This is a genomic window from Agrobacterium sp. CGMCC 11546, assembly GCF_013365515.1.
GTDB lineage: Bacteria > Pseudomonadota > Alphaproteobacteria > Rhizobiales > Rhizobiaceae > Agrobacterium > Agrobacterium fabrum.
Window position 1 is genome coordinate 1547818 of record NZ_CP047388.1, and the last position, 57671, is coordinate 1605488.

At 59.1% G+C, this 57671-nt stretch carries 49 protein-coding genes (2 of these 49 only partly in view); 29 read left to right on the forward strand and 20 right to left on the reverse strand.

What is annotated here, in order from left to right; genetic code table 11:
- Both queD and queE read left to right on the forward strand, forming a co-directional pair.
- Window positions 1–64, forward strand: partial view of a 6-carboxytetrahydropterin synthase QueD gene (gene queD / locus GSF67_RS21685; RefSeq protein WP_006315201.1) — the 3' end only. Its footprint begins 293 nt before the window's first position; 64 of the gene's 357 nt are visible here — the last part of the coding sequence; its start codon lies off the left edge, out of view; the stop codon is at window positions 62–64.
- Window positions 61–816, forward strand: coding sequence for a 7-carboxy-7-deazaguanine synthase QueE (queE, locus tag GSF67_RS21690; RefSeq protein WP_006315202.1), 756 nt, complete (start codon window positions 61–63; stop codon window positions 814–816). The genes queD and queE overlap by 4 nt, the downstream gene beginning before the upstream one ends.
- 33 nt (window positions 817–849) lie before the next feature.
- Here queE and GSF67_RS21695 read toward each other — a convergent pair whose 3' ends face one another.
- The 6 genes from GSF67_RS21695 to GSF67_RS21720 form a co-directional block, all read right to left on the reverse strand.
- Window positions 850–1899, reverse strand: a complete 1050-nt coding sequence (locus tag GSF67_RS21695; RefSeq protein WP_006315203.1) for a Gfo/Idh/MocA family protein — start codon at window positions 1897–1899, stop codon at window positions 850–852.
- Between the two features lie 6 nt (window positions 1900–1905).
- Window positions 1906–2691: a ThuA domain-containing protein gene (locus tag GSF67_RS21700; RefSeq protein ID WP_006315204.1), complete on the reverse strand. Its 786-nt coding sequence runs from the start codon at window positions 2689–2691 to the stop codon at window positions 1906–1908.
- A 57-nt stretch (window positions 2692–2748) separates the two neighbouring features.
- On the reverse strand, window positions 2749–3777 hold the full coding sequence (locus tag GSF67_RS21705; protein WP_006315205.1) for an ABC transporter ATP-binding protein: 1029 nt from the start codon (window positions 3775–3777) through the stop codon (window positions 2749–2751).
- 10 nt (window positions 3778–3787) lie between these two features.
- The gene (locus GSF67_RS21710) at window positions 3788–4621 is read right to left on the reverse strand and encodes a carbohydrate ABC transporter permease (protein ID WP_006315206.1); all 834 of its coding nucleotides are present in this window, start codon (window positions 4619–4621) and stop codon (window positions 3788–3790) included.
- Entirely contained in the window at window positions 4618–5592 is a 975-nt protein-coding gene (locus GSF67_RS21715) for a carbohydrate ABC transporter permease (RefSeq protein ID WP_006315207.1), read from the reverse strand. Before GSF67_RS21715 ends, GSF67_RS21710 begins: the two co-directional genes overlap by 4 nt.
- A gap of 63 nt (window positions 5593–5655) precedes the next feature.
- Window positions 5656–6921 (reverse strand): ABC transporter substrate-binding protein, encoded by a 1266-nt coding sequence (locus GSF67_RS21720; protein WP_006315208.1) that lies wholly within the window; start codon window positions 6919–6921, stop codon window positions 5656–5658.
- Between the two features lie 268 nt (window positions 6922–7189).
- On the opposite strand from GSF67_RS21720, the gene GSF67_RS21725 reads away from it, so the two are divergent.
- The 3 genes from GSF67_RS21725 (at window position 7190) to GSF67_RS21735 (ending at window position 8956) form a co-directional block, all read left to right on the forward strand.
- The gene (locus tag GSF67_RS21725; protein WP_006315210.1) at window positions 7190–8203 is read left to right on the forward strand and encodes a substrate-binding domain-containing protein; all 1014 of its coding nucleotides are present in this window, start codon (window positions 7190–7192) and stop codon (window positions 8201–8203) included.
- A 173-nt stretch (window positions 8204–8376) separates the two neighbouring features.
- Window positions 8377–8574, forward strand: a complete 198-nt coding sequence (locus GSF67_RS21730) for a hypothetical protein (protein WP_006315211.1) — start codon at window positions 8377–8379, stop codon at window positions 8572–8574.
- A 223-nt stretch (window positions 8575–8797) separates the two neighbouring features.
- Entirely contained in the window at window positions 8798–8956 is a 159-nt protein-coding gene (locus tag GSF67_RS21735; RefSeq protein ID WP_006315212.1) for a hypothetical protein, read from the forward strand.
- A gap of 41 nt (window positions 8957–8997) precedes the next feature.
- Here the strand turns inward: GSF67_RS21735 and GSF67_RS21740 are convergent, their stop codons facing one another.
- Window positions 8998–9579: a DNA-3-methyladenine glycosylase gene (locus GSF67_RS21740; RefSeq protein WP_006315213.1), complete on the reverse strand. Its 582-nt coding sequence runs from the start codon at window positions 9577–9579 to the stop codon at window positions 8998–9000.
- Window positions 9580–9675: 96 nt separating this feature from the next.
- Here GSF67_RS21740 and GSF67_RS21745 point away from each other — a divergent pair, with 96 nt between their 5' ends.
- The 4 genes from GSF67_RS21745 to GSF67_RS21760 all read left to right on the forward strand — a co-directional run bounded on the left by GSF67_RS21745 (window position 9676) and on the right by GSF67_RS21760 (window position 12872).
- Window positions 9676–10059 carry a hypothetical protein gene (locus GSF67_RS21745; protein ID WP_006315214.1) on the forward strand — a complete coding sequence of 128 codons (384 nt, stop codon included), beginning with the start codon at window positions 9676–9678 and terminating at the stop codon, window positions 10057–10059.
- Entirely contained in the window at window positions 10056–10841 is a 786-nt protein-coding gene (locus GSF67_RS21750; protein WP_006315215.1) for an SDR family NAD(P)-dependent oxidoreductase, read from the forward strand. Before GSF67_RS21745 ends, GSF67_RS21750 begins: the two co-directional genes overlap by 4 nt.
- Window positions 10842–11011: 170 nt before the next feature.
- Window positions 11012–12067, forward strand: coding sequence for a murein L,D-transpeptidase family protein (locus GSF67_RS21755; protein WP_006315216.1), 1056 nt, complete (start codon window positions 11012–11014; stop codon window positions 12065–12067).
- 19 nt (window positions 12068–12086) lie between these two features.
- Complete coding sequence (locus tag GSF67_RS21760; RefSeq protein ID WP_010972948.1) at window positions 12087–12872, forward strand: L,D-transpeptidase; 786 nt, start codon at window positions 12087–12089, stop codon at window positions 12870–12872.
- A gap of 138 nt (window positions 12873–13010) precedes the next feature.
- Here the strand turns inward: GSF67_RS21760 and GSF67_RS21765 are convergent, their stop codons facing one another.
- Together GSF67_RS21765 and GSF67_RS21770 are read right to left on the reverse strand one after the other, a co-directional pair.
- On the reverse strand, window positions 13011–14828 hold the full coding sequence (locus GSF67_RS21765) for a methyl-accepting chemotaxis protein (RefSeq protein WP_006315218.1): 1818 nt from the start codon (window positions 14826–14828) through the stop codon (window positions 13011–13013).
- Window positions 14829–14972: 144 nt separating this feature from the next.
- Entirely contained in the window at window positions 14973–16307 is a 1335-nt protein-coding gene (locus GSF67_RS21770; protein WP_006315222.1) for an aspartate aminotransferase family protein, read from the reverse strand.
- A gap of 146 nt (window positions 16308–16453) precedes the next feature.
- Between GSF67_RS21770 and GSF67_RS21775 the strand changes: the two genes are divergently transcribed.
- From GSF67_RS21775 to GSF67_RS21790, 4 genes are all read left to right on the forward strand, one after another.
- Window positions 16454–17002 (forward strand): cupin domain-containing protein, encoded by a 549-nt coding sequence (locus GSF67_RS21775; RefSeq protein ID WP_006315224.1) that lies wholly within the window; start codon window positions 16454–16456, stop codon window positions 17000–17002.
- A 619-nt stretch (window positions 17003–17621) separates the two neighbouring features.
- The gene (locus GSF67_RS21780) at window positions 17622–18302 is read left to right on the forward strand and encodes a sugar transferase (RefSeq protein WP_006315226.1); all 681 of its coding nucleotides are present in this window, start codon (window positions 17622–17624) and stop codon (window positions 18300–18302) included.
- 193 nt (window positions 18303–18495) lie between these two features.
- A complete protein-coding gene (locus GSF67_RS21785) occupies window positions 18496–19752 on the forward strand; it encodes a polysaccharide biosynthesis/export family protein (protein ID WP_006315228.1) in 1257 nt (418 codons plus the stop codon).
- Window positions 19753–19759: 7 nt separating this feature from the next.
- Window positions 19760–21028 (forward strand): O-antigen ligase, encoded by a 1269-nt coding sequence (locus tag GSF67_RS21790; RefSeq protein ID WP_006315229.1) that lies wholly within the window; start codon window positions 19760–19762, stop codon window positions 21026–21028.
- Here the strand turns inward: GSF67_RS21790 and GSF67_RS21795 are convergent.
- The 5 genes from GSF67_RS21795 to GSF67_RS21815 form a co-directional block, all read right to left on the reverse strand.
- Window positions 21025–21519 carry a hypothetical protein gene (locus GSF67_RS21795; RefSeq protein ID WP_006315230.1) on the reverse strand — a complete coding sequence of 165 codons (495 nt, stop codon included), beginning with the start codon at window positions 21517–21519 and terminating at the stop codon, window positions 21025–21027. The two genes, GSF67_RS21790 and GSF67_RS21795, sit on opposite strands and share 4 nt — an antisense overlap.
- Before the next feature lie 83 nt (window positions 21520–21602).
- On the reverse strand, window positions 21603–22961 hold the full coding sequence (locus GSF67_RS21800; RefSeq protein WP_006315231.1) for an HlyD family type I secretion periplasmic adaptor subunit: 1359 nt from the start codon (window positions 22959–22961) through the stop codon (window positions 21603–21605).
- A gap of 8 nt (window positions 22962–22969) precedes the next feature.
- Entirely contained in the window at window positions 22970–25177 is a 2208-nt protein-coding gene (locus GSF67_RS21805; protein ID WP_006315232.1) for a type I secretion system permease/ATPase, read from the reverse strand.
- 68 nt (window positions 25178–25245) lie between these two features.
- Window positions 25246–27267, reverse strand: coding sequence for a hypothetical protein (locus GSF67_RS21810; protein ID WP_006315233.1), 2022 nt, complete (start codon window positions 27265–27267; stop codon window positions 25246–25248).
- Window positions 27268–27415: 148 nt separating this feature from the next.
- Window positions 27416–28381, reverse strand: coding sequence for a fibrinogen-binding protein (locus GSF67_RS21815; RefSeq protein ID WP_006315234.1), 966 nt, complete (start codon window positions 28379–28381; stop codon window positions 27416–27418).
- A gap of 900 nt (window positions 28382–29281) precedes the next feature.
- On the opposite strand from GSF67_RS21815, the gene GSF67_RS21820 reads away from it, so the two are divergent.
- Entirely contained in the window at window positions 29282–30052 is a 771-nt protein-coding gene (locus GSF67_RS21820) for a helix-turn-helix transcriptional regulator (protein ID WP_006315238.1), read from the forward strand.
- A gap of 59 nt (window positions 30053–30111) precedes the next feature.
- On the opposite strand, the gene GSF67_RS21825 is transcribed toward GSF67_RS21820, so the two are convergent.
- Window positions 30112–30462 carry a hypothetical protein gene (locus GSF67_RS21825; protein WP_006315241.1) on the reverse strand — a complete coding sequence of 117 codons (351 nt, stop codon included), beginning with the start codon at window positions 30460–30462 and terminating at the stop codon, window positions 30112–30114.
- Window positions 30463–30856: 394 nt separating this feature from the next.
- Here GSF67_RS21825 and GSF67_RS21830 point away from each other — a divergent pair, with 394 nt between their 5' ends.
- The 5 genes from GSF67_RS21830 to GSF67_RS21850 are packed head-to-tail and all read left to right on the forward strand — an operon-like array spanning window position 30857 to window position 36292.
- Window positions 30857–31879, forward strand: coding sequence for a UDP-glucuronic acid decarboxylase family protein (locus tag GSF67_RS21830; RefSeq protein ID WP_006315243.1), 1023 nt, complete (start codon window positions 30857–30859; stop codon window positions 31877–31879).
- 1 nt (window position 31880) lies between these two features.
- Window positions 31881–32864, forward strand: coding sequence for a UDP-glucose 4-epimerase GalE (galE, locus tag GSF67_RS21835; protein ID WP_006315245.1), 984 nt, complete (start codon window positions 31881–31883; stop codon window positions 32862–32864).
- Window positions 32861–34798 carry a glycosyltransferase family 2 protein gene (locus tag GSF67_RS21840; protein WP_006315247.1) on the forward strand — a complete coding sequence of 646 codons (1938 nt, stop codon included), beginning with the start codon at window positions 32861–32863 and terminating at the stop codon, window positions 34796–34798. The genes galE and GSF67_RS21840 overlap by 4 nt, the downstream gene beginning before the upstream one ends.
- A 14-nt stretch (window positions 34799–34812) precedes the next feature.
- Window positions 34813–35316, forward strand: a complete 504-nt coding sequence (locus tag GSF67_RS21845; RefSeq protein WP_006315249.1) for a DUF995 domain-containing protein — start codon at window positions 34813–34815, stop codon at window positions 35314–35316.
- Between the two features lie 13 nt (window positions 35317–35329).
- Window positions 35330–36292, forward strand: a complete 963-nt coding sequence (locus GSF67_RS21850) for a glycoside hydrolase family 26 protein (RefSeq protein WP_006315251.1) — start codon at window positions 35330–35332, stop codon at window positions 36290–36292.
- Between the two features lie 52 nt (window positions 36293–36344).
- Here the strand turns inward: GSF67_RS21850 and GSF67_RS21855 are convergent, their stop codons facing one another.
- Window positions 36345–37529: an AGE family epimerase/isomerase gene (locus GSF67_RS21855; protein ID WP_006315253.1), complete on the reverse strand. Its 1185-nt coding sequence runs from the start codon at window positions 37527–37529 to the stop codon at window positions 36345–36347.
- Window positions 37530–37962: 433 nt separating this feature from the next.
- Here GSF67_RS21855 and bcsN point away from each other — a divergent pair, with 433 nt between their 5' ends.
- The 5 genes from bcsN to GSF67_RS21880 all read left to right on the forward strand — a co-directional run bounded on the left by bcsN (window position 37963) and on the right by GSF67_RS21880 (window position 47032).
- Complete coding sequence (bcsN, locus tag GSF67_RS21860; protein WP_035216273.1) at window positions 37963–38877, forward strand: cellulose biosynthesis protein BcsN; 915 nt, start codon at window positions 37963–37965, stop codon at window positions 38875–38877.
- Between the two features lie 94 nt (window positions 38878–38971).
- Window positions 38972–41161, forward strand: coding sequence for a UDP-forming cellulose synthase catalytic subunit (gene bcsA, locus GSF67_RS21865; RefSeq protein ID WP_006315257.1), 2190 nt, complete (start codon window positions 38972–38974; stop codon window positions 41159–41161).
- Entirely contained in the window at window positions 41158–43641 is a 2484-nt protein-coding gene (locus tag GSF67_RS21870; RefSeq protein WP_035216248.1) for a cellulose biosynthesis cyclic di-GMP-binding regulatory protein BcsB, read from the forward strand. The genes bcsA and GSF67_RS21870 overlap by 4 nt, the downstream gene beginning before the upstream one ends.
- Entirely contained in the window at window positions 43638–44693 is a 1056-nt protein-coding gene (locus tag GSF67_RS21875) for a glycosyl hydrolase family 8 (RefSeq protein WP_006315260.1), read from the forward strand. Before GSF67_RS21870 ends, GSF67_RS21875 begins: the two co-directional genes overlap by 4 nt.
- Window positions 44684–47032 (forward strand): hypothetical protein, encoded by a 2349-nt coding sequence (locus GSF67_RS21880; RefSeq protein ID WP_006315261.1) that lies wholly within the window; start codon window positions 44684–44686, stop codon window positions 47030–47032. Before GSF67_RS21875 ends, GSF67_RS21880 begins: the two co-directional genes overlap by 10 nt.
- A gap of 24 nt (window positions 47033–47056) precedes the next feature.
- Here the strand turns inward: GSF67_RS21880 and GSF67_RS21885 are convergent, their stop codons facing one another.
- Window positions 47057–48211 (reverse strand): amidohydrolase, encoded by a 1155-nt coding sequence (locus tag GSF67_RS21885; protein WP_006315262.1) that lies wholly within the window; start codon window positions 48209–48211, stop codon window positions 47057–47059.
- Between the two features lie 178 nt (window positions 48212–48389).
- Between GSF67_RS21885 and GSF67_RS21890 the strand changes: the two genes are divergently transcribed.
- Entirely contained in the window at window positions 48390–48881 is a 492-nt protein-coding gene (locus tag GSF67_RS21890; protein WP_006315263.1) for a hypothetical protein, read from the forward strand.
- Window positions 48882–49123: 242 nt separating this feature from the next.
- On the opposite strand, the gene GSF67_RS21895 is transcribed toward GSF67_RS21890, so the two are convergent.
- Window positions 49124–50770, reverse strand: a complete 1647-nt coding sequence (locus GSF67_RS21895) for a GNAT family N-acetyltransferase (protein ID WP_006315265.1) — start codon at window positions 50768–50770, stop codon at window positions 49124–49126.
- A gap of 235 nt (window positions 50771–51005) precedes the next feature.
- Between GSF67_RS21895 and GSF67_RS21900 the strand changes: the two genes are divergently transcribed.
- Together GSF67_RS21900 and GSF67_RS21905 are read left to right on the forward strand one after the other, a co-directional pair.
- A complete protein-coding gene (locus GSF67_RS21900) occupies window positions 51006–51740 on the forward strand; it encodes an SDR family NAD(P)-dependent oxidoreductase (protein WP_006315266.1) in 735 nt (244 codons plus the stop codon).
- A 37-nt stretch (window positions 51741–51777) separates the two neighbouring features.
- A complete protein-coding gene (locus tag GSF67_RS21905; protein ID WP_006315267.1) occupies window positions 51778–53130 on the forward strand; it encodes an aspartate aminotransferase family protein in 1353 nt (450 codons plus the stop codon).
- A 41-nt stretch (window positions 53131–53171) separates the two neighbouring features.
- On the opposite strand, the gene GSF67_RS21910 is transcribed toward GSF67_RS21905, so the two are convergent.
- On the reverse strand, window positions 53172–53609 hold the full coding sequence (locus GSF67_RS21910) for an EamA family transporter (protein WP_035216275.1): 438 nt from the start codon (window positions 53607–53609) through the stop codon (window positions 53172–53174).
- Window positions 53610–53786: 177 nt separating this feature from the next.
- Window positions 53787–55133, reverse strand: coding sequence for a dicarboxylate/amino acid:cation symporter (locus GSF67_RS21915; protein WP_006315269.1), 1347 nt, complete (start codon window positions 55131–55133; stop codon window positions 53787–53789).
- 237 nt (window positions 55134–55370) lie between these two features.
- Here GSF67_RS21915 and GSF67_RS21920 point away from each other — a divergent pair, with 237 nt between their 5' ends.
- Window positions 55371–57212 (forward strand): sensor histidine kinase, encoded by a 1842-nt coding sequence (locus tag GSF67_RS21920; RefSeq protein ID WP_006315270.1) that lies wholly within the window; start codon window positions 55371–55373, stop codon window positions 57210–57212.
- Between the two features lies 1 nt (window position 57213).
- On the forward strand, window positions 57214–57671 hold the 5' portion of the coding sequence (locus tag GSF67_RS21925; protein WP_006315271.1) for a sigma-54 dependent transcriptional regulator. 907 nt of this gene lie beyond the right edge of the window; the window shows 458 of its 1365 coding nt (coding positions 1–458); the start codon lies at window positions 57214–57216; its stop codon lies beyond the right edge, outside the window.

Below are 57671 nucleotides of genomic sequence, written 5' to 3' on the forward strand. Positions count from 1 at the left end.
GCCGGAAACCAGCGCCGTTCGAGTGAGTGAAACCACCAAGACCTGGGCGGAATACCGGCCATGACGGAGGCTGCACGGAATATTGCTGCGAGGGAAACCACGGTCCGCATCAGCGAAATCTTCGGCCCGACCATTCAGGGCGAGGGGCCGCTGATCGGCCTGCCAACCGTCTTTGTGCGTACCGGTGGCTGCGATTACCGCTGCTCCTGGTGCGATACGCTGCATGCGGTCGACAGTGAGTACCGCGACACGTGGAAACCGATGTCCGTCGAGGCGATATGGCAGGAGGTGCTAGGGCTTTCCGGCGGCATGCCGTTGACGGTGTCACTGTCAGGCGGCAATCCCGCCATCCAGCCGCTCGGCACTTTGATCGCGAAGGGGCAAGGCGAAGGGTATCGTTTCGCACTGGAAACGCAGGGCAGTATCGCGAAAGACTGGTTTGCCGATCTAGATCATCTGGTGCTGAGCCCGAAACCGCCATCGAGCGGTATGGAAACGGACTGGCAGGCATTCGAAGACTGTCTCGCCGCCGCCGGCGATGGTCCGCAGGTGGCTCTGAAGGTCGTTATCTTCGATGATGCGGACTATGCCTATGCCAAGGCGGCATCCGCGCGTTTTCCGCATCTGCCGGTCTATCTCCAGCCGGGCAATCACACTCCGCCGCCGCCGGATGATGACGATGCGCGGGTGGATATCGATGGGGTCATGGACCGAATGTTGTGGCTGGTGGAGAAGATCAGTGAAGACCGCTGGTTTTCAGCGCGCGTGTTGCCGCAGCTGCATGTGCTGTTGTGGGGGAATAAGCGTGGGGTGTGAAAGCGGCGGCCCGCGCCGCCGCTTTCCTGCAACTCAAGCCGAAACGGCCACCTCGCGCCTCTCCCTATCCGCGATGATCGAAAGATCGAGCACCTTCTGCAGATTGGCTGCGTGGCGGAAGTCCGGGTCGGCGGGGCCGCCTTCCATGACCGCCTTGGCGAATTTTTCGTAATTCGTCGGCACCGGACCGACATCGATCGTCTTCCAGATCGCCTTTTCCACATCGTCGCCAATGCAGGCCCGCAGGCTGGAATAGTCAGGCGTGTGGATGACTTCCAGAGCACCCTTGTCGCCATGGATGCGCAGGCGCAGTTCGTTGAGGTGGCCCGTTGCCCAGCGGCTGGCGTGGATGACGCCCATGGCGCCGTTTTCCAGCTCGGCGGTCATGGTGAAGCTGTCATTGGCGTCGAGGTCGTAGACGCCAATTTTATTCCCTTCGTATTTGTCGAAGGTCTTCAGCCGCGTGAAGATGCGCTCCACATCGCTGCCCGCGCCATAAGAGGCGAAGTCGAGAATGTGGATGCCGACATCACCCAGCACGCCGTTGGAGCCATGCTTGGTGGAAAGCCGCCACAGCCACTTGCTCTCCGTCATCCAGTCGCCCCAGGCCTTGGAAACCAGCCAGCTCTGGAGATAGGAGGCTTCCAGATGGCGAACTTTGCCGATTTTTCCAGCCAGCACCATCTCGCGCGCCGCCTGCAAGGGGGCGACATTGCGATAGGTGAGGTTGACCATGGCAACGAGACCCGCTTTTTCGGCGGCATCGGCCATTTCGGCGGCCTTGGCGTAGTTTTCCGCCAGCGGCTTTTCGCAGAAGACGTGTTTGCCGGCCGCCAGCAACTTCAGGCTGGTCGGGTGGTGGATGGCATCCGGCGTGACATTCGCCGCCGCGTCGAATTCGCCCCAGGCAATGGCGTCATCCAGTGAGGTGAAGGAGAGCGGGATGTTGTGGCGGAGCGCAAAGCCGCGCACCACCACATCGTCCACATCCACCGCCGCGACGAGTTCGACGCCGGGGATTTGCGCAAAATAAGTGGCATGGTTGTTGGCCATGCCGCCAGTTCCGAGAATGAGAAGTCTCATGGCTTTTTACCTGTAACCTGCTTCGCCGGCCTGATGCAGCTTGGGGCCGCGTTCCTCGATCGGCTCCAGCGCCTTGTCGACGGGAACATTGGGGGCGTCATGAATGCTTTTCAGCGCGCCGATCGGATTATAGGCCCATTTCACCGAGTTGCTGATGACCTTCTGGACATTGGCGTCGTGATAGGTCGGATAAGTCTCGTGGCCGGGGCGGAAATAGAAGATATTGCCCGCACCGCGACGCCAGGTGAGGCCTGAGCGGAAAACCTCGCCGCCCTGGAACCACGAGATGAACACGGTTTCCAGCGGCTCCGGCACGGAGAACTGCTCGCCATACATCTCCTCGTTTTCCAGCTCGAAATGCTCGGGCAGACCGGCGGCAATCGGGTGGCGCGGATTGATCGTCCACAGACGCTCACGTTCGCCCGCCTCACGCCATTTCAGCGCGCAGGGCGTGCCCATCAGGCGTTTGAACGGCTTGGAGAAGTGGCCGGAATGCAGGACGATGAGGCCCATGCCTTCCCAGACGCGTTTGGCAACGCGTTCGACGATCTCATCCTGAACCGCGCCATGATCCTTGTGGCCCCACCACACCAGCACGTCGGTCTTGTCGAGGCGATCCTGCGAAAGGCCGTGCTCCGGCTCCTGCAGCGTGGCGGTTGTGGCATTGATCTCGGGGTTCTGGTTCAGCCCATCGGCGATGGTGTTGTGCATGCCGTTCGGATAGATCGAACGCACCGTCTCATTGATGTGTTCGTGGATATTTTCGCCCCATACAACGGTGTTGATGGTCATTGTCATGCTCCTCGGTGAAAGCCGGGACCTTGGGTGATCCCGGCGGAAGTTGAAGTTTCAGGCCGCGCCGCGCACGGGATTGCGAGCCAGCGCCTGGCCTTGTGCGTCGAAACGGTGAATCTGCGCCGCATCGGCCACGAGCGTGATACGCTCACCAGCCTTGCGGTCGGTCACGCCTTCTTCACGAACGACGATGGGTTCGCCGGCGCCGATCTCGACATAGATGAAGCTGTCCGATCCCAGCATTTCCGAATGCACGATTTCGCCGTTCCAGCCGTTCTCGCCGGTGGTGACGGTGATGTGCTCGGGGCGGATACCGATGGTCGCTGCCCCTTCCGCCTCGGCATATTTGCCAGCAAGGAAGTTCATCTTCGGCGAGCCGATGAAGCCGGCGACGAAGGTGTTGACTGGGCTTTCGTAGAGCTCCAGCGGCGTGCCGATCTGCTCGACGCGACCGTCGCGCAGCACGCAGATGCGGTCGGCAAGCGTCATGGCTTCCACTTGGTCGTGGGTGACATAGATCATCGTCGTGTCATGCATCTCGCGGTGCAGCTTGGCGATTTCAAGACGGGTGGCAACGCGTAGCGCCGCATCGAGGTTGGAGAGCGGTTCGTCGAACAGGAAGACCTTTGGATCGCGCACGATGGCGCGGCCGATGGCGACGCGCTGGCGCTGGCCGCCGGAAAGCTGCTTCGGCAGGCGTTCCAGATAGGGCGTGAGCTGCAGCATCTCGGCTGCTGCTTCGACACGCTTCCTGCGTTGCTCCTTGTCGGCGCCCGATAGTTTCATGCCGAAAGCCATGTTCTCGAACACGGTCATATGCGGATAGAGCGCATAGGACTGGAAGACCATGGCGACACCGCGTTTGGCGGGCGGCAGGCGGTTGACCGTCTCGCCGTCGAAGGAAAGCGTGCCGCCGGTGATTTCCTCCAGCCCGCAGATGAGGCGCAACAGCGTGGACTTGCCGCATCCGGAGGGACCGACGAAGACCATGAATTCGCCGGAGCGGATGTCCATGTCGATGCCCTTGATGACATCGAAGGCGCCGAAGGATTTGCGAAGATCGCGCAATTGAATGGTAGTCATGAGTTTTCTCCTAGCCTTTGACGCCGCCGGCGGTGAGGCCGGAGATGATGCGTCGCTGGAAGATCAGAACGAGGACGACGAGCGGGGCGGTGACGATGACGGACGCGGCCATGATCGTTCCCCAGGGGATTTCGAACTGCGAGCCGCCCGACAAGAGCGCGATGGCGACCGGCACCGTGCGCTGCTCGTTCGATGAGGTGAAGGTGAGCGCGAAGAGGAACTCGTTCCACGCCGCGATGAAGGCGAGAAGCCCTGTGGTGACGAGCGCCGGCCACATCAGCGGCATGAAGACCTGGGTGATGATGACCCAGGGCGTTGCGCCATCGACGATCGCCGCTTCTTCGATCTCGATCGGCAGATCGCGCATGAAAGTTGTCAGCACCCAGACCGTGAAGGGCAGGGTGAAGATCATGTAGGAAAAGATCAGCGCGAGCGGCGTGTTGAAGATGCCGGCCCAGCGGATCAGTTCGAACAGGCCGGCGAGAACGGCGATCTGCGGAAACATCGAGACCGACAGGATGGTGAGCAGCAGCAGCGAGCGGCCACGGAAGCGAACACGGGCCAGCGCATAGGAGGCAGTGACCGCCAGAAACAGCGACAGCACGACAACCGAGGAGGCCACCAGCAGCGAATTGCCGAGATTGCGCAGGAAAGTGCCGTTGCCGATGACGAAGCTGTAATTGGTCAGCGAGAAGTCACGCGGCCAATAATTGACCTGGAACAGCGCCGAGCCGGATTTCAGGCTGGTCAGGATCGCGTAGTAGAACGGGAATACCGAAATTACCATGATGATGGCGACCAGCGCATAAAAGGCGGTGGTTTTCAGGATGCCTGGCAGAGTCATCGTGCGCCTCCATCGGTATTGACGCGCCCAAGCCACATGTAGATGACCGTGATCGAAGCGATGATGAGGAACAGCATGGTCGAGGCCGCCGCGCCGTAAGCAAACTTGTCGAAATCGAACAGGTTCTCGCGCGCCAGCACCGACATGGTGCGGGTCTGTGCATTGTTCGGCGTCAGGATGTAGATGAGATCGAAAACGCGCATCGCATCCAGCATCCGGAAGATGACAGCGACCATCAGTGCGGGACGGATCATCGGCAGGGTGACGCGAAAGAACACCTTGACGGGGTGGATGCCGTCCACCTTGGCCGCCTCATACATGTCCTTCGGCACCATCTGCAGGCCGGCGAGAATGAGCAGCGCCATGAACGGCGTCGTCTTCCAGATATCCACAATCAGGACGGCGACCATGGCGGTATCCGGATTGGCGGTCCAGGCGATCTTGTTGGAGATCAGTCCGAGATTGAGGAAAAGATCGTTCAAGATACCGAACTGGTCGTTCAGCATCCACGCCCACATCTGCGCCGAGACGATAGTGGGAATGGCCCATGGCACAAGGATGGCGGCGCGCACGAAGCCGCGCCCTTTAAATTCGGCATTCAGCACCAGCGCGACGATGAGGCCGAGCACGGTTTCGAAGCTGACCGAGAGAATGGTGAATTTCAGCGTGTTGAGAACCGCGCCCCACCAGGCGGGATCGGCGAGCAGGCCGCGATAGATGGTGCGACCGCTGCTCAGCGTGATCCAGGTAAGGTAGTTCTTTAGGCCGACGAACTGCGCACCGTCGAGATTGGTCAGCGATGCGTCGGTGAAGCTGAACCAGACGGTGCGCACCAGCGGCCAGCCAGCCACCAGAGCCAGCACCAGAAATGTGGGGGCAAGAAACAGCCAGGCGGATTTCAGTCGTTCCGACTGCAGGTCGGAGCCGGTGCTGGCGGCCGCGACCGGTCTTTGAAGGGCGATGTCGTTCATGGGATATCTCGCGGTTGGGGCGCGGGAAACGATCAGGCGAGACCGCTTCCCGCGCGGGCCGGGTTACCAGCCGTTGCCTTTGAGATCGGTCAGTTCAACCTCGAGAAGTTCGAGATTTTCCGCCGCCGTACCATTGCCGGAGAGCGTGTTGTGCACGGCGCCCCAGAACTTGGCCGAAACCTCGTTATATTTCACCTTGGCCGAGGCGGAAGGACGCGGAACGGCGGTCTCAAAGATCGGCTTCCATGTCGGCATGAAGGGCTGTGCGGCCGCGACATCCTTGTCGTCGTAAAGCGAAGCGATTGTCGGCATGTTGGACAGCTGGATCGCGCGCAGCTTCTGGGTATCCTTCGATGCCAGGAATTTTACCAGCTGGATAGCCGCTTCCTGATCGTCGGAATATTTCGAAACAGCAAGGTTCCAGCCGCCGAGTGTGGAAGCGGGGGCTGCGCCTTCTTCACCTGCCGGCAGCGGCGTGACGCCGAACTTGTCCTTGATCGCGCTGTCGGCACCATTTCCAAGCGCATAGGCATAGGGCCAGTTGCGCATGAAGACGGAATTGCCGGTCTGCCAGACACCGCGTGCTTCCTCTTCCTTGTAAGCGAGAACGCCCTGCGGTGCGATGGTGCCGACCCAGCCTTTGGCGGTTTCGATTGCAGCTGCCGCCTTCTCGTTATTGATGGAGATATCGCCGTTGGTTTCAACGATATGGCCACCGCCCGCGGATGCGATCCATTCCAGAGCGTTGCAGGTCAGACCTTCATAGGCGCTGCCCTGAAAAACGAAGCCCCAGAGGTCCTTCTGGCCGGCCGCGCGTTCCTTGTCCTGAACCTCCTTGGCGGTCTCGCTCAGTTCCTTCCAGGTTTTCGGCGGCTGCTTGCCATATTTTTCCAGAAGGTCCTTGCGGTAAAACAGCGCCGGCGCGTCGGTGAACATCGGCATGGCGACGAGCTTGCCGTCCACCGTCTGCGAGGCGACGATAGAAGGGAAATGATCCCCGATGACATCCTTCGTCGCTTCTGTCAGGTCCACGAACTGGTCGGAGAGCTGCGGCGCCCAGATCACGTCCGTCTGGTAGACGTCGACATCCTTGTTACCCGCGGCAAGCCATAGCCTGTACTGGCTGAACTGCTCACTGGACGATGACGGCATGGTGACGAGATTGACCTTGTGGCCGGTTTCTTTTTCGAAGGCGGCGATCCGCTCCTTGAAAAATGCGATGTTCTTGCCCGTCGAGTTGGCGGCGATGGAAAGTTCGGCCGCCTGGGCGGAAACTGCTGCAGACAATACGCTGCCGCACAGGAACAAAGTCTTCATGGAAATATTCATTGTCAAACTCCTCCGTTGACGCTTCCAATCATCCTCAAAATTGAAAGCGCTTTTGACTGAAGGAAGGCTCGCAAAAGCTGAACAATCTGTCAATACTCTTTCTAACTGAGCGAAAATTGGGCGTTTTTGTCTGCAATTTTTCGTTGTTTGCCTTTCGAAGTGATCAACTGTACGGTTTCAGGTGGAGGAAAATTGAAATCGTTTTCAATTTTTGTCGGCTTGAAAAATCCGCGGCGGCGACGCATGCAGGGGCAAATTGGCAAAAAACATGAAGCTCAAGGAATTCGCAGCAAAGGTCGGGCTCTCGCCCACCACCGTCAGCCGGGCGCTTGGCGGCTATCCCGAGGTGCGCGAAGAAACGCGCCAGCGGGTGATGGAGGCTGCGCTGAAATATGGCTATCGGCCAAATGCCAACGCGGTGCGGCTGGCAACGGGCAGGGCCGGCGCCATCGGCGTCGTCATGGGCCGTTCGGGCGGCGGGCATTTCTTTTCTGAATTCATGGGCGGCATGGCCACGCGGCTTGAAAACGAGGAGACCGATATCCTCGTCAGCGTCACCGTTGATAATAATCTTGACGAGGAATTGGCGATCTTCAGCCGGCTGGCGGCGAGCGGCCGGGTCGATGGCATCATTGTGCATTCGCCAAGACCGGAGGATGAGCGCATTGCGCTGCTCAACCGGCTGGGCGTGCCCTTCATCGTGCATGGTCGCTCAAAGACGGCTTTCGAACATGCCTGGCTCGATATCGACAATCACGATGTGACCTATCGTCCGACGATCCATTTTCTGGAGCGCGGCCATCGCCGTATCGCCCTTATCAACGGACCTGTCGGCCGCACCTTCGTGCAGGATCGTGAACAGGGTTTTCGCGAGGCGCTGGCGACCCATGGGATCACGCCTGATCCGCGTTTCATGATGAGCGAGCATTTCAGCGAAGATGCCGCTTTCCGTTTCGCTCGCTCGCTGCTGGAGCAGACCCCGCGCCCGACGGCCTTTGTCGCCGGTGCGATGATGACGGCCCAGGGCGTTTATCGCGCGGCAACCCAGCTGGGGATGGTGATCGGCAAGGATGTCTCCGTTATCGCCCATGACGACGTGTTTCCCTATCTCACTCCGGAAAGCATGATGCCGCCGCTTTCCACCACCCGCTCATCGATGCGTATGGCTGGCATGCGCGTCACGGACCTGCTTTTGCAGATCGTCGGTGGCCGACCTGTCCGCGAAGTTCAGGAATTGTGGCCGGTCGAGCTGATCTTGCGGGAATCGGTCGGTCTGGCCTAAGCCCGTTGCCCTAGCTCACTGATTCCACTCCATTTTGTGAACGTCATTTGATAACGTTCGCCTTTCATCGTCTATTCGTTAAGCCGGTCTCGTGTATAATCGGAGCAGTCACGGGTTTAATGGAACAGGTCCCGTGCCGGCGCGTTGAGGGGATGCATGAAGGAGGATGACGGATGTTTGAATTTTTAAAGCCGCAACAGCAGACTGTGATCGACGACGTCGAGGCGACCGGCACCTATGCCGATGCGCTTCTCAACGTTCCAAGCCCGGAACTCACCCGTTCGACCGCCCGCGAGCATGGTCATGAGGCCCATTCCCGCGATTATTGCGAAAACCGCCATATTTCCCGCAGTGCGCTCGGTTTCGTCTGAGCTGCCGCAAAAACCTTCCTGAAAAACGGAACGGACCTGCCGTCCCCGCGTTTTCCTATACGATCCGCAGGGCGGCGCAACCTATACCGAAGGGACCTTACCGGCATTCGACCGATGGGCGAATTGGGTGTTGCGCCGCCTGAATGGTGAAGGCGTAAGCGCGTTGTCCCGAGAGATTTAGCGTCGCCGAAATGGATAGGCGCGCTCATGTTAGGAGCCCGCAATGTCGACCGTTCCCGTTGAACCCTATCCCGAACCGCCGATGCCTGTGCCGCCGCAGCCGGATATTCCACCGGTGAAAGAGCCCGAGCCCGACCGTTTGCCGGATGAACTGCCGACGCCCAACCCCGATGAAAATGACGGGCCGCCGAGAGTCCTTTAGAAGTCCGGCGCAGCCGTTCTTTCCCTAGCGCTGGTCTGGCCCTAGCGCTGGTCTGGCTCGAACTTCTTGCTGACGAAAGTTGAGCCTTCCAGCCCGAACCGCCAGGGATAATCCACTGCACGGCTGATACCGATGCGCCTGCCGGTGCTGATTGCGGCGGCTTCCTTTGGCAGACGCAGCAGAAATGGTGGTGCGTTGAGCGGTGCTCCATCCATCTCTCCGGTAATCGCCATCGCCTGGCACAGCTTGCCCGGACCCGAGCAGAGAAGTTTGAGCTTTTCGGTTCCCCGGCGCAGTTTCATCATATCTATACCGGTCAGCGGCTCGATGGCGCGCAGAAGCACGGCGGAGCCGGGGGCGCAGACGAAGTTGGCGCACCAGTGGATGCCGTAGGACCGGTAGACATAGAGATGGCCGGCCGGGCCAAACATTGCCCTGTTGCGTGGGGTCTGCCCATTGAAGGCGTGGGATGCCGGATCGTCGGGATGGTAGGCTTCGGTTTCAACGATAATGCCACCGGCGTTGCCGACGCGAAATTCCGCACCGATGAGCGCGCGGGCCACATCCAGTGCGTCGCGCTGGAAGAAACTCTGCGGCACTTCCGGGCTAAAGGACTGATTCATCGGGAACCCCTTCCGCTCTGCCATCGTTGTGAATTCAGGTTTCAGTATTACCGCATCGGATGGCTAGCCGATGTTTCTCAAATCGGAGGGCATGTCATGCAACTTTCCACGACCTATGTAAAACGCAATAACGGCGTCATATCCGTCGAGTTCGTCGGCAGCGACGGCGACCAGGTCTCCGTCCGTCTCGCAGATGGACTGGAAGGGATCGATGATGCGGAGGCCATCAAGCGCGCCAGTGCGGTTATGGTGCAGCTGACGGCTTTCGGCACCCGGCATGGCGCTGATGCATCGTCGCAGTTTTCTGCGCTTGGAACGGCGCAGGATGATGGTCCGCATGGTCAGGCAAGCGCCCGCACCGCAAAGGATAGTGCTATTCTGGAGGAGGAATTGGACGAGGGGCTGGAAGATAGCTTTCCAGCCAGCGATCCGGTCTCAGCCACCGTTACCTCGATAGCGTCCAGAAAAGGCGGGCTGTGACATTGGCTTATCGCAAAGTTGCTCTCGTCACCGGTGCAGGTTCCGGTATCGGTCGCGCCGCCGCCCTCCATCTGGCCGCGGCAGGTTTTTCGGTTGGCCTGCTCGGGCGCACCGAATCCGAATTGCAGACCGTGGCTGCTGAGATAGAGGCCGCCTCCGGCTCTTCGAGACTTCTTCTCGCCGATGTCTCGGATGAGGCGGCCATGCGACATGCCGTCACAGCGCTTGTGGACGATTTCGGTCGGCTGGATGTCGTCGTGGCGAATGCCGGGGTCAACGGAGTCTGGGCGCCCATCGATGAGTTAAAGCCTTCCGACTGGGACGACACGATCCGTATCAACCTGCGCGGCACCTATCTCACCGTCCACGCCAGCGTGCCGCATCTGAAAGCGGCCGGCGGCGGGTCCATCGTTATCGTTTCGTCCATCAACGGCACCCGGACGTTTACCTCGCCCGGTGCCACCGCCTATTCCGTGACAAAGGCGGGACAGCTTGCCATGGCCCAGCAACTGGCGCTGGAGCTTGGCCGCCACCGGATCCGCGTCAATGCGGTGTGCCCGGGCGAGATCGAAACGGCAATCGATGAGAACACCGACATCCGCGGGCGGGAAAGGACCGAAGTGCCGGTCCGTTTTCCGGCGGGCGACATTCCGGTGACGGGCGGTGTCGCCGGGACGAGCGAGGATGTCGCCGAACTCATCGGTTTTCTCGCCTCGGATGCATCGCGTCACATTACCGGCACGCCGGTATGGATCGACGGCGGTCAGGGCCTTCTCCGATAATCCACCCTCAGCCAGCCGCCTCGGCATCACGGGCTTGTGTGCCTATGATTAACGAAAGGGTAACGTCTATTCACGAGACTTTGTCCATGGCGAGGTTGCCGTGTTGTGGCCACCTTCGGTAGTTAAGCGTCTGCCGTAAAGGCGGGCAAATCAGGCGGGTAAAACGATCCATGGGCATGCAGGCATTGCTGGATTTCGCGGTTGCGGGGTTGCGGCAAAAGATTAGCGCAGGGGTAAGAATGGCTGCGGTCGTCGCGATCGGCGGCAGCCTTGTTGCATGTACGTCTATGGGCCTCGATAGCGTCAAGAAGGACCCGCCGAAGCTGTCGTCCAAGATGATGGCGCAGATGTCGGCCAAGAGCATGCGTCCCGAAAGCCCGGTTCTCGTTCGCATTTTCAAGCAGGAGAGCGAGCTAGAGGTCTGGAAGGTCGACAAGACGGGAAATTACGCCCTGCTCAAGGCATATCCTATGTGCCGGTGGTCGGGAAAGCTCGGCCCCAAGATGAAGACGGGCGACCGGCAGGCGCCTGAAGGTTTTTATCATGTCTCTGCCGGCATGCTCAATCCGAACTCGCAATATTACGTTTCCTTCAATCTCGGTTATCCCAACCGGCTGGAATCAGCACTTGGTTACACCGGTGAGGCGCTGATGGTGCATGGCGCCTGCTCGTCTTCCGGCTGCTACGCCATGACCGACCAGCAGGTTGGCGAGATCTACGCCATCGTCGCGCGGGCGTTGCAGGGCGGGCAGGATCGCTTTCAGGTCCAGGCCTATCCCTTCCGCATGAGCGCCCGCAACATGGTGGCGCACCGAGACGATCCCAACATGCCGTTCTGGAAGACGCTGAAGGAAGGTTACGATTATTTCGAGGTGACGCGCCGCCAGCCCAAGGTTTCCGTCTGCGGTCGCCGTTATGTCTTCAACAGTGAATTTGACGGCGGCGAGCCCACTGACCCGCTGGCTGCCTGCCCACCCGCCGTCAATCAGCCCGACCCGACAGTGGCGTCGAAACTGGCTGAAGAGCAACAAAAACTTGCCGCGGCGATGAGCGAGGGAACTTCCGCCCCGCTCAGCGCGTATGTAGACGGCGGCATGCATCCGAGCTTCCGGGCCCTCCTGAAATCCAGCGGCGCCAAGGTCATGGCATCGCAGGTTTCCGGCACGAAGTACCCTATCAGCCGTCCTGAGGCGGCGCTGGCAGACCCCTTTGCCAGTGTGAGATGATGTAAATGAGGTTTTTCAATTGAACGAGACGACAACGACCCGGCGGGGTTTCCTGCTTGGAGCAGGTGGATTGGCGCTTGCCGGCCTTGCAGGCTGCAACACCACGGCGCGTGAGGCCACGAAGCCTGCTGCACCTGCCGATGACCCGATGTATGCGCTGATGTACGGCCCCAAGCCGGACGAGCAGTTCCCGTTGCCGGAAATTCCCTATAAGCGCATTCCGCGCCAGTTCCTGCGGCAGATGGTGCCGAACCCGACCGGCGAGCGTCCGGGTGTCATCGTGGTCGATACGGCCAATCATTTCCTCTATCTGACCTATGAAGACGGTCAGGCCATGCGTTATGGCGTCGGTCTCGGTCGTGCCGGTTTCGAATGGGCCGGTCGCGGCGTGATCCAGTACAAGCGGCAATGGCCGCGCTGGACCCCGCCCGACGAAATGATCGCCCGCCAGCCGGAACTGGAACCCTATAGCGGCCGCAATGGCGGCATGGAGCCGGGCCTCAAGAACCCGCTCGGCGCGCGTGCGCTCTATATCTTCAAGGACGGCAAGGACACGATCTATCGTCTGCACGGCTCGCCGGAATGGTGGACCATCGGCAAGTCGGTATCGTCAGGCTGCGTACGCCTGTTGAACCAGGATATCGTCGACCTCTATAGCCGTGTACCTGACGGTACGCCGATCGTGGTGACGGCGCTCGGCCCGGCACAGCAGGGCGTGCCGATCGGGCAGGCGGGCGTTCCGGTGGCGCAATATGGCAATGGCGTGATCGGCGACGGCCTGTCGCAACCGGTGCAAAGCTATTGATCACGCGGTGGCGCGTGAATGCGTGATAGGTCGTGACACATAAAAATACCCCGGACGATGTCCGGGGTATTTTTATGTGAAGGTCCGGAAATCTACCGGTCCGATCTTTCAAAAAAGGCCTGGCTTTTGATGTTTCGGCTACGCCACACGGCGCATCCGCCCGCGGCTTTCATCTTCTGTTTCAAGGCGAAACCGGGAAACCAGCGCGCGCAGCTTGGCCGTTTCGCTGGCGAGCATTGCCGAGGCGTCGGTCGATTGCTGTACCATTGCGGCGTTCTGCTGTGTGCTTTGATCCATGGAATTCACCGCTGCATTGATTTCGGCAAGACCCGTGGATTGTTCGGATGCCGAGGTGGCGATGGCATTCATGTGTCGGTCTATGCCGGCGATCCGCTCGCTGATGTCCTTGAGCGCCGCTCCCGTATCGAGCACGAGTTTGACCCCGCCTTCGACTTCCGAACTGGACTGGCGGATGTGCCCTCTAATTTCACTGGCTGCCTTGGCAGAGCGCTGGGCGAGATCCCTGACCTCCTGCGCCACCACGGCAAAACCCTTGCCCGCCTCACCCGCCCGCGCTGCCTCCACACCGGCATTCAGTGCCAGAAGATTGGTCTGGAAGGCGATTTCATCAATAACGCTGATGATGCCAGCAATCTGTTTTGAGGCATCTTCTATCCGGCGCATCGCCTCTTCAGCGTGACTGACGACCTCGACCGAACGCAATGCGCGCTGATTGGCGTCGGTGGCGGCCAGTCGCGCTTCGGTGGCGCGTGTATTTGCGTTGGCCACGTTGACCGTGATTTCCTCAAGCGCAGCTGCCGTCTGCTCAAGCGAGGCTGCCTGATTTTCGGTACGGCGGGACAGTTCGCCTGCACCCGACGCAATCTCCTGGCTGTTACTGTCGATTGTTCCAATACCTGCCGAGATGGAAACCAGGGTCTCCGCGAGCTGCCTCACTGAGCTGTTGAAGTCATGGCGTAGCGCTTCGAAATCTGGAGAAAAGGGTTGGTCTAGCTGGAAGGCGAGGTCTCCGGACGCCAGGCGCTTCAGCCCTGCCGCAAGTCCTGATGTTGCGGCCCGCAGTCTTTCCGCGGCGTCGGCTTCCGCTTCGCGCCTTGCGGCTTCCTGATCCGCCTGTGCCCGTTGACGGGCGTCTTCAGCCTGTGCTTCCAGCGCTTTATTTGCGATGGCCGCCTGCCGGAAAATCTCCACGGCACGGGACATCAACCCGATCTCGTCTTTGCGACCGGTGCCGGAGGGAACCTGCGTCGTGTCGCCGCCAGCAAGCGTTTCCATGTTCTTCGACAGGTGCAGCAAAGGCGTAATGACCGATTTACGGGTGAGGAGGAAGAGACCCACACAGAAAAGCGTTGAGAGCAGCAACAGTCCTCTCAAAAGAAGATCGATACTGCTTTTCGCCTTTTCACTTTCGGCCAGAGTTGCACTCGAAAGAGCATCGATCTGCTCGCTGGCTTTTTCCATCGTCGTTTCGAGAGCGCTGAATTGCCGCACGAAGTCCGGCACCAGCTTGACCGCAGCATCTGGATCGGTGTTTGCAAGAGAAACAACCTTTTTCGCGATGTCGATATAAGACAGCAGCGGTTTCTCTACGCCCTCGATAACCTCTTTGGCCGCCGTCCCCTCGGACAAAACTTCGTTGTCCTTCAGCGCCCCGAGGAAGATCGCTTCATGTTCCGCAAGGTCTGTCTTTACGGCCTCGTAGGAGATGCCGACTTTGTCGTTTGCTGACAATATTGCCGCCAACACATCCGACCGCAACGCATCATGCATCATGTCGGCGCGCATGTGGTTGTGAAGGATTTCGGCGGAACGCGATACCTCGGCGCTGTTGGTATTGAGCGTGTCCGCGGCCCATATGCCGATGCCCACTGCGCTTCCCGATAAAGAAAATATCGCGGCACTTACAAATATGATCTTTTTGTTAATCGATGCCATGTGGACGTTCCCGCTTGGATGGTTATACTGCGGAAAGATAGTTTATCATCTTTAATAAATAGTCTATTTCTCTTGTTTTTTGATTGATGTCAAAAAAAGGCTGCAAATTCTATTGCAGCCTTTTCTTTATTAGGTTTGCCTATTCTAAACGGCGCGGTTCAGCGCGTCGCCCAGAATGGATACGATATCGTCGAAATGGGATTTCTCGGCGATCAGCGGCGGCGACAGGGCGATGATGTCGCCGGTGACGCGGATGAGCAGGCCGCGCTCGAAGCAATCCACAAAGACATCATAGGCGCGTGCGCCGACAGCACCTTCGCGCGACTGCAGTTCAATGCCGGCAATGAAACCGATGGTACGGATGTCGATGACATTCGCCGCGCTCTTCAGCGAATGGATGGCATCATGCCATGCATCCTGCAATTCGGCCGCGCGGGTGAAGAGACCCTCATCGCGGTAGATATCGAGGGTCGCAATGCCGGCGGCACAGGCGACCGGGTGGCCGGAATAGGTGTAGCCGTGGAACAGTTCGATCTGGTTTTCCGGGCCGTGCATCAAGGCATCATGTACCTTGCGGCTGGTGAAGACGGCACCCATGGGGATGGCGCCATTGGTCAGGCCCTTGGCCGTGGTGACGATATCAGGCGTAACGCCGAAATAGTTGCTGGCGAAGGAAGAGCCCATGCGACCGAAGCCGGTGATGACCTCATCGAAGATCAGCAGGATGCCGTGCTTGTCACAAATGGCACGCAGCCGCTCCAGATAACCCTTCGGCGGCACCAGAACGCCGGTGGAGCCGGCCACGGGTTCCACGATGCAGGCGGCGATGGTTTCCGCGCCATGCAGCGCGACCAGCCGCTCCAGATCGTCGGCAAGCTCCGCGCCGTGCTCGGGCTGACCCTTCACGAAGCTGTTTCTGGCAAGATCATGGGTATGGCGCAGATGATCGGCGGGAATCTGCGGGAAAACCCGACGGTTGTTGACGAGGCCGCCGACGGAGATGCCGCCGAAACCGACGCCGTGATAACCGCGCTCGCGACCGATGAGGCGGCTGCGGGTGCCCTGACCGATGGCGCGCTGATAGGCGATGGCGATCTTCAGCGCCGTATCGACCGATTCCGAACCGGACCCGGTGTAGAACACACGGTCGAGCTTGCCGCCTTCCGGCCCGGGCGCGATTTCCGCTAGCCGTTCGGCAAATTCAAACGCGACTGGATGGCCCATCTGGAAGGATGGTGCGTAATCCAAGGTCGAAAGCTGATGCTTGACGGCGGAGGCAATCTGCTGGCGGCCGTGGCCGGCATTGACGCACCAAAGTCCTGCCGTGCCGTCGAGAACCTGGCGGCCGTCATTGCTGGTGTAATACATGCCCTCGGCACTCGTCAGCAGCCGGGGATTGGCCTTGAACTGGCGGTTGGCGGTAAAGGGCATCCAATAGCTATCGAGTGAGGTGGAATTGGATCGGCTCGGGTTGTCCATAACGGTTCTCCTGTTCGTTACCGCCGATTGAAAGCTATTTTGGCCACCGAACAAGCCCTTTTCTTCCCGTGGCCAAGCTATTGAAAATGTTATAGGCATGAAGACATGTTTTCGATATTTCGAACAAGGGCAACGGAGACTTACGCATGTCGGTGGATTTAGGCGGACGTTTGCGCCATTTGCGTCTGCGTCACAATATTTCCCAGCGCGAACTGGCGCGGCGTGCCGGAGTCACCAATTCAACGATTTCGCTGATTGAGAGCAACACGTCGAACCCATCCGTCGGCGCGCTGAAACGCATTCTCGACGGCATACCGATCGGTCTTGCCGAGTTTTTCGCTTTCGAGCCGGAAACCAGCCGGAAGGCCTTTTACAGGGCGGATGAACTGGTTGAAATCGGCAAGGGGCCGATTTCTTTCCGGCAGGTGGGCGAGAATGTCTTCGGCCGCAGCCTGCAAATCCTGAAAGAATGTTACCAGCCGGGCGCCGATACCGGCAAGGTGCCGCTGGTTCATGATGGCGAAGAAGGCGGCATCATCCTCTCAGGGCGTCTGGAAGTGACTGTCGATGAGGAGAGGCGGGTGCTTGGCCCGGGTGATGCCTATTATTTCGAAAGCCGCAGGCCGCACCGCTTCCGCTGTGTCGGTCCGGTTCCCTGCGAGGTGATCAGTGCATGCACGCCGCCGACCTTCTGATTCCCGCCATATCCGGTGGTTTATGGCACCGTTGATAGGGTAAAATCCTGCCGGGCCAAGAAAAAACGCCACGAGCTATGGCAATTTTGCGCGGCTGCTATGACGGGAATGCGGTTCCTTGCCACGCTTTTGCCGTCTTTGCGCCCTTGTTGCGATTTTTCCATCGCTTTTTATTGGCGCAGAGACAATGGCGGGTAAAAAAATCCCGGCTGATATGTCAAATTTTATATGCATTGCCACAATCTTGCTGCGATGCAAAAAACTTTAATAGTCTTTTCGCTAGATGCCTGTTCTTGGCGTTTCTGTCTCATCTCCGCAAGTCATAAGAAACACATAAGAAAAGACTGCCGGAGATCCAAAACCCAATACATGATGCGGCGCCACCCATGCTCTCAACACATGGCCATCGGCACATTTGTTGCTTTTTTATGCAACCGTTAATATTGCCCAGGCGTTGATCGGCCGCTCGCGCAAGAAATCGCATAGACGGTTATGGGCAATGTGCCTTACAAAAAATCCATTAGCATCAAATTCCGAACACAGACTTGTTATCTCTTTTAGACGGAAAGACACGCCTCCGGGCACCGACCAATCGCAAAACATAAATGGAGTTCTCTCTATGAAGTCCGCGACCCAATCGGCTGAACAGACACTCAGCAGTTCCGAAGACTTCGATGTCAGTTTCCCTATCGGGGGCATCGCAAAACGCAGCTTCGATATGACATCGGCTGCGCTTGCGCTGCTCATCTTCAGCCCGATTTTCCTGTTGATCGCCGTCCTGGTGAAACTCTCCGATCCCGGTCCGATCTTTTATGGTCACCGGCGTGTGGGACATAATGGCCGCTACTTCCATTGCCTGAAATTCAGGACGATGGCGATGAACGGTGACGAGATGCTGCGGCAATATCTTGCCGCCAATCCGGAAGCCGCCGAGGAATGGCGTGCGACCCGCAAGCTCAAGAACGATCCGCGCGTTACCGCTGTTGGTGCCGTGCTGCGCAAGCTCTCCCTCGACGAGTTGCCGCAGCTTCTCAACATCATCCGTGGTGAAATGAGCGTGGTTGGCCCGCGCCCCGTCGTTGACGAGGAGCTGAGCTATTACGAAAACGCTGCCGCTTATTATCTCAGCACCCGTCCAGGCCTGACCGGCCTGTGGCAGATCAGCGGCCGCAACGATGTCTCCTATAAAACCCGCGTGGCTTTTGACACGCAATACGTCCAGAACTGGTCGATGCGCCAGGATGTGTTCATCATCGTCAAGACCATTCCCGCCGTGTGCATGTCACGCGGAAGCTACTGAAAACCGATATTGAGTTCGGCTTTATCGATCTTCTTTTCGACACGCACCCGACCGGGATCCCAAGTCCGGTCTTCGGGTGCGTCATTGGTGCTAATCATACCGGCCGCTTTTTGCGGCGCTGCGCGACCGGCCTTGTTCGGTTACGCTACGGCCTGATCGCCCACGCGGCGATCCGCTAACAGGGAGTTTCCCGATGAACGGCCTTTTTGCCGCCCGCCGCCCGTTTGTGGCTCTCGTCCTTGCCGCTTCCGTTGCCCTTGCCGTGCCTCTCTCCGCAATGGCTGTGGAAGGCGCCCAATATAAGCTCGGCACCGCAGACAAGCTGCGCATCCGCGTTGCCGAATGGCAGCCGGCCGATGGCAGCATCCGCAACTGGGATGTCATCAATGGCGATTACTCGGTCGGTCCATCAGGCACCTTGTCCTTGCCTTTCATCGGCCAGCTCGAGGTTGCCGGCAAGACGCCCTCTGAAGTCAGCGATCAGATTGGTGCGCAGCTTCAGAGCAAGTTCGCCCTTCGCAACCTGCCGTCGGCCTCCGTCGAGATCGCCCAGTTCCGGCCGATCTTCCTGAGCGGCGATGTCCAGACACCGGGTGAATATCCCTATGCCGCCAATCTCACCGTGCTGAAAGCCGTCAGCCTTGCGGGTGGTCTGCGCCGCTCCGATGCCGGGCAACGTTTTGCCCGCGACTTCATCAATGCTCGTGGTGACGCCGCCGTCTACGACAACCAGCGGGCAAGGCTGCTCGCCCGCCAGGCGCGGCTGATCGCCGAGGTCAAGGGTGATGAAACGATCACCAAGACACCGGAAATGGAAAAGATCACCGAGATCGATACGCTTCTGGCCAGCGAAAGCGCGCTGATGAAATCGCGCACCGAGCGTTACACCCTGCAGCTCAAGGCACTGACGGACCTGCATGCGCTTCTGGAAAGCGAAGTGGAATCGCTCAAGAAAAAATCGGAAACCCAGAACCGCCAGCTCCAGCTCGCCAATGAGGACCGCGACCGTGTCAACCGGCTGAACGAGCAGGGGCTTGCACTGTCGCAGCGGCGTATTTCCGCGGAAGAGCGGGCGGCCGAGGTGGAATCCACCCTGCTCGATATCGACACGCAGTCGCTGCGCGCCAAGCAGGACATCAACAAGGCGACCCAGGACGAGATCAACCTGCGCAACGACTGGGTGGCCCAGCGCTCTAAGGAATTGCAGGATACCGAGGCGGAACTCGACAAGCTCAATCTGCAACTGACCACCAGCCGCGAATTGATGTCGGAAGCTCTGGCGCAATCGGCCGAGGCGATCCGGTTCGATCCCTCGGGCAAATCCGCGACCATCAGCTACGTCGTGGTGCGCGACGAGAATGGCAAGCCGAAGGAGCAGAAGGTTGATGAAAACACACTTCTCCAGCCCGGCGATGTCATCAAGGTCTCGTCTGAAATCCTGATGCAGTGAGGTTTCAATGCGGATCGCCAAATCGGCGCTGATCGATCCTGAACGCAACGAGGTATACGGAATGGCGGCCATCGCGCTGTCATTCTTCGTTTTCGCCTATTCATCGCGCTTCGGAATGGTTTCGGTTCTGGCCTATTATGGCTTGTGGCTACCTCTTGTCGTGGTGGATTACCGGCGCGTGCTCGGCAATTATCCGCGCTATCTCTGGATATTCGGTTTTGGCATTTTGACCGTGCTCTCCAGCTTCTGGTCGGAAGCCGCCTCGGTGACCATGCGCGCCTCGATCCAGTATATGACGCATATCGTCTGCGCGCTGATCGCCATGCGGGTGATCTCCATCCGCACACTGACGCGCGGCGCATTGATCGGCACCACTCTCGTTCTGCTCTATTCGCTGCTGTTCGGCATCTATCTCTTCGATGCGCTTGACGGTACCTATAGTTTCGTTGGTGCTTTTTCGTCCAAGAACCAGCTCGGCTTTTACGCCTCGCTCGGCGTCATCTTTGCCGCTTCCTCGGTGCTGGTCCTGAAACAGAGGGGGATCTGGCTGCCGATCGCTGGCGTTACCGGGCTGTTATCGGCCTATAGTCTCGTCGCATCGCAATCGGCCACATCCGCCATCACCACGGCAGCGGTGGTCGCCCTTATCATCGGTTTCATTCCAATCGGCATGCTGTCGCCGGCCAATCGCAAGATGACGTTCTTTGCGCTTGGCGGCCTTGGCGCACTACTAGTGGTCGCTTCCCTGCAGTTTGGCCTGCTCGATGCCATTCTCGGCATCTTCGGCAAGGATTCGACGCTGACCGGCCGCACCTATCTCTGGCAGCAGGGCATCGAGGCGGCAAAACAGACACCCGTCTTCGGTGTCGGTTATCAGGGGTTCTGGGTGGTGGGTTTTGCTGATGCCGAACGGCTCTGGAACGATTTCTTCATTACCGGCCGCAGCGGCTTCCATTTCCACAATACCTATATCGAAACGGTGGTGGAAAATGGCTTTGTCGGCATGCTCCTGCTTGCCATGGTGCTCTACGGAACGCTGCTCGGCCATCTGCGCTCGGTGCTGATGCGAAAGAGCGATCCACAGGGCGTCATCCTGTTTTCGATCTGCGCGCTATTTGTCGTACGGTCCTTCGTGGAGATCGACATCATCTTCCCTTACCAGATCGGCTCGTTCCTGCTTTATTTCGCGGCCGGGAAACTGTGCCTGCCGGTGAGGATGGCGCAGGATGGGGAGACTCACCCGGCTATCGGCATGCGGTTGCAGACGAGGGCCTAGAGATAATCGGCTGAAACATGCGGGCTGGCGTGGATGAAACTCCACATGTCCTTGCTCACCGCGACGATATCGGCGATCGATTTTTCAAGGTGCTCGATTTCCTTCTCGTCCATGCGTTCGACCTTGCCGTAACGCACCTGACTGTCATCCTCCACCAGCCGCATCAATTGCGTGCTGGCGATCTCGCCTTTTTCATCGAAGGAGTAGATGCAGTGATTATATTTGTTGCGCGTCCTCGCTTCTTTCTTCAGCCGCGCCATGATGGAGAGGATGGTCTTGCGGTCCTTCGCATCGGTGGAGGGAAGTTTAGCCAAGCGCTCGATCAGATCCATACGTGCCCGCGTGGTGTTGAGCGTCAGGAACACGACGATGGCCGCTTCCTTTTCCACTTTCATGAGATGGACGATCAGATAGATCATCAGGCTCTCCGTGTTGGTCCACACGTAATTAAGCCTGCCGACCAGCAGCAATACATCTGACATCACCGCCATGCCGCTTCTCCTACCCATCGGAACTATACTGGCATCATATGCCGACCGGCGCGGGATTGACAGTGTATGCCACTGTTATTTCTTCACCTTTCCTTGAAAGCGCGCGACATGCTGTCGGCGATGGGCTTGGTCAGATATTCGAAGAAAGTCCGCTCCGAGGTCTGGATCAGAACGTCGGCCGGCATGCCGGGCACGGGGTGGAAATTATGCACCTTGGCGATCTCCTCATCGGAAATCTGCACGCGCACGATATAGACGTCCTTGACCTGTAGACCGGCATTTTCCTCGATACTGTCGGCGGAAACGTAAAACACCTTGCCGTTCAGAACCGGTGTGGTGCGGCGGTTCAGCGCCGAAAGGCGGATTGCGGCGGTCTGACCCTCATGCAGCTGGTCGATGGAGGTTCTGAGCACCTGTGCTTCCAGGATCAGGGGAACATGGGCAGGCAGGATTTCCATGATCGGCTTGCCTGTCGTGATGACCCCGCCCGGCGTATGGTAATAGGCGCGTATCACGGTGCCGTTGACGGGGGAGCGGATGACGGTGCGTTCCAGCACTTCGGCCGCGCCACGCACCTGTTCGCGCACGCTATCGAGATCGGATTCCGCGATTTCCAGCGCGTCCAGTGCCGCCTGCTTATTGGCGTTGACGGCAATAACCGCCTCCTGCTTGAATTTGGCGATTTCCGCCTCGCTCTGGTTCATTTCCCCGGTCAGCCGGGCAATATCGCCCATGGCGTCGGCGATGGCGCGTTCGAGCGCCAGCATGTCGGTCTTGCGGATGACGCCATCCTTGGCGAGCCTTTCCTTGGAATCCCGTTCCTGGGTCAAAAGCGCCAGTTGCCGGTCGAAGGACTGTTTTTGACCGTCATAGCCCGCAAAGCGGAACTCCAGTGACTTGATGTTCTTGTTGATCAGGTTCAGTTGCTCGTCCAGTTTGACGAGCTTGCTGTGGAACACGACGTTCTGGCTCTGGATGATGGATTTGATATCGGGATCGCTTGCTTCCTTCATCACGATATCGGGCACCTTGAAGCTCTTTTCACCCTGTGCTTCGGCGCGCAGGCGCGTGACGATGGTTTCGAGGCGAAGGCGCCTCAACTGAAACATGCGTTCATTGGCAAGCGCCGTCGTCTTGTCGAGGGTCAGAAGAACGTCGCCGACCTTGACCGTATCGCCTTCGCTGACCATCATTTCCTTGATGATGCCGCCTTCCAGATGCTGGACCACCTTGTTGTTGCCGGTGGCGACGAAGCTGCCCTGGGCGATGATGGCAGAGGAGAGCGGCGCGGTGCCGGCCCAATATCCGAAGCCGCCGAACGAGGCGAGCAGCACCGCAAGACCGATCGAGCTGTGCAGCCGTATCGAGCGAGGCACTTCGCTGTACCATTCCAGCTGGCCCTGGGGTTTGACGTCGGTGACGGCGTTTTTCTTCGTGAACATGATGATCCTCAACCCTCGATCTGCGGCGACTGGGCCGCCGGGCGGCCATTGCCGGAAAGCGCCTTCAGCACGTCCATCCTTTCGCCGAACATGGCGACCGATCCGTCCTTCAGCACCATGATCTTGTCGACGCATTGCAGCAACGCCGGCCGCTGGGTGATGGTGACTGTCGTGATACCCTGTTTCTTGGCGTGCAGCAGTGCCCTTGCCAGCGCCTGTTCGCCAGCCGTGTCGAGGTTGGAGTTGGGCTCGTCCAGCACCACGAATTTGGGATCACCAAAGAAGGCACGTGCAAGCGCGATGCGCTGTTTCTGGCCACCGGACAACGGTGCGCCATCGGCGGCGACCACGGTTTCGTAACCCTGCGGGAAACCGGCGATCAGTTCGTGGACATCGGCCAGCACCGCAGCTTCGTAAATCTGACGGTCTTCGACATCGTCGCGCATGCGGCAGATATTGGCCTTGATGGTGCCGGGGAAAAGCTGCACGTCCTGCGGCAGATAACCGATGCTTTCACCGAATTGCCGCTGGTCCCAGTTGCGCAGATCCATGAGATCGAGACGGACATTACCTGAGGTGGGCAGAATAGAGCCCACCAGCATCTTGCCGAGTGTCGTCTTGCCGGAGCCGGAATTGCCGATGATGGCGAGCGATTCCCCCTTTTTCAGAGAAAAGGAAATGCCGTTCAAAATCACCTTTTTCTGCGGCGGGGGCACGAAAAGGATGCGCTCCACGTCGAGACGCCCTTCCGGATTGGGCAGGCGCAGGCGCGGGAAGTTGAGCGGCGAATTGATGAGAAGCTGCTTGATGCGGCCATAGGAGGCAGCGGATTTGTTGAACTGGTGCCAGCCTTCGATCGCGCCTTCGATGGGGGCGAGGGCTCGGCCTGAAATGATGGAGGCTGCGATGACCATGCCGCCCGTCAATTCGCCTGATAGCGATAGATGCGCACCCCAGCCTAGAAGCGCTATCTGGGTGACCATGCGCGCCGCCTTGGAAACGCCCGAGAACATGATGTTGCGGTCCTGCGCCGCTACATGGGATTTCAGGGAACCGGCGGTTTCGCGACCCCACATCTTCACGGCTTCAGGGATCATGGCGAGCGCATTGATGATCTGCGAATTGCGCGACATGGAATCGAGGTGGAAATTGGCGCGGCTGAGATAACCCGAGGCTTCGGAGAATTGCCGTGCAGTGAAGCGCTGGTTCAGCCAGGCAATGCCGAAAAGCACCACACAGCAAACCATGATGATGATGCCGAGATGCGGGTGAACAAGATAGACCACTACAATAAAAAGCGGCATCAGCGGTGCGTCGAGAAAGGCGATCAGTGTTCCCGATGTCAGGAACGAACGCAGCTGCTGAAGGTCCTGTAATGTCTGATAATCCTTGCCGCTGCCGTGGAGCGAGGCGCGGGCGGCGGCGGAGAGGATCGGCGCCCCGAGTTGCACCTCGAGTTCGACGGCGGTGCGCATCAGGATGAAGCGGCGGATGGCATCCATGAAGGCCTGCAGCAGAACGGCGCCGAGAACGGCGACCGTCAGCATGACAAGGGTATCCATGGAGCGGCTGGTCAGAACACGGTCGGAAATCTGGAACAGATAAAGCGGTATGGCGAGCAGCAGGATGTTGATGGCGACGGTGAACAACATCACCACCACCATGTTTCGTCTGACTGCAGCGATACCCTTGGCAAGGCTCGCGGCGAAATTGATCGGTTCGCTGCGCTTATGGAAGCCGCTATGACTTCCGCCGCCCCCGCCACCACCACCGCCACGATCCTCCGGATCCTTGCCATTGCCGCCGCCGCCGGTAACGGGCCTGCGCTCATTTTCGCGGATCGGCCCGTCATTATTGTCGATGGTCTTGACGAAAGGCAGATCGGGTGCAGCTTTCAATTCCGCATTGTCTGTCTTTGCTGCCGGTTCCGGGGTTGGCTCGGGTTGCCGGCCCGGTCGGGTCTCGGGCTCCATCGGTGGAACATCCCGCATTTGCGGGGGCTGAATGCTTGCCTGAGAGGGCTGTGGCGTAGTTGCGGCAATGGGCGCGACGGCCTTTGGCGTTTCATCCACGCCGGTCAATTGGCGCAGGTTCTCGACGGCTTCATTGATGGCTGAAATACAGGCGTCCGTCAGTTTGCTATCTTCTGCCTCCTGATCCAGCGGCAAGTCGAGTGAGCGTCCGTCGGCAATGATTTTTCTTGAAATATGATCCATTTATATCGGTCCCCTCGATGATCTTGCGGTATCTGCGGTTCACCTGGCAGCCTTGCCGCCGGCAAGACCTATGCAGTGACCGCTTGCATGACGTCGGATGAATGGGCGTTCGACCACGACATGTCGTGACCGGCATTGATGACGCCGTCGGATTCGTTTTCGATGGTTGCGGGGTCGTCGTGCAGAAAGGCGATGACCTCATTGGCGAGCTGGCTTGGATGGGCGGGCTGCGACATATCGTTTTCGATGATGCCGCCCTGTATCAGGATGGCATCGGAATAAACGCCGCCGGCGACATAGGTGGTGGGGCCAAAATTGTCGTAATCGATGATCTGCGCCAGATTGATCACCGCATTGCTGCCGGTATCGATATGAACGGTGGCGTTATCGTTGTTTTCCAGAACCTTGGACGCGGCCTGCGTCACGTCATCGGAATCGCCAAGCACGCTCACCTGTTTGATGAGGCTGACGTCATAAAGATTGCCGGTGATGAAAAGGACGTTCAATCCCTGATAGCCGGCAAAGTTGACATCATGGGCCAGCGCGTCCGGCATGTTCGGGTCACGCTCGTTGATCGCGTTCACCGTCTGATGCATATAGTCCGGCATGGTCTCGAAACGGTCGTTGCCGCCGACATTGTGGATGGTGGCGTCGTTCCAGAGCAGATTGTTGCCGGATTGAATGGTAGCGCCATCAGGCGCACCGGAATTGGCGCGTGCCCAGTCATTGTCGTAAAGCACGGCGATCTGGGTGATGACGTTCATGTCCAGCACATTGCCGCCGACGATGACAAGATCGTATTGCATGCCGATGCCGAGGAAGTTGGCGATGTTGAGGGCGGCATTCCCCCCCGTCAACAGGCTGACGCTCGCGCCCGACGTGGTGATCGTCATCGTGTCGTTGTCGCTGACGAACTGGTACTGCTCGATCCAGTGGACGAAGGAGACATCGCCTTCCAATACGCTGACACGCCAGGCTGTCGGGAATACCGGCGGTTCACCCGTCTCATGGCTGTCCGCTGCGGTATTTTCCGCACCCGGAAAGACGCTTCGCTGGAAGCTGGCGATGTTGTAGGCGGCTGTCTCGGCCTGATTGTCGGAGCGTGTAAAGACGGACGAAATCTCGTCCCGGTCGCTGTAGATATAGGATTGGGTGATGGCGTCGATCTGGTGGTAGTCACCCATGACCGCGGTCACAGAGGTCATGACGCCGGTATTGACCAGCGTGGCGATGTTGGCGACGACATTGGCGCCTGCGGCCACATCAAGGCTGTTGCCGGCGGGGCTGTCCTCATGCAGCGGCACATCGCTTTTTTCCGGCTCTTCCGGTGGCTTGGCGATACCGCGATCGGGCATGTAGTCGTCAAGAACAGGCTTTTCGCTGGCTGCCACGCCATTGATGTAAAGGCCGTTGATATCGTGACTGGCCAGAACGAAATCCTGGTCGGCATCGGTGCCAAGCGAGGTGACGTCGTTTTCACGAGCGTGCTCGATGTAATCATGGGCGGATTTGGCGAGCGCCTGCAGGGCGTCGTAACTGTCGGTGCGCTGGAAACCGGAAAAAGGGGTAAAGACGGACGCCTCATTGTAGAACTCGACGGTGCGTTGGGTCACGAAACTCGTGTCGCGGGCCACATTGGGGCCATCCGTCATGTTCAGATAATCGTCATCCTGGAGTATGTTGACCTGTGAGACATGGGCAATAACCGAACCGGGGCCGGTATGAATTACCAGTTCACGCTCGTCCTCGAAGGAGGAACGACCTGGAAAGCGGAAATTAGCGGCGGAAATATCGACAGGTACGGAATTTTCAAACTGCTGCATGTCGTATTCGACAGGGCGCACAAAATTCGGCCGGATATAGTCAAAATCATAATAGCCGGCGCGGTATTTGACGCCGGGATCGTAATCCTCGAGCGGAACGTCGTAGTTCTTGTCGAGAAGCTTTGCCGCTTCATCGTCCGGCAGACGGTCCGGATTGGAATGCGCCGGGCCTTCGCTATAGTTTGTTCTCAGGCGCGCTTCCTCGATCACCGTGTCGAACAGGCCGATGAAATGCGCGATCATGTCTGAAATTCTGTCGATAGGCATTTGAGGTCCCTCCCTGAACATCGCGGCAGGACCCTGGAGTGGCGGGCACGCATCTCAGAGGTGGTGCTTCATTTCGCCAAGCCCGGTCTTTTAACCGCGAACTGCACCGGCGGGTGCCGGTGCAGCTCTTTTCGTAGAGAGGTGATTATCAGGAGTGATCTTCACCGACATCCGACACATGCGAGTTACCGCCTGTGATCGTGACGTCAACGGCATTGGAGAGCATGTTGGCGCCCTGCACCAGTTCCAGATGGAAGCCGGAATTTGCAAGGATTGCCGATGCATCCGCAGTGCTGGTACCTGCTGCGTCGTCGCCGGCCTTGAGGTCCCATCCCTTGCCGTCCATGCCTTCGGCACCAAAGGCGTCGCCTGCATTGGCGCTCAGGTGGTTTTCAGCGCCACCGTTCTGCATCTGGACGTCATAGGCTGAATCCTGGTCCGCCAGGTGATTGGCCTGCACGAGGCTGAAGCCCGTGTCGTTGCCATCGCCGTTGAGCGAGGAGTTGAGGATGTTGTCAACGTCGAGGGTGAAGGAGAAGTCGTCACCCAGGTTGAAGGTGAGATCCCCGCCGGCGATGCCGAGGTTGCCGACATCCTTGACGCCTGCGATGTTGCCGAAGTCGTCATCCGACTTGTAGAAACTGTCGGCGGAATTAAAGCTGTCGGTCGTCGTTGATACTTTGGTGGAGGTGTCATTGTCGGAATAGGTGAAGGTCTTGTTGTCCGAATCCGAAACAGTCTTCACATTGGTATCATTGTCGCTATACGACTTGCTTTCGTAGCTCCAGTCGTAGTCGGTCTTGATGTCCGTATTGGTTTCGGTGCTTGTCTTGGTCGTGGTGTCGTTGTCGCTGTACGACTTGCTGTCATAGCTCCAGTCATAATCGTTGTCGCGATTGTCACCATTGCCAACCGCAACGTCCACCTTGGCGTCGATATCGACATCCGTGTTGGTGCTGTTGTCGCTGTTGTCGTTGTTGCGGTTTTCGCCGTTTGCGGTGCCGACATTACTGTCTTCAACCTTGGCGTCATTGGTCGAGGTGTTGGCAAAACCCTCGGAAAGCGCGCCGATCTTGGTGATGTCGTCGCCAGCAGGCTGTGGATTGTAACCCATTTCGATTTCCTCCGAAAAAGCTCGGAGCAGCTTTCGAAATCCCTCTCATCTAAAACGGGATTTTTATCGCGCTTGCCCCGGGTTGCACATGGATTGATGTTTTGCAGATGCACTCGGTACGCATCATCTGCGGCTCGGTATCGGCCCGTGACCGGGCTCTCGTTGTTCAGCCCTTGTGCACCACTCGGTAAACAGGCGCACAAATCCGTTCCTCGCTCCAACGGGGAGCGCGGTGGCTTCGTCTTTTTTTGCTTGCATGTTTCTTGAAAAGGGACCGGCGTTTTTAAACACACGTCAAAGCCGGCAATGTCTTTTCATCGGTCGCCGTTGAGCGACGGTCAGACTGTGCCGCAGAAAAATTACGCTTCCTAGATATCAATTCGGGCTAAACACATCGGCGCTTACGCCAAATATATATGTCGCTTGGGCGGCGACGGGGGCTGTTCACCCTGGTCGGACGCAAAAAAAGCCTGCTTCTGCTGGGGCAGGACGGCTGTTTTTCAAAAGATGGTTTATTCCGCCTGGAAAGCGCCCTTATCCCGAAAAGAAACAGCTTCGACGTTGCTCGTCGATGAGCTATGCAAAGGGAAAGCAACCAGAAGTTATATTTTGCCGGATTGCAAAACCGCAGCGAAAGCTTTTCCGACGGGCTTGTTTTTGCAGCGGCTCCAGAATGAATGATTCTATCCGGCCGTAACCTATTTTGTATGTCAATTGTAAAAAATAACCCGTTTGGGCCATTTATTTACACAGCTTTTCGTATTAGCTTACGTTAATTAACGGGTGATTAATGATAGTTGACATGGCCTGAAGCGGGAAGCGCCCCTAAGTATCCGGGGGATTCCCGATGAACTGCTTAGCCAAAAGAATGTAATGCGTAAGCGCTTTAGGGAGGCGTCAATGTTCATGGGAACGTCAGATTATGCAGCAAAACAAAAAAATGCCGTTGCTCCTATAAATGGAACTTTATTGATTATAGCGGACCCGGATCTGTTTTCCGAGTGCCTCATGGAGGCGCTGGGCAAAAAGTTCCCCACGTTTGCCGTGGTCAGCATAAAGTCATCTTCGGAGATCGACGATGATTACGGTAACAGTGTCCGTCTGGTCTTGCCTTACCGGATGTCGGGTGAGCGGCTTCACACCGTTCTCTCGGAAGTTCGGGAAAAGCATCCCGATGCGCCGATCGCACTTGTCGTCGAAACCATCGATAAATTCGAGGAGCCGCTGAAGCGCCTGGTGGGAATGCGTATCATCGATGGCGTGCTGCCGCTCAATCTGCGGCTCGATGTCTTTATGGCCGCCGTTGATCTGCTTATGAAGGGGGGAGAGCATTTTCCCGCAGCTCTTCTCGGCAAACTCACGCCTTATTCGCCGTCCGTCAGCGGGAAAAGCGTTCAAAACAACGCCGTGATCGCCAACCGTGCCGATGCCCTTGCTGCAAGCAGGAGCGAGGTGGCGGCGCTGACGACACGCGAAGTGCAGATCCTCGACCTTTTGTGCAAGGGCACGCAGAACAAGATCATCGCTGATCGGCTGCATCTGTCCGAGAACACGGTCAAGGTTCACGTTCGCAACATCTATAAGAAAATGAACGTGCGCAACCGCACGGAGGCGGCATCGCGTTTCTTCCATAAGGATGAAGACGCGACCTTCTCCGGCTGGACGAACTGAGCGTCAGGCCGGCCTCGGCCGACCGGACGCCAGTTGGTTCCAAGATTTCTGCCTGAGGCTCAGGGCCTCAGGAAGCAGCGGGATTTCTGCCCGAATCCGCTGGGTGAGCAGATATAGGGAGAAGAACCGGAATAGGCGTGCCGTGACACGGCGGGCGTATCCGCATCATCGGCAACAAGCGTAACGGCGGCATTGCCCGTTTTTTGATAACCGTAGGACGCCTTCGCCGGAGCGACCCGGCTCTTGATCGTGGTGGCATCGGAAGACGTGGTCTTGATGAGAACGGCGTCTTCGACAACGGAGCATGAAGCCGTCGCGAAGGTGGAAGTTACAAGTGCTGCGGCAACAAGCGCGAAGCGACAATGGTGGGCCGCTTTGCCGCTATGGGAATAAGGCATTTCATTCGTCATGTGTGTCCCCTGAAATCGACTGTCTGTCGCATCTCGCCGGGCGGTTTTGTACCCGGTGGACCGAGCCTTACAAAACCAGGATAACCCCGACTGGTTGAGCGAAGCTTGCGCTAATGCTCAATAAGAAAGGCATAATGGAGGCGTAGTTAAAAAGTATTAAATACGGGGGTTATTTTGAGTAATTTTGGGTAATCAATTGTAATATTTCGACAAAATGAAGTTGACCTGTTTTTTGTCGCGCTTATCATGAAAGTTGAAGTTTATCGAATCGAAATATTAAAACCTCCAGAAGAAGTAAAAACCGGAGGATGATATTCAAGATACCGCGCAATCGGGAGTTTGATCCAGTTTAGTTGAATCAGCCGCGCTGATTCCTCATGGGGAGGTTTGTGTAATGCGTAATTTCGTTCCCAACGATCAAGACAACGGTGCCACCATCTACTCTGAATGGAGGCCCGGGCAACGGGTTCTCGTGAATGGTGGCGCCGGTTTCCTCGGTTCCCATCTCTGTGAGCGCCTGCTGAGTTGCGGTCACGAGGTGATCTGTCTCGACAATCTGTCGACCGGTCGCACCGCGAATGTGGAGCATTTACGGGATAACAAGCGGTTTCTGCTGGTCGAGCACGATGTGCGCAAGCCCTATGACATCGATGTCTCGTTGATCTTCAACTTTGCCTCGCCGGCGTCGCCGCCCGACTATCAGCGCGATCCCGTCGGCACGCTTCTCACCAATGTGCTCGGCGCGGTCAACGTGCTGGAGGTGGCGCGCAGATGCGGTGCAACCGTAGTGCAGTCTTCGACATCGGAAGTTTACGGCGATCCCCATGTCAATCCGCAGCCGGAAAGCTATTTCGGCAATGTAAATACAATCGGGCCGCGAGCTTGTTACGATGAGGGCAAACGTAGCGCCGAAACGCTATTTTTTGATTATCACCGTTGCTACGACGTCGATATCAAGGTGGGGCGTATCTTCAACACCTATGGGCCGCGCATGCGTCCCGATGACGGACGCGTGGTTTCGAACTTCATCGTCCAGGCGCTGAAGGGCGACGACATCACCATTTATGGCGATGGCAGCCAGACCCGTTCCTTCTGCTATGTCGATGACCTGATCGACGGTTTCCTGCGCTTCTCGGCCAAACCGAAGGATTGCACCGGACCGATCAATCTCGGCAATCCCGCAGAAATTCCGGTGCGGCAGCTGGCCGATATCGTCATTCGCATGACGGGTTCGCGTTCGCGTATCATCCATCTGCCCGCTGCGATCGACGATCCGCAGCAGCGTCGCCCCGATATTTCGCGGGCAAACGAGCTGCTGAGATGGCAGCCGCGTGTACCGCTCGAAACTGGCCTGGAAAAAACCATCGTCTATTTCGACGCACTGCTCGCCGGCAGGAAAGTGGCGGAGGCCGTATGAGATGGCCCGCACAATCCTCGTCACGGGCGGGGCCGGATTTATAGGCAGCCACATCTGCAAGGCGCTGGCACAATCCGGCTTCAAGCCCATTGCTTACGATAATCTCTCGACCGGTCACGCGGATTCCGTTCGCTGGGGGCCCTTGATCGAAGGTGACGTTCTCGATGGCGCCCTGCTGAAAGCCACGCTTCGTGAATTCTCTCCGGCCTTCGTCATCCATTGTGCGGCCAACGCCTATGTCGGCGAATCCGTCGAGGATCCGCGCAAATATTATCGCAACAATGTCGGCGGCAGCCTGTCGCTGCTGGATGCCTGTCTCGACCAGAATATTGGCGGGCTGGTGTTTTCTTCCAGCTGCGCCACCTATGGCGTGCCGCAGCAATTGCCGATCCGTGAGGAAACGGCACAGATGCCGGTCAATCCTTACGGGCGCACCAAGCTGATCTTCGAAATGGCGCTGGAGGATTATGCCGCCGCCTATGGTCTGCGTTTTGTGGCGCTGCGTTATTTCAATGCGGCGGGCGCTGATCCGGATGGCGAGCTTTACGAACGCCATGAACCGGAGACCCATCTGATCCCCCGGGCGCTGATGGCCGCCGCTGCAAGGCTGCCGCAACTCGATGTCTTCGGCGCGGATTATGACACCAGCGACGGCACCTGCATTCGCGACTATATCCATGTCAGTGATCTCGCCGATGCCCATCTGGCCGCCGTCAACTACCTTTCGGATGGCGGTGAGACGCTGCGTGTCAATCTCGGCTCGGGTCACGGCACGTCAGTCGGCGATATCATCCGGGCGATCCACCGGGTGACCGGGCAGGAAGTGCCAGTGCATTTCGGCGCAAGACGTGCCGGCGATCCGCCCGCGCTCTTTGCTGACATCAGGCGCGCGGAAGAGACGCTGGGCTTCACCCCGAAGCGTTCGGATATCGACACCATCATCCGCACGGCCGGTCCCGGCTTCGGACTGGAGGTGCGGTCATGAAGACGCACTCGACGCCATCAGTGCCATCGGCCCGGGCAATTGCTGCGACCGGCGATCTGCGGATGCAGCCGGTTTTCCGCGGCTGGAACCGCATGGCCTATCGTCTCGGCATCGGCGGCTGGCTGGTGACCCTCGCCTGGTTCTGGATCTGGTGGCTCGACCGCGATCGCATCATCGACTGGCCCTATTACACGGTCGTCACGATAACGCTCGCCTGGATCACGCTTCTGCCGTCCTATTTCATCTTCATCTTCTTGAATGCGAAGGTCGTCGATCCGCAGTCGCCACTGCCGCGGGGCAGGGTGGCGATGGTCGTCACCAAGGCGCCGTCGGAACCCTTTGCCGTGGTAGAAAAGACGCTGCTGGCCATGCTGGAGCAGAAGGGGCTGGAATTCGATGTCTGGCTGGCCGACGAGGCCCCGGATGCACACACACTGAAATGGTGTGGAGCGCACGGCGTTTTCGTCTCCACCCGGCAGGGCGTCGCCGACTATCATCGCAAGACCTGGCCGCGTCGCACCCGCTGCAAGGAGGGTAATCTCGCCTATTTCTACGATCACTATGGTTACGAGCGTTATGATTTTGTCGCCCAGTTCGACGCGGATCATGTGCCTGAACCGGATTATCTGCGCGAGATCATGCGTCCCTTTGCCGATCCGGCTGTGGGGTATGTCTCGGCCCCGAGCATCTGCGATGCCAATGCCGATCAGAGCTGGGCCGCGCGTGGCAGGCTATATGCCGAGGCAAGCCTGCATGGCGCACTGCAGCTGGGCTACAATAATGGCTGGGCGCCGCTTTGCATCGGTTCGCATTATGCGGTGCGCACGAAGGCTCTGCGGGAGGTTGGCGGCCTTGGGCCGGAGCTTGCCGAAGATCATTCCACCACGCTTCTGATGAATGCCGGTGGCTGGCGCGGCATCCATGCCGTGAACGCCATCGCCCATGGCGACGGGCCGGTGACTTTTGCCGACCTCATCGTGCAGGAATTCCAGTGGTCGCGCAGTCTGATGACCATTCTGCTGCAATATTCGCGGCATTACGTGCCGAAGCTGCCCCCGCGGCTGAAGTTCCAGTTCCTGTTTTCGCAGCTCTGGTATCCGTTGTTCTCCGGCTTCATGGCACTGATGTTCGTGCTTCCGGCGGTTGCGCTGGTACAAGGCCATGTACTGGTCAATGCTTCCTATCCGGCGTTCCTCACGCATTTCCTGCCGGTTTCGCTGATCATGATCGTGTTTGCCTTTTTCTGGCGGGCCACGGGCGCATTCCGTCCGCACAATGCGAAGCTTTTCAGCTGGGAAGCCATGGTGTTCCTGTTCCTGCGCTGGCCCTGGTCGCTGATGGGTGTGCTGGCGGCGATACGGGACACGGTCCGTGGCGATTTCGTCGATTTCCGCATTACGCCCAAGGGCACGCAGGCAAAGCCGCCGCTGCCGCTGCGGGTCGTCGCGCCTTACATGGTGCTCGCAGCGCTCAGCCTTCTCGCCATGGTTCTGGCGCCGCGGGAAAACGGGGCGGAAGGTTTCTTCATCTTCGCCGCCATCAATGTGGCGATCTATGCTGGCCTGTCGGTGTTTCTGCTCATCCGCCATGCAATGGAAAACGGTTTGCCGAAGCTGCCGGCCCTGCGCGGTGGAGCAAGCGCTGCTGCCTGCTCCTTGCTGCTGGTGGCCGGAAGTGCCGCTGAACTCAGCTCCCATGCGATCGGCGGGCTGGAAGCCCTGTCGCACGGGCAACCCTATGTCAGTTTTACCGAAACGCGGTTCACGGTCGCCGGTGCGGGCGTGGAAGGCGCGAGGTCGGTACGCCTGAAACTGCGCATCGCCCTTCCGGTATTGCGTGGACCGCAGGACATGCAGGCGGAGCCTGTCGTTGTACCGCCGCCAGCGGTGGCAACTGGAGAAATATTGCTGGCCGACAATAGGGTCGGGCAATGAAGGAGGAGGCTGTGATGAGAACAACAATAAGCAAATGCGGATTCTCCGCTTTCGTACTGTGTCTTGCAATGGTTGCGCCAAGCGCCGTCCATGCTGCAGGCAGCACGAAGACGCCGAAACCGCTCAGAACCAGTGAAGTCGTGGAGATGTACTTCGACAAGACCTGGAAATGGGATACGGGCGGCGGACGCTTCATCGCCGACGGCCGTAAATTCATCGCCGCAACGGAAGAAAAAGGCAAGAAGTCCGTCGGTGAAGGCCGCTGGACCGTCGATGCCAACGGCACACTGTGCATGCGCGCCACCTGGAAAGCCGAGGCGGGAAGCGGCAAGGCCGATACCTGCTTCGACCACGGTCGCATCGGTAAGGTGCTCTACCAGCGTAAGCAGGGTGGGCAATGGTACGTGTTCAGGCACAACCCGCCACGCCCTGGCGATGAATTCCTCAAGCTCGTCCGCAAGGACGATGTAACGCCGCAGATCGCCGCCTACGACAAGGCGATGACGGCAACAAGGTAAGGAGTAAGGTGTCATGCAGATAACAAGAAGAACACTTCTGTTCGCAAGTGGTGCCGCCGCAGCCTTTACCGCCGGCATGTACCCGGTGCTCAAGCTCGACGCACAGGGGGTCGCCCCCATGACCTCGACGGGCATGAAAACATTTGCCGACAAACGTCCGACATTGCATGCGGATGGCATTCGTTTCGGCGCTTACGATCCGCACGGCGATTTCACCGGACAGACCGGGGTGGCGACGGAACATCTGTTCCTGCCCTGGGAAGATGTGGATCTCGACAGCCTGGCGCTTGCGGACGCCTATGCCCTGGAGCGCAAGCGCAACGTGCTGATCACCGTCGAGCCTTGGTCCTGGGACGTCAACTGGCGGCTTTCGTCCGACGAGTTGCGCCGCAAGGTGCTGAGCGGCGATTACGACAAGAACATGCAGGCGATCGTCGCACGCATGTCGGCGATGAAGAGCCCGCTGATCCTGCGCTGGGGACAGGAAATGGAAGACACGTCCGGCCGCTTCTCGTGGTCGGGCTGGAACCCGCGTGATTACATCACGGCCTATAAACGCATGGTGGACATGACCCGCAAGGCGGTTCCCGGCGTCAAGGTGATGTGGTCACCCAAAGGTCTTGATGGCCTGCGGGCTTACTACCCCGGCGACAACTATGCGGATCTTGTCGGCCTCTCGGTTTTCGGCCTCGAGGATTATGACAAGATCGAATATGGCGGGCCGAAGACTTTCACGGATCTGCTGCGCAAGGGCTATGGACTTGTCGAAACCTTCAACAGGCCGGTCTGGGTTGCGGAACTGGGCTATGAAGGCGGCGATTCCTATGTTCGTCCGTGGATGAACGACGTGACGTTGAAACAGGCGGATTTTCCGAAGCTGGAAGAGGTCGTCTATTTCAACGACAAGGATGTGCATCCCTGGCCGCACAATCTCGGCAAACCGGACTGGCGCGTCGTGCGCCCGGCCAAGGCTTGACTGATCTCTGAAACCGGCGAGCGGCCGATGCCGCTCGCCCGGTGGGCGAGGTTTATTGCCCTTCTGCCAGCACCGCCTCCGCCTCATAGATGGCGCAGACGATGTGATAAAACGTGCTTGCCGGTGCCGGCTCGTCGAGCATCGGCCTGTCGGCTGGCCATTTGTCGAACCACAGGCCTTTGACCGGTGTGTCGAGGAAAGGTTGCAGCGCGCCGATGGCGCGCAGGCCCGAGGCGAGGTAGCGCTGCCGTTCCTCGCCGCTCGTGACACTCGCAAGCCGCACAGCAGCCTTCAGCCACTCCGTCTGCGGCCACAGCCGCGCCAGCCCGTCATGCACTGAAAAATCATCATAAAGGCTCATGATCGCTACCTTGCGGCGCGGGCAGATGCCGTGTTCTTCGCCGATTTCGAACAGGCGCCTGGCCTTCGTAATGGCTTCATCATTGCCGCGCAGGCTGCCCCAGCGTACCAGAAGCCAGGCCCATTCGAACTGGTGGCCCGGCTCCATGATGCGGCCCTTGTCGCTTTTATGAGGCGTCCAGTCACGCTCGAAGAACTCTCGCAAGCCGCCATTGCCGCTATCGATGAAGCGTGTAAGCGCCAGATTAGCAATCTCATCGGCCATCGCCGACCAGGGGCCTTGCGGGTCCTGCGCTTCCCAGGCAAGCATCGCCTCGAAAAGATGCATGTGGGGATTGGAACAGAGCGGGGTGCGCGGCGGGTTCTCTTCCTCGAAGCCGGCGACGGGATGTCTGTAGTCGCGCTCGAGAATGGCGAGGATATCAAGCGCCCTGATGCGCATCTCGTCCTTGCGTTCGGGAAGGCTCGCGGCCGCCTGCGCTGCGGCGAAAAGCGCAAAAGCCTGATTATACAGATCGAAGGAGGGATCGATCAGCCGTCCGGTCTGGTCGGCGAGGTTGCCATAAAGACCGTTTTCAAGCCGATAGACCTTCTCGAACCAGGAGAGGCCATGCGAGAGCGCGTCTTTCCACGGTCCCTGCCAGCCATGCTGGCCGGCGGCGGCGAAACAATAGGCCTGGCGCGGCTGCACGCGGGCGCGGCGATCATCGGAAAAAATCGGCTTCGCATCCTGGCTGAGACGCTCGTAAAAACCGGCATCCGGACGCGCCGAACCCGCCTCCCACCACAAGGGCAGGGCATCTTCGTCAAGCCATTTCCGTAATGTTCCGATCTCTTCGGCAAGCGTCTGCGAAATGCTCGGAAATTGCACTGTCATACGATAACTCTCTGTTTTTACAGTTGAATTAAAAAAATGGCCAATAAAAATACGTAATAATAGACGCAAGTAGACCATGGGACATATTGCGCCGCAACCGTAAAATTATCGGCCTGACAGGATGCCAACCCCTTGGCAGCGCCGTTGGTTCCCTGTCTTTTGTGGCAGATACGGGCCGCCTCACCGATTCGCGATTCATGAAGTGTCAGAAATTACAATGCAAATTTGAGATTGCTTATTCGCAGTCCTCACGTATTTCGTAGCAATGGTCTGGTCATTAGTGATTCGGTTTCCTTTTAACCTGGGCGGTGTTGGGGAAATAGAGGGGCGCAAGGCAGTGAGATTTTCTGCCTATACTTCATTGCTGTTCTCCGTTGCGGTTCTTTCGGCCTGCAATACTCCCGCGGGCGTTCGGTCGTTCGGGGGCGCGCAGATGGCATCGCCTTCCGAAGCGCTGATTTTCCCGCCGCCCGGTGGTCCCGAAATCGTTGCCGTGGTCAATCGCACCTATTCCAACGCCGTGGCGCAGCAGGTCATCTTGCGCTCCGAGGCCACCACTCCCGGGCAGAATTATCTCAAGGCGGAGTTCTTCGGCCCCCAGCAGGCGGGCGATACCGATCGTGACGCTCTGACTTTCAAGGGTTTCAGGGCGTCTTCCGTCGCCCGGGAAATCCGCGCCGAGTTTCCGGGTGAAGCCATCGCCATGTCGGCAAATTACCTGCAGAATGGTTATGGCGCCTTTTCATACGCAGCCGGCAAGGGTCACGGCGACGATATGTGCCTTTATGGCTGGCAGGACATACGCTCGCCCGAAAGCATGCGGCAGGATTATCGCAATCTCGGACGCATCAAGGTGCGACTGCGGCTTTGCCAGTCCGGCGCAAGTGTCGAGCGGCTGCTGGCGGTCATGTATAATTACACGATCACCGGCACCTACGCTTCGCCAAGCTGGAACCCCTATGGCACGCCGAAGGCGGTGGATCAGAATCTCGGCCGGCCTGGCAACCCGGTCTATCCCATGAAGACGGACGATGTGCCGATGCGGCCGGGCGGCGAGGTGACGGCCAGTGTGCCGCCCCGGCCAGCCCGCAGCGTGACGGTCGCCGCGCCCGCGCAGCCGGAACCACAGCCGCTGCCGCCCGTTGCGGCTGTCAGTATTCCCTCGCCCACATCGGCGGGTGCGCCATCACTGCCTGCGCGACCTTCGGTGGGAGTCAGGCAGGTCGATGGTAGGCAGGTGAATAGCCATCCGGTGGAAAGCGGCCCGCAGCCATCGCAGGTTCCGCAGGTGTCCATTCCCTCGCCAGCTTGTCTCTCCGGTTCGGGAGCGGCACCGGGATGCAGGTGATCGGCGGAACCAGCGGGAAAGGCAGCGCCGAGGCGCATATCACGAAATTTCCGGGCCGAAATTCCGGACGGGGAAGAGAACGGAAAGTTTCTGGATGAACAAGGCCATCACAGTCATTGTCTGGTTGCTTGTGTCGCTTTGCGTTCTGGCCATCGTCACGATGCCGGTCAGCCTGCAGACGCATCTTGTGGCGACCGCGATCTCCCTCATCCTGCTGGCGACGATCAAGAGCTTCAACGGGCAGGGGGCCTGGCGGCTGGTCGCGCTGGGTTTCGGCACGGCCATCGTTCTGCGTTATGTCTACTGGCGAACAACGAGCACGCTGCCGCCCGTCAACCAGCTTGAGAACTTCATTCCCGGCTTTCTGCTTTACCTGGCGGAAATGTACAGCGTCGTGATGCTGGGCCTCAGCCTCGTCATCGTGTCCATGCCGCTGCCGTCGCGCAAGACGCGGCCCGGCTCGCCCGGCTATCGGCCGACGGTCGATGTCTTCGTGCCGAGCTATAATGAAGACGCGGAACTTCTCGCCAATACGCTGGCGGCGGCAAAGAACATGGATTATCCGGCCGACCGTTTCACCGTCTGGCTGCTGGACGATGGCGGCTCGGTGCAGAAGCGCAATGCCGCCAATATCGTTGAGGCGCAGGCGGCGCAGCGCCGCCATGAGGAGCTGAAGAAGCTCTGTGAAGATCTCGACGTGCGTTACCTGACACGCGAGCGCAACGTCCACGCCAAGGCCGGCAACCTCAATAACGGTCTCGCCCACTCGACCGGCGAACTCGTGACCGTGTTCGACGCCGATCACGCGCCTGCCCGTGACTTCCTTCTGGAAACGGTCGGCTATTTTGAGGAAGACCCCCGGCTCTTCCTGGTGCAGACGCCGCATTTTTTCGTCAATCCAGACCCTATCGAGCGCAACCTGCGCACCTTCGAGACGATGCCGAGCGAAAACGAGATGTTTTACGGCATCATCCAGCGCGGTCTCGACAAATGGAACGGCGCGTTCTTCTGTGGTTCGGCCGCCGTGTTGCGGCGGGAGGCGCTTCAGGATAGCGATGGTTTCAGTGGTGTCAGCATCACCGAAGATTGCGAAACGGCACTGGCGCTGCATTCGCGCGGCTGGAACAGCGTCTATGTCGACAAGCCGCTGATCGCCGGTCTGCAACCGGCTACCTTCGCAAGCTTCATCGGCCAGCGCAGCCGCTGGGCGCAGGGGATGATGCAGATCCTGATTTTCCGCCAGCCGTTGTTCAAGCGTGGTCTCTCCTTTACGCAGCGTCTGTGCTACATGTCGTCGACGCTGTTCTGGCTGTTCCCATTCCCGCGGACGATCTTCCTGTTCGCGCCGCTGTTCTATCTGTTCTTCGATCTGCAGATTTTCGTGGCTTCGGGCGGTGAGTTCCTCGCCTACACGGCAGCCTATATGCTCGTGAACCTGATGATGCAGAACTATCTCTACGGCAGTTTCCGCTGGCCATGGATTTCGGAACTTTACGAATATGTGCAAACCGTTCACCTGCTGCCGGCCGTGGTTTCCGTGATTTTCAATCCGGGCAAGCCCACTTTCAAGGTGACGGCGAAGGATGAATCCATCGCCGAGGCGCGGCTTTCGGAAATCAGCCGGCCGTTCTTCGTCATTTTCGCGCTGCTGTTGGTGGCGATGGCCTTTGCCGTATGGCGCATCTACAGCGAACCCTACAAGGCGGATGTGACGCTCGTGGTCGGCGGCTGGAACCTGCTGAACCTCATCTTCGCGGGCTGCGCGCTCGGTGTCGTCTCGGAGCGCGGCGACAAGTCGGCGTCGCGGCGCATCACGGTCAAGCGGCGGTGCGAGGTCCAGCTTGAGGGCAGCGATACCTGGGTGCCGGCTTCCATCGACAACGTGTCGGTGCACGGCCTGCTGATCAATATTTTCGACAGCGCCACAAACATCGAAAAAGGCGCGACGGCCATCGTGAAGGTCAAGCCGCACAGCGAGGGCGTGCCGGAAACGATGCCTTTGAACGTGGTGCGAACGATGAGGGGTGAAGGCTTCGTCTCAATCGGCTGCACCTTCTCGCCGCAGCGCGCCGTCGATCACCGGCTGATCGCCGACCTGATCTTCGCCAATTCCGAACAATGGAGCGAATTCCAGCGCGTGCGCCGCAAGAACCCGGGGCTCATCCGTGGCACGGCGATCTTCCTGGCGATTGCGCTCTTCCAGACGCAGCGGGGCCTTTATTATCTCGTCCGCGCGCGTCGGCCCGCTCCGAAAAGCGCCAAACCTGTCGGAGCCGTGAAATGATCGGCCGCAGACCCATAAGGGGTTCTCTGACAGTATTGATATGCGCGGTTGCCACGGGTGCGATGGCGCAGTCCTCGCCCTTCGATATGACGCCCGAAAGGCCGGCGCAGACGTCACCCGCACCGGTGCCGCCCGCCATTCCGCCTGCAGCGCCGCCGCCGCAACCGCCTGTCCAGGTGCCCGCTCCGACGCCGGGCCAGCCCTCGGCTCCGCCGCCCTTTGCGGTCCAGCCCGCGCCGCAACCCCCGGCCGCTGCGCCATTGCCGGCCACTTCGGTTCCTCCTCGGCAGGAAGGTGCAAGACCGGCTCCGGCTCCGACCTCGTCGCTTAATGCGGACAGCCGGCGCAGATATATCCTGCCCTATGAAAAGCTCAGCCTTTCCGGTGAGATTGATCGCCGGCAATGGAGCATCTATCTGACGCCGGAGCAGGCGAATGCCGCCGTTTCGCTCAATATCGGCTATCAGAATGCAATCGTGGTCGCGCCGGAAAGCTCGAATTTTCAGGTGAGCCTGAACAATGTCGCGCTGGATGCGGCGCGGATCGAAGCACCTGACAGCGAAGGCAACGTCTCCCTGAAGATACCGCCCGGCGTCTTGCAGGTCGGCTCAAATGTCGTGACACTCGGTGTGCAGCAACGCCACAGAACCGATTGCACGATCCAGTCCACTTACGATCTGTGGACCGATGTGAACCCTGCAAATACCTATATCGGCTTTAATTCGGATGTCGCCGGCAGCTTTGCAAATATCGACGACATTCAGGCAACCGGGCCTGATGGCAAGGCGATGACGGCGATCGAGATCGTTGCGCCGGCGCTTGGCAATCCGGCATTTGCGGATTCTCTCCTGCGTCTTTCACAGGCGCTGGCGCTCAGAACCCAGATGCCGAACCAGACGATTCGTTTCGTGACCGCCCCTTCCACCGAGCGCAAGGCGGGCACGCTGACGGTTTTCGTCGGCACGGCTCGCGAGATTGCCGGTGTGGCTGGAGCGCTGCCGCCCGAGGCATCGGCGGGGGCCTTTGCTGGTTTTGGCAATGCCGGTCCCGGCAATTCCTCGCCGCTTTTTGTCACCGGCCCGACGCCGCAGGCGGTGCAGTCGGCCATCGAGACGCTGTTTTCCTCGATATCGCGCACACCCGGTGCCCAGAGAACGACGTTTTCGACCCGCAGCTGGCATGCGCCGGATGTGCCGCTTGTCATGTCGGACCGCCGTATCGCGCTTTCCGAACTCGGTCTGCAAAGCACCGAATTTAGCGGCCGGCGTTTCCGCAATGAATTTTATGTCGGCATGCCCGCCGATTTTTACGCGTCTGCCTATGGTGAGGCTTCTCTTCTGCTTGATGCAGCCTATTCCTCGCAGGTCTTGCCCGGCAGCCATGTCGATATCTACGTCAATGACCAGATCGCCTCGACCGTGCCGATATCCAACAATGGCGGCGGCATTTTTCGACATCTGCCGATCAATGTGACGATGCGGCATTTCAAGCCGGGGCCGAACAAGGTGACCCTCGAGGCAGTGCTGATGACGGCGCAGGATCAGGCCTGTGCCCCCGGCGCACCCGCCAGCGCGACCCCGCGTTTTGCCCTGTTCGACACATCGGAACTTCACATCCCCAATTACGCCCAGATCGGCCGCAAGCCGGATCTCGCCGCGATGGCGGGTGCCGGCCAGCCTTACCGGACCGGCGGGCCGGTTGCCTTGTCGCTCGACCGTTTCGACACCGACACCATGTCGGCGGCAGCCACCTTGATCAGCAGGCTTGCCAGCGTGGCGGGACATCCGATTGATATCGAGACCGTTGCCTCGCCGCTGGTGATCGGTGATCGCGATGCGCTCTTTGTCGGCACGATCTCGCAATTTCCGCAGGCGCTGATCAGCCAGTTCAATCTCGTTCCGTCCAGCCAGATATCCTGGAAAATGGGAACCGGCGTGCAGGTCCCAGCCCAAAACAGCGACACCCTGTTCAACGACTGGCGGGAGCGGGTGGATGGCGGCATCTGGGAGGGCCAGGTCTCCTCCTTCGAGGAGTGGATGAAGCGGAATTTCGATCTGAGCTCGGATACGCTGCGCTTCCTGCCGGCGGCTGAACAGCCCTATGCGCCGCCCGGCAATGTCTCCTTCATGCTGGCACAGGGCCTCAGCCCCTCCGGCGAGGGGGTATGGACACTGGCGACCGCGCCGACTTCAGCGGAACTTCTAGATGGCATGCAGGCTATGACGCGGGAAAACCGCTGGCGCGACGTCACCGGGCGTGTCGCCGCTTACGATGCCGCAGCCGAAAAGATCGAAACGGTGGAAGTGGAACGGCCTAATCTTTATGCCACCCGGGCATTTTCACTCTCGAACTGGAGGCTGATCGCCGCCAACTGGCTGTCTTCCAACGTTCTTTCCTATTCGCTGGCATTCATTGGTTTTGTGTCGCTGCTCGGTTTTGCCACCTTCGTAATGCTGCGCATGATGGGGCGGCATCGATGAAGAGCGGGATTTCGAAAATTGCCGGTATTGTCTGCCTGTCGGCCATGATGCTGTTTGCCGGCCTCTCCCTCAGCCGCGCGGCTTCGATCCCGCCGGACGCATGGGCTGCCTATAAGGGCGCGTTTCTCGATCCCGGTGGCCGGATCATCGATACCGGCAACGGCAATATCAGCCACAGCGAAGGGCAGGGCTATGGCATGTGGCTCGCCGTGCTTGCCGACAACCTGTCCGACTTCGAGCTGATCTGGAGCTTCACCCGCACCGAATTGCTGGTGCGCGATGACGGGCTTTCCGCCTGGAAATGGGATCCGCGCACCAGACCGCATGTCACCGACATCAATAATGCGACGGATGGCGACATCCTGATCGCCTATGCGCTGGCGCTGGCGGCCGGGCAGTGGAACCGGCAGGATTATGCCGAAGCATCGGCGGCCATCGCCTCCGTCATCCTCAAAAAGACCATGGTGCACCGTGGCGGGCGCACGCTGCTTCTGCCGGCCGCCAGCGGTTTTGGCGAGGGCGATCGGGCCGATGGGCCGGTGGTCAATCCGTCCTATCTGATTTTCGAAGCCTTTCCGGTGCTCAATCTCGTCGCGCCGTCGCCGCTCTGGAAAGCGGTGGCAGATGATGGGGTGGCGCAGATCGGCGCCTTCGCGTTTAGTGACAGAAAACTGCCCGCCGACTGGGTATCGGTGAAGACGAAGCCCCAGCCGGCATCGGGATTTCCACCGGAGTTCGGATATAATGCGGTGCGCATACCTCTCTATCTTGCAAGGGCGAATATGGGCTCGCCTGAACTGCTTTCGCGCTTGAAAGACGGCATGACGCTGGAAAGCGGCGCTGCCGGGACGTTCGATCTGAAGAGCGGCGCGGTGAAGGACGTGCTGTCCGATGCCGGTTATCGCATCATACCGGCGCTTGCCGCCTGCATCGCCGGTGGTCCCGCCGTTTCCGCCGAACTTAAAAATTTCCAGCCAACACTTTATTATCCTTCCACATTGCATCTTCTGGCATTGTCGTTTCTGGCAAGGAATAACGGGGAATGCCGATGAATAAGCCACTGTCGACCTCGGCTCTCATCCTGCTTCTGATTGCGCTTGCTGCCTTCCACTGGCGCGATAATATTCTCGGACGGGTGTCGGACGTGCATACATCGGCGGTCGGCGATAACCGGGCGACACCGCGCATTTCACCGGCGGCCGATCCGGCGCAGATCAGTGCTTTCGTCAAAAACCGCGAGATGGTGCAGGCAACGACGCCCGTCACGACACCGCCGGTCACCGTTCCGGCAAGCGATCCGCTACCGGTGATGCAGGCTGGCGGGCAGGCGCCGCAAATGCAGACGGCACAGGCCCCGCGTACGCCGCAGCCCGCATCGGCCGATATGCCTGAAGTCGATCTCAGCGCGCTGCGTTATTTCGCAGCCCGGGGGGATACCCAGCGGCTTCAGGCCGAAATCGCGCGTCTTCGCACGCTTTATCCCAACTGGACGCCGCCGGCCGATCCTCTCGCCATTCCCGAAAACGGCGACCCCAAGCTCGACGCCATGTGGCAGCTTTATACCGATGGCCGTTATGCCGAAGTGCGCAAGGCGATCGCCGATCGCCAGCAGGCCGAACCCGGCTGGCAACCACCCGACAATCTCATTGGCATGCTCTCGCTTGCCGAAGCCCGCCAGCGGCTCGTCAATGCGTCCGATCTCAAGCAATATTCGGCGGTCGTGGATACCGCTGCGAACAATCCCGCCCTGCTGACCTGCGGCGAGGTCGATGTCCTGTGGCGGGTCGCCGATGCCTTCGCCAATAGCGACCGGATGGGACGGGCGCGCGACGCTTATCTTTACATCCTCAACAATTGCACGGCCGCCAGCGACAGGCTCGCGACGGTGCAGAAGGCATCCGCACTTTTGCCGGCGGAGATGATGGGCGAGTTGCTGGCCAAGGAAAAACCGGGTGCCGACGGTCAGCTGGAATTCGAGCCGGTCAAGAACGATCTCGCCCGACAGTTCGTGGCAAAGGCCGGAGAAAAACCGAAAGAGGGCGAAAAGGAAGGCGTCACCGTTCCTTCCGCCTATCTGATGCGGCTTGAAAGACTTGCCGAGACCGACAAGCTTGCAAGTGACGCTCTGCTGCTCGGCTGGTACAACATCCGCCAGAAGAACATGGCAGAAGCGGAAAAGTGGTTCCGCAAGACGCGTGAGGAAGAAGACAGTGCTTCGGCCTCGCAGGGTCTGGCGCTGGCGCTGATCGACCGTAACGAGCCGCGTGAGGCCGAAGACGTCATGTATAAATGGCGCACGTCATCAGATGATGCACTCGCGACCTATCTTGCCGCCACGGCCAATCTTCTGGCCCTGCAGCCACCGATCGTTCTGCCGCCTGACGTGCTGCAGCGCATTGCCGGGGAAACGGTGGCGCGCAAGGATGCGGCCACCGCGCAGCAATTCGGCTGGTATTCGCTTGCTTTCCGGCAGACACCGCTTGCTTTGCAATGGTTCAGCACTGCCCTTGGCTGGAAACCCGATGATGAGCCGTCGGCCTATGGCATGGCCGTCAGTTATCACGATCTGCGTAATCTGGCCGGTCTGCGTGGCATACAGCAGCAATGGGCGAGCCGCTCTCAACGTATTGCCGATGTTGGCACGGCGCGGATGGTGGATCAGTCCGGGCAGATTGTTGCCCCCGTGAGCACACCGCCCCTTACCCAACAGATGACGGCGCCCGCGCCGACCTATGCGCCGCAGGGCGGAACGGCGATGGTCTATGACCAGCCTGTCGTCCAGCAGCAGCCCGAACCTTCGCGCAAGCAGGCGCGCCGGCCGGTGCAGGCGCAAAGGGAAACCAGCGCCGCCTCCCGTCCACGCTCCTGCGCGGCCTATCCCGACCCGCAGCGTCTGCCGCCGCAACAGGCGCTCGATCTCGGCTGGTGCCTGATGGAAACGAACCGTCCGGCAGAGGCTCTGAAAGCTTTCGAATCCGCGATTGAAGGCGGCCAGTCGACGGTGAAAAGCGACGCGGCCTATGGCCAGAGCCTTGCTTATCTGCGCATGGGGCTGACGGACCATGCAGCCGTCTCGGCAACGAAATCGCGCATGGATCGCCCGCGTGCGACCGAATTGCAGGTCTCGATCCTGGCCGACAGGGCGGTCTCCGCCTTCCAGTCGAAACGGTATTCGGAAACGCTTCTGCTGCTCGATCAGCGGGCGCGGTTGGCAGACGAGCGAACGGACCTGATGGTGCTGCGTGGCTATTCCTATCTTGCCATGCGCCGGTATGGCGAAGCGGCCCAGATTTTCGAAAGCCTGACAGCCATCGGAAATCAGGACGGCATCAAGGGGCTGGCGGCCGTGCGCTCGGCCCGACCGAGCAACGGCCCTCAGGGCGGTGGCTGACAGCGGGCGGAAGGCTCGTCGTCGCTATTCCACCTCTGTCAGATTGCGGATGATGCGCATGAAGATGCGTGCGCCGATGCCGATCAACGTGTCCGGAAAGTCATAATCGGGATTGTGCAGGTTGGGGTAATCCCTGCCGGCGCCGAGAAAGAACATGGCTGACGACGAGACGGTGCGGAAACGGCCGAAATCCTCGGACGCCCGCATGGGCAGACCGTCGGAATTATAAGGGATTTTCTCCTCGTCGAGTGCCCGCCTTATGTGTGCGACCGCCTCTGGCGCATTTTCGCAATGCAGGAAAATGTCATCATAGGCGATGTCGAGTGTCAGTTGCTGCTCGCCTGCCACCTTCTTCGCCAGTGACTCCGCAGCCGTGCAGAGCTTTTCCATCCGGTCGTCGGTCAAGGTTCTGAGCGTCGCCCAGATTTCCGCATCGGCTGGGGAAATACCGAAGGCGGCCTCGCCCATCATGGCATGGGTGATCGTCACCATCGAAAAATCGGGTTCGGGCGGGAAACCGGAACCAAGTTCGGCGAGGGCCGGCATCATCAGGGATATCGCCCGCATTGGCGAAACGCCGTGCTCCGGTGAAGAGGCATGCGCCGTCTTTCCCGAAAGGCGGATCTTGATGCCGCGCGATGCGCAATTGACCGGGCCTTCCAGCACACTGACATGGCCGAGCGGCAGGCCGGGAAGATTATGCAGCGAAAAGGAATAATCAGGTTTTATCTCGTGAAAGCGCGGGTCGGCTAGAACGGCGGCGGCACCTGCGCCGGTTTCCTCGGCTGGCTGGTAGAGAAGGATGACGCGACCGGTTTGCGGCCTTTGCCTGGAGAGGCCGAGCGCCAGTGCCGTCAGGATGGTGGAGTGGCCATCATGACCGCAAAGATGGCCCTTGCCTTCGGTGCGGGAGCGATAATCGGCCTCGCTCTTCTCATGAATGGGCAGGGCATCGAGTTCCGAGCGGATCAGGATCGCCGGGCCGCTTTTACCGCTGTCATAGACCGCCGCCACGCCATGGCCGCCAAGATCGGCGAGAAGCCGGTCGGGTTTTGTCTGCGCAAGGAAAGTGCGGATGCGCCGAGCGGTCTCCTTTTCCTCCCCGGAAATTTCCGGATGGCGGTGCAGATCATGGCGAAGCTCGACGAGATCGAGCATGTCCTTGTTGGTCAGAAACATCTGATATCCTTGCAAGTCGGCAGGCGGTGTCCTTCGGCCTCGTGGTTTTGTTTAGATGCTATGAAACGCTGACATTTCACACCAAGAAAGTACTGACGAGTTCATTGTCCTGGATGGTCATGCCGTAAAAGCACTGCTAGAAACACCTGCTGGCTACACTCAGATGGAAACGGTTTCCATGCAATTTTTTTTCATCAGGTTCTTGATATTTGCCTCATTAATTTCACTGGCGGGTTTTGGGGCTGACTGCCTGATCGGCGTCAAAACGAATACGGATGGATTTGTGTTCAATGTATTGTTTTACAGTGTCGTGGGGTTAACCGCATATTCTCTCGTTTTATTTTTGGCGTCATTTGTTGCAACAGCGATCACTTCAAAGAACAGTTTTTCCTTGACGTTCCATACCGTATTTCTGGCCGATACCATTTTCTCATATGCTTTAGTATTGAGCTTTGCGTGGTTTTTTTTGAGGGAGAGCGGAAGCAGTGTTTCCGTAAGTGGAAGCCAAGGGGAATTGGTCGTCAACGGTTTGTACACAATTCTTGGATGGAAAAACGCTGCCTACAATGCAAGGGGCGCAGTATCCTTCGCAATCGTGCTGCATTTCTTGTTTATCGTTCATAACTATGTCGCAACAAGAAATCAGTTGATGGCAGAGAGGTCACTATAGGCGATCTTTGCAAGGCAGGCTGCTTCTCTGCGCAGTTCGACTGTAGCAACTCTTCAATCCGGCTCTGCTTCTAACCACTGCCGGTGGCGGCGAGTGTCGTGGTCAGATAGGCCAGTGTATGAACGACGTTGGAGTTTGCACGTTTCGACAAGCGAGGCGATCGTCGCCCAATTCTATGCTCCGGCATCGCCAAGCAAATAACACGTCCGGTTTCTCCTGCCGCAACTTACAGGGCGATGTCTTTAATGCAAAACCTTTGGCGGATGCCAGCGCTTGCCCGTCGTTTTCGGTTTGGCGGCAAGCTTGATGACATCGGGCGGTAGCGGAACCGTGGTCTTTGCCTTTTCCAGCCGTGCAAGGGCGGCGCGGGCTTTTTCGGCATATTCCAGATGCGCCGCATCGTCGGAATGGTAGTGCTGCAGCCTTTCAAGGATGTCCACCGCCTCCATCTGTCGTTCGGCGGCAATCAGCGCTACCGCACATTTGTAAAGTGCTTCCCGGTGGAACGGCGCGCGGTTGGTTACCTGGCGGAAGGCCTCGGATGCCTCGTGATAATGCTGTTGCGCCAGCCGCGTCTCGCCGATGCGCAGCCACAGGACGAGGGGTTCCTGGCCTGCTGCAATAAGGCTGAGAAAGGCGATCTCGGCTTCCCGGAACTCACCGCGGTCGAAGGCGAGGTTGGCAAGCCCGAACTGCGCGCCGAGATGATCCGGCGCTGCGGAAAGAACCTGCCCGAAGGCAATGCTCGCCTCGCTTTTCTTACCGCTCTTGTAGAGTTTCAGGGCCTGTTCGTAAACGAAACGGACGCTGCGCGGGTGGAGCGTGCCGCCGAGATTGTCGCCAGAGCGGGTGCGGAACAGGGTGCAACTCAGCTTGTGCTCTTCCGGGCCGAAGAAATATTTATAGGGCTCGTTGCCGCGCAGGAAATCATAGGTCTTAAAACCCTGCTCGATCGCCCTGCGGATGCAGTGACCATGCAGCACGAGGCCGGGGGACGGCGTCTTCCAGTCCTCGTCGCGGCCGGTAATGTAGAACAGGACCGATTTTTTCTGCCGGTCGATGATGTTGGCAAGCGCCCCAAGCGGCTGGTCGCCGAACCACAGCACCGGCACTTCCAGATCGCCACGCAGCCAGACATCCATCAGCATCTGCCGCGTCGCGCCGATCAGGAGTTCGGTGCGCTCCTTGCCCTTGTGCGGTGCCCAGCGAATGCGCCAGAAATCGAACAGGATGTCCATGTCCCGCTTGAGAGTGTCCCTGGTTGCGAAGGTGATGCGGTATTCGTCGCCACCCTCCACCTTTCGCAGGAAGCGCCGGAGCTTCTGCCGCGTCTGGCTGCTCATATGGCTTTCGAGATAAGCGTCGAACGTCTCGGGCAAACTCACGACCGGGCAGATGCAATTGTTGATGTTGTAGGGGTTGATTGGCATGCTGTCGCGGAACATGACGAGTGGACCCTGAAGCGCTTTGATCATCGCGTCGCGTCTTTCCGGCCCGCCGGAGAGATAGTCGAGCTTCAGCTCGGTCCAGTTCTGCTGGCGTATATAGGAGCAGAAACCGGCAATGGCGTGGTTCTCATAGTCCGGCAGGGAGATGAAGCCGGTGTAATCCGCCGCCGCATTGCCGGCCATGACGATGCTGTCGTGAAAGCGGCCGGTCTTCTTGTCCGGCTCGGTAACGAGGCGCAAGGGGAAAAACGCCACGTAAGGCGAGCCTTCCGTGCGCTCGCGCAGCGCCAGGATGAACCAGCGTTTGCGGCGCGGCATGTAATCCCGAAGCCAGCCCCAGGAAAGGAAATGCCGGGCGTGTGGATCGGCCATGAATACCGCGTCCCAGTTTTCCCGGATAGCCTCGAAGCCGGCATCCGTGTCGATGATATCGATGCGCATTCTTGCCCCCTCCCAATACTGATCACACATTCGGGAGGCTTCATTTTATGGGTAAACGGCTGGCTTCAAATATTCCCTTCGGGTGAAAGCCCTGCATCAAATGGGATTAGCCCATTGCCCTTAGCCGATTGCCGCGCCGCGACAAAAAAGACCTTGTCAGCCGGTTGCAGCACTCTAACATGCAAGGCTGAATGCGTGTCCGGCTCAACGGATCGCATGGCACTGGAGTTCTCATATGGCTGTTCCTTTCATGCTTCTGACCGGCGCCAGCCGCGGAATAGGGCACGCCACCGTCAAGCTGTTTCAGGAGAAGGGCTGGAGGATTCTCACCGTTTCGCGGCAGCCCTTTTCCGAGGAATGCCGGTGGCCATCTGCGCGCGAGAGCCATATCCAGGCCGATCTTGAGGACTTGTCGCGGATTGATGATCTGGCAGACGAGGTGCGTTCGCGCCTGCCTGAAGGCAAGCTTGCCGCCCTCGTCAACAATGCCGGTATTTCGCCAAAGGGCGAAGGCGGCAGCCGTCTTGGCGTGGTGGACACCACGGCCGACATCTGGACGCGGGTGATGAATGTCAATCTCATCTCAACCGCGCTGCTTGCCCGTGCGCTGCTGCCGGAACTGGAGGTCGCCAGGGGCTCGATCGTCAATGTCACCTCCATCGTCGGGTCGCGGGTCCACCCATTTGCGGGCGTTGCCTATGCCGCTTCCAAGGCGGCGCTTGCGGCGCTGACGCGCGAGCTGGCGCATGAATTCGGACCGCGCGGCGTACGCGCCAACGCCATCGCGCCGGGTGAAATCAACACCGCCATCCTGTCGCCCGGAACGGCTGAACTGGTGGATGCGCAGGTGCCGCTCGGCCGCCTCGGCACGACGACAGAGGTGGCGCAGACCATCTATTTCCTGTGCTCGGAACAGTCGAGCTACATCAACGGCGCTGAAATTCACATCAATGGCGGCCAGCACGTCTGACGTCTGAAGCCCTTCAACCGAAACGGAGCCCTTATCGATGACCATTCTGCCCAATTCCGTCGAGGCACGCGATATCGCCTATCAGATGCACCCGAATGTCAACCTGCGCAAATTCGAAAAGACCGGGGGTCTGGTGATCGAAAGCGGCGAGGGCATCTATGTGACCGACAGCAGCGGCAAGCGCTATATCGAGGCGATGGCCGGCCTGTGGTCGGTGGCGCTGGGTTTCGGCGAACAGCGGCTGGTGGATGCGGCAACGAAGCAGATGCAGAAGCTGCCCTATTACCACACCTTCTCCTACAAGACCCATGGCCCGTCCGTCGATCTGGCCGAACTGCTGATCGAGCTTTCCCCGGTGCCGATGTCCAAGGTGCACTTCACCTCCTCCGGCTCCGAGGCCAACGACCTCGTTGCCAAGATGGTCTGGTATCGCTCGAATGCGCTCGGCAAAAAGGACAAGAAGAAGATTATCGGCCGAATCAAGGGCTATCATGGCGTGACGATCGCATCCGCCTCCATCACCGGCCTGCCGCGCAATCATGAGAGCTTCGACCTGCCGCTGGACCGCATGCTGCACACCGCCTGCCCCTCCTATGTCCATTTCGGAAAGGACGGGGAAAGCGAGGCGGAATTTACCGCGCGTATCCTCGGTGAATTGGAAGAGCTGATCCTGCGCGAAGGTCCCGAGACCGTCGCTGCCTTCTGGGGCGAGCCGGTTATGGGTGCCGGTGGGGTTCTGTTGCCGCCGGAAGGGTATTGGGAAGGCGTGCAGGCGATCCTGAAGAAATACGACATCCTGCTTGTCGTGGACGAGGTAATCTGCGGTTTTGGCCGCACCGGCAAGATGTTTGCCTGCGAGACCTATGACATCAAGCCCGACGTGCTTGTCGTCTCCAAGCAGATTTCGTCGTCCTACATGCCGCTTTCGGCAATCATCATGAACGACAGTTTCTACCAGCCGATTGCCGATGAATCAGACCGTATCGGCTCGTTCGGCCATGGTTATACCGCCTCCGGCCATCCGGTCGCAACTGCGGTGGGGCTCGAAAACCTGAAGATCATTCAGGAGCGCGATCTGGTCGGCAATGTCGCGCGGCTGGAGGGTAAATTCCTCGATCATCTGAAGGCGCTTGCCGATCACCCGCTCATCCATTCCTCGCGTGGCATCGGCCTTCTCGGTGCGCTGGAGGTAAAGCCATGGGAGGGCACGAAAGCGGGCGATACGACGCTGGCGCTGGCCGCGGCTATCGAAAGTGAAGGTGTCATCACTCGGCCGATCGGTGAATCGATCTGCTTCTGCCCGCCGCTAATCATCACGGCCGAGCAGCTGGATGAGCTGTTTGCCGGCGTCAAGCGCGGTCTTGATAACGCGCTGGCTGCAAGGGGCTGAGGAGTTGAGGATCGCATCGGCCGGTATCCGGCCGATGCCTTCTATCCGCGATACGCCACAAGCACCGCGCCGCAGGCAATCAGCACGATGCCGAGCCAGTTGGGCAGCGACAGTCTTTCTCCCAGAAACAGCACCGCAAAGACGGCGACGAAGACGACGCTCAGCTTGTCGATGGGCGCAACACGGGCGGCATCACCGATTTTCAGTGCCCGGAAATAACATATCCACGACGCGCCGGTCGCCAGACCCGAAAGCACGAGGAATAGCCAGGTCCGCCCCGAGATGGTGGCGGGCTGCTGCCAGTTGCCGGTGACATAAACCATCAGGCCCGCGGCGGCGAGAATGACGATGGTGCGAATGAAGGTCGCGAAATCGGAATTGACGTTTTCGATGCCGATCTTGGCGAAAATCGCGGTCAGCGCCGCGAAGGCCGCCGATAAAAGCGCCCAGAATTGCCAGGAGAGAAACAGGTTCTTCATGCGGTTGCTCCGTCCATCGTATTGCGCCCTGTCTGGCTCTACAGCATCGCCGGGCCGATAAAAACCGTTTTCGTTCAGGGTCGGAACGATGAAAGGCCGACGCATCCACAGGATACGCCGGCCTTCATGCGGGCCTGTCCGGACGAACCGGAACAGGCAGGACCTTGGGAGGTCGTATTATTCGGCGGGCTGCACCGATGCCGGCAGGGCGTCCACATCGGCAATGCTGGTGAATTCTTCCTTGCCGCTGAGGACACGCGCGAGTTGCTCCTGGTCGAGTTCGCCTTCCCAGCGGGCGACGACGATGGTGGCGACAGCATTACCGACGAAGTTGGTGAGCGCGCGGCATTCCGACATGAAGCGGTCGATGCCGAGGATCAGCGCCATGCCGGCGACCGGAACCGAAGGCACGACCGAGAGGGTTGCGGCCAGCGTGATGAAGCCAGCGCCAGTGATGCCGGCAGCGCCCTTGGAGGAGAGCATGGCCACAAGCAGCAGCAGGATCTGTTCGCCAAAGGACAGGTGGATACCGGTTGCCTGCGCGATGAAGAGGGCGGCCAGCGTCATGTAGATGTTGGTGCCATCAAGGTTGAAGGAGTAACCGGTGGGGATGACGAGGCCGACGACGGAGCGCTTGCAGCCAGCCTTTTCCATCTTGCTCATCAGGCCCGGCAGGGCTGCTTCCGATGAAGAGGTGCCGAGAACCAGCAGCAGCTCTTCCTTGATGTAGCGGATCAGCGCGACGATGGAGAAGCCGTTATAACGGCAGACCGCGCCGAGAACCACGAACACGAAGAGCGCGGACGTGATGTAGAAGGTGCCGATCAGCATGGCGAGATTGGTGACGGAGGAAATGCCGTATTTGCCGATGGTAAATGCCATGGCACCGAAAGCGCCGATGGGGGCGGCCTTCATCAGGATCGCGACCAGCTTGAAGATCGGGTACATCATGGCATGCATGAAATCGGTGACGGGCTTGCCCTTTTCGCCGACGATGCCGAGTGCGATGCCGAACAGCACGGAGAAGAACAGCACCTGCAAGATATCACCGCTGGCAAACGCACCGACGATGGTGGTCGGAATGATGTTCATCAGGAAGCCGGTGATGGTCTGCTCATGGGCCTTGTCGGCATAGGTCGCGACAGCCTTGGCATCCAGGGTCGCCGGATCGATGTTCATCCCGGCGCCCGGCTGCACGGTGTTGGCAACGATCAGGCCGACGATGAGCGCGAGCGTGGAGAAGACCAGGAAGTAGATCATGGCCTTACCGGCCACGCGGCCAACCTTCTTCATGTCGTTCATGCCGGCAATGCCGGTTGCGACGGTGAGGAAGATGACGGGAGCGATGATCATCTTGACGAGGCGGATGAAGCCGTCGCCGAGCGGCTTCAGCTGTTCGCCGAAGGTCGGGTAAAAATGGCCGAGTGCGATACCGGCGATGATGGCCACCAGAACCTGAAAATACAGGTGCTTATAGAATGGCTGCTTGGCGTGGCCTGCGGCCACGGCTGTGCTGTCGATCATGTTTTTTCCTCCTCGGCCTCACCCTGCCTTTATTGGCCTCCCGGGATCGCCGTGTCGTTGACGGCGTCGCGCCGATTGCAGAGTCATGTGCAATGCGCATGCCAGACTTGCTTATTTGGTGTAACTGGCTGATTTCAAAAGTAGTTTTTATTGAAGCTTCGCCGGCTCACGGCCATTTGTGCGGAATTCCGGACAAAATCTCTTGTGGTCCGTGTGTAAATCCGCACAATCATTCCTATGGCCTATCAGGATCAGACACCTCATTCCCAGGCGAAACGGCGAGCGCAATGGCTGGCCCTGGCTGGCCTGTGGTTGCTGGTCAGCCTGGGAATGCTGCTGGTGGCCGATGAGTTCGCCCGCCGCCAGGCGATACGCACCGCCGCCTCCGAGGCCTCGACGGATGCCGAACTGAAAATCGCGCTTTTGAATGTCGCGCTGGAGCGGCCGCGCGCCATTCCGCTGGTGCTATCAGGCGATCCCGATCTTGCCGCCGCGCTTGACGGTGGCGGTCCGCCCGCCCTCGACCGGCTGAACCGCAAACTCGAAGGCCTGATCGAAGGCACGCAGTCCTCGGTGATCTACGTCACCGGGCCGACCGGGCTGACCATTGCCTCCAGCAATTGGCGCCAGGACGACAGCTTCGTTGGCTCCAATTACGCCTTCCGCGAATATTTTCAGGCGGCGATGAAGACGGGCATGTCCGAACATTATGCGCTGGGCAATGTCAGCCGCCGGCCGGGTCTTTATATTTCCCGCCGCATCGATGCCAGCGACGGGCGGCCGCTTGGCGTCGTCATTGCCAAGGTGGAATTCAACCGTCTGGAGTCTGACTGGAACATTGGCGGCAAACCGGTCTATGTGGTCGACAGGAACGGCGTCGTTCTGATGACGAGTGTGCCGGAGTGGCGTTTCAAGACCGTGGCACCCATCGACGAGGCGCGGCGGAAGATCATTGCCGAAAGCCTGCAATTCGGCAATGAGACGCTTGCGACCCTGCCATTTAGGGTGGCCCGGTCGTCGGGCGATGGCGTTCCACTCATCCATGTCGATGGGCCGGGGCGCGAGCGTGGCGATTATCTGCAGCTGGAAGTGCCTGTGCCAACGACGTCATGGACCCTGCATTATCTGCAGCCCGTCGCACCGGCACTGAACGCCGCCATTCGCGAGGGCAGGGTGGTGGCACTGGCGACACTGATGCCGCTGATGGCGCTTTCCGCATTCTGGCTGTGGCGCAGGCACAAGGCGCTCCGGGAAAAGGAAGAGGAACAGCGCGCCCGCGCTGAACTGGAAATGAAGGTGCAGGAACGAACCCGTGACCTGACGAAAACGCGCGATCATCTGCAGGCCGAAATCACCCTGCATGAAAAGACCACCGGCGAGTTGCGCAATGTCCAGCACGAGCTGGTGCAGGCCAACCGCCTTTCCATTCTGGGCCAGGTGGCGGCGGGCGTGGCGCATGAAATCAACCAGCCGGTAGCGACCATCCGCGCCTTTGCCGATAATGCCCGCACCTTGCTGAAACGCGATCGTCTGGCCGAAGCCAATGAAAATCTGGAAGACATCGCCGCTCTCACCGAGCGTATCGGCACCATTACCACCGACCTGAAGATACTTGCACGCAAGGGCCGCACCGCCGCCGAACCCGTGAGTGCCAGGCTGGTCATCGAAGGCGCGGTCGTGCTGTTGCGCAGCCGTTTTTCCGGGCAGATGGATGCGCTGGATATCGTCCTGCCGGATCAGGATCTGAAGGTGCTCGGCAGCCGTATCCGGCTCGAGCAAATCCTCATCAACCTCCTGCAAAACGCGCTGGAAGCCACGGAAACGATTGAGACGGCGCGTGTCGAGGTGCGGGTGCGGGAGGAGGGCGACATGGTCGTGATTTCGGTCAGCGACAATGGCGCCGGCATTCCGGAGGCCATCCGCGCCCAGCTTTTTTCACCCTTCAACACATCAAAGGAAAGTGGCCTCGGTCTTGGCCTCGTCATCTCCAACGATATCGCTTCCGACTATGGCGGTCGTATCGAGGTGACGAGCAGTGGGGCGGGCACGTCATTTTCCGTATATCTGAAGCGAGCATGACATGATGGCGGATGGAACCATATTCCTGGTGGATGACGATTCCCAACTGCGCAAAGCGATGGTGCAGACGCTGGAACTCGACGGATTGCCGGTCACCTCCTTTTCAAGGGCCGAGCAGGCGCTTGCGGCCCTGAACGAGGATTTCGACGGCATCATCATCACCGATGTGCGCATGCCGGGCATGACAGGTCTCAAATTCTTCGACCATGTCCGCAAGATCGATGCCGATCTGCCTGTCATCCTCATTACCGGCCATGGCGACGTGCCGATGGCCGTCGATGCGCTTCACAACGGCGCTTATGATTTCATCGCGAAACCCTTTCCCGCAGAACGCATGGTGGAAAGTGCACGCCGGGCGCTGGAAAAGCGCCGTCTCGTGCTGGAAAACCGTGCGCTTCGCCGGGCTGCGGGACAGGCGGAAGACGATCTGCCATTGATCGGCCAGACACCCGCCATGGA

Excerpts from the sequence above, each read along its gene's own strand:
- GSF67_RS21765 (WP_006315218.1), bottom strand. The coding sequence starts at position 14,828 with ATGGCATCGATTAACAAAAAGATCATATTTGTAAGTGCCGCGATATTT.
- GSF67_RS21890 (WP_006315263.1), top strand. The coding sequence starts at position 48,390 with ATGCAATTTTTTTTCATCAGGTTCTTGATATTTGCCTCATTAATTTCA.
- GSF67_RS21915 (WP_006315269.1), bottom strand. The coding sequence starts at position 55,133 with ATGATCGACAGCACAGCCGTGGCCGCAGGCCACGCCAAGCAGCCATTC.
- GSF67_RS21775 (WP_006315224.1), top strand. The coding sequence starts at position 16,454 with ATGTCGGTGGATTTAGGCGGACGTTTGCGCCATTTGCGTCTGCGTCAC.
- GSF67_RS21770 (WP_006315222.1), bottom strand. The coding sequence starts at position 16,307 with ATGGACAACCCGAGCCGATCCAATTCCACCTCACTCGATAGCTATTGG.
- GSF67_RS21910 (WP_035216275.1), bottom strand. The coding sequence starts at position 53,609 with ATGAAGAACCTGTTTCTCTCCTGGCAATTCTGGGCGCTTTTATCGGCG.
- GSF67_RS21825 (WP_006315241.1), bottom strand. The coding sequence starts at position 30,462 with ATGACGAATGAAATGCCTTATTCCCATAGCGGCAAAGCGGCCCACCAT.
- GSF67_RS21920 (WP_006315270.1), top strand. The coding sequence starts at position 55,371 with ATGGCCTATCAGGATCAGACACCTCATTCCCAGGCGAAACGGCGAGCG.
- GSF67_RS21850 (WP_006315251.1), top strand. The coding sequence starts at position 35,330 with ATGCAGATAACAAGAAGAACACTTCTGTTCGCAAGTGGTGCCGCCGCA.
- GSF67_RS21900 (WP_006315266.1), top strand. The coding sequence starts at position 51,006 with ATGGCTGTTCCTTTCATGCTTCTGACCGGCGCCAGCCGCGGAATAGGG.
- GSF67_RS21895 (WP_006315265.1), bottom strand. The coding sequence starts at position 50,770 with ATGCGCATCGATATCATCGACACGGATGCCGGCTTCGAGGCTATCCGG.
- bcsN (WP_035216273.1), top strand. The coding sequence starts at position 37,963 with ATGGCATCGCCTTCCGAAGCGCTGATTTTCCCGCCGCCCGGTGGTCCC.
- GSF67_RS21780 (WP_006315226.1), top strand. The coding sequence starts at position 17,622 with ATGAAGTCCGCGACCCAATCGGCTGAACAGACACTCAGCAGTTCCGAA.
- GSF67_RS21725 (WP_006315210.1), top strand. The coding sequence starts at position 7,190 with ATGAAGCTCAAGGAATTCGCAGCAAAGGTCGGGCTCTCGCCCACCACC.
- GSF67_RS21705 (WP_006315205.1), bottom strand. The coding sequence starts at position 3,777 with ATGACTACCATTCAATTGCGCGATCTTCGCAAATCCTTCGGCGCCTTC.
- GSF67_RS21870 (WP_035216248.1), top strand. The coding sequence starts at position 41,158 with ATGATCGGCCGCAGACCCATAAGGGGTTCTCTGACAGTATTGATATGC.
- GSF67_RS21745 (WP_006315214.1), top strand. The coding sequence starts at position 9,676 with ATGCAACTTTCCACGACCTATGTAAAACGCAATAACGGCGTCATATCC.
- GSF67_RS21695 (WP_006315203.1), bottom strand. The coding sequence starts at position 1,899 with ATGAGACTTCTCATTCTCGGAACTGGCGGCATGGCCAACAACCATGCC.
- GSF67_RS21785 (WP_006315228.1), top strand. The coding sequence starts at position 18,496 with ATGAACGGCCTTTTTGCCGCCCGCCGCCCGTTTGTGGCTCTCGTCCTT.
- GSF67_RS21810 (WP_006315233.1), bottom strand. The coding sequence starts at position 27,267 with ATGCCTATCGACAGAATTTCAGACATGATCGCGCATTTCATCGGCCTG.
- GSF67_RS21740 (WP_006315213.1), bottom strand. The coding sequence starts at position 9,579 with ATGAATCAGTCCTTTAGCCCGGAAGTGCCGCAGAGTTTCTTCCAGCGC.
- GSF67_RS21720 (WP_006315208.1), bottom strand. The coding sequence starts at position 6,921 with ATGAATATTTCCATGAAGACTTTGTTCCTGTGCGGCAGCGTATTGTCT.
- GSF67_RS21795 (WP_006315230.1), bottom strand. The coding sequence starts at position 21,519 with ATGGCGGTGATGTCAGATGTATTGCTGCTGGTCGGCAGGCTTAATTAC.
- GSF67_RS21700 (WP_006315204.1), bottom strand. The coding sequence starts at position 2,691 with ATGACCATCAACACCGTTGTATGGGGCGAAAATATCCACGAACACATC.
- GSF67_RS21885 (WP_006315262.1), bottom strand. The coding sequence starts at position 48,211 with ATGTTTCTGACCAACAAGGACATGCTCGATCTCGTCGAGCTTCGCCAT.
- GSF67_RS21845 (WP_006315249.1), top strand. The coding sequence starts at position 34,813 with ATGAGAACAACAATAAGCAAATGCGGATTCTCCGCTTTCGTACTGTGT.
- GSF67_RS21755 (WP_006315216.1), top strand. The coding sequence starts at position 11,012 with ATGGGCATGCAGGCATTGCTGGATTTCGCGGTTGCGGGGTTGCGGCAA.
- GSF67_RS21840 (WP_006315247.1), top strand. The coding sequence starts at position 32,861 with ATGAAGACGCACTCGACGCCATCAGTGCCATCGGCCCGGGCAATTGCT.
- GSF67_RS21715 (WP_006315207.1), bottom strand. The coding sequence starts at position 5,592 with ATGAACGACATCGCCCTTCAAAGACCGGTCGCGGCCGCCAGCACCGGC.
- GSF67_RS21815 (WP_006315234.1), bottom strand. The coding sequence starts at position 28,381 with ATGGGTTACAATCCACAGCCTGCTGGCGACGACATCACCAAGATCGGC.
- GSF67_RS21730 (WP_006315211.1), top strand. The coding sequence starts at position 8,377 with ATGTTTGAATTTTTAAAGCCGCAACAGCAGACTGTGATCGACGACGTC.
- GSF67_RS21820 (WP_006315238.1), top strand. The coding sequence starts at position 29,282 with ATGTTCATGGGAACGTCAGATTATGCAGCAAAACAAAAAAATGCCGTT.
- queE (WP_006315202.1), top strand. The coding sequence starts at position 61 with ATGACGGAGGCTGCACGGAATATTGCTGCGAGGGAAACCACGGTCCGC.
- GSF67_RS21830 (WP_006315243.1), top strand. The coding sequence starts at position 30,857 with ATGCGTAATTTCGTTCCCAACGATCAAGACAACGGTGCCACCATCTAC.
- GSF67_RS21735 (WP_006315212.1), top strand. The coding sequence starts at position 8,798 with ATGTCGACCGTTCCCGTTGAACCCTATCCCGAACCGCCGATGCCTGTG.
- GSF67_RS21790 (WP_006315229.1), top strand. The coding sequence starts at position 19,760 with ATGCGGATCGCCAAATCGGCGCTGATCGATCCTGAACGCAACGAGGTA.
- GSF67_RS21805 (WP_006315232.1), bottom strand. The coding sequence starts at position 25,177 with ATGGATCATATTTCAAGAAAAATCATTGCCGACGGACGCTCACTCGAC.
- GSF67_RS21855 (WP_006315253.1), bottom strand. The coding sequence starts at position 37,529 with ATGACAGTGCAATTTCCGAGCATTTCGCAGACGCTTGCCGAAGAGATC.
- GSF67_RS21905 (WP_006315267.1), top strand. The coding sequence starts at position 51,778 with ATGACCATTCTGCCCAATTCCGTCGAGGCACGCGATATCGCCTATCAG.
- GSF67_RS21880 (WP_006315261.1), top strand. The coding sequence starts at position 44,684 with ATGCCGATGAATAAGCCACTGTCGACCTCGGCTCTCATCCTGCTTCTG.
- bcsA (WP_006315257.1), top strand. The coding sequence starts at position 38,972 with ATGAACAAGGCCATCACAGTCATTGTCTGGTTGCTTGTGTCGCTTTGC.
- GSF67_RS21875 (WP_006315260.1), top strand. The coding sequence starts at position 43,638 with ATGAAGAGCGGGATTTCGAAAATTGCCGGTATTGTCTGCCTGTCGGCC.
- GSF67_RS21710 (WP_006315206.1), bottom strand. The coding sequence starts at position 4,621 with ATGACTCTGCCAGGCATCCTGAAAACCACCGCCTTTTATGCGCTGGTC.
- GSF67_RS21800 (WP_006315231.1), bottom strand. The coding sequence starts at position 22,961 with ATGTTCACGAAGAAAAACGCCGTCACCGACGTCAAACCCCAGGGCCAG.
- galE (WP_006315245.1), top strand. The coding sequence starts at position 31,881 with ATGGCCCGCACAATCCTCGTCACGGGCGGGGCCGGATTTATAGGCAGC.